This window comes from Streptomyces sp. 6N223 (genome assembly GCF_052246635.1).
GTDB lineage: Bacteria > Actinomycetota > Actinomycetes > Streptomycetales > Streptomycetaceae > Streptomyces.
The window spans coordinates 1-56809 of the sequence record NZ_JBQQCA010000035.1 but is presented as its reverse complement, the minus strand read 5'-3'; the positions used below and the strand labels follow the sequence as shown (position 1 = coordinate 56809).

Annotated in this window: 49 protein-coding genes and 1 tRNA gene (1 of these 50 cut by a window edge); 36 read left to right on the top strand and 14 right to left on the bottom strand. The window is 72.8% G+C overall.

The window, feature by feature from the left end:
• The 4 genes from pyk to ACTWQH_RS21280 all read left to right on the top strand — a co-directional run.
• Positions 1-614 carry the end of a pyruvate kinase gene (pyk, locus tag ACTWQH_RS21295; RefSeq protein WP_443288256.1) on the top strand. The gene continues 820 nt to the left of window position 1, outside the view, so 614 of the gene's 1434 nt are visible here — the last part of the coding sequence; its start codon lies off the left edge, out of view; its stop codon occupies positions 612-614.
• Between the two features lie 103 nt (positions 615-717).
• Entirely contained in the window at positions 718-1956 is a 1239-nt protein-coding gene (locus ACTWQH_RS21290) for a Gfo/Idh/MocA family protein (RefSeq protein ID WP_443288255.1), read from the top strand.
• Positions 1953-2894 (top strand): PmoA family protein, encoded by a 942-nt coding sequence (locus tag ACTWQH_RS21285; RefSeq protein ID WP_443288254.1) that lies wholly within the window; start codon positions 1953-1955, stop codon positions 2892-2894. Before ACTWQH_RS21290 ends, ACTWQH_RS21285 begins: the two co-directional genes overlap by 4 nt.
• A 180-nt stretch (positions 2895-3074) precedes the next feature.
• A complete protein-coding gene (locus ACTWQH_RS21280; protein WP_443288253.1) occupies positions 3075-3722 on the top strand; it encodes a cupin domain-containing protein in 648 nt (215 codons plus the stop codon).
• 34 nt (positions 3723-3756) lie between these two features.
• Here ACTWQH_RS21280 and ACTWQH_RS21275 read toward each other — a convergent pair.
• Positions 3757-3839 (bottom strand) — tRNA-Leu (locus ACTWQH_RS21275).
• A gap of 94 nt (positions 3840-3933) precedes the next feature.
• On the opposite strand from ACTWQH_RS21275, the gene ACTWQH_RS21270 reads away from it, so the two are divergent.
• The 6 genes from ACTWQH_RS21270 to ACTWQH_RS21245 all read left to right on the top strand — a co-directional run bounded on the left by ACTWQH_RS21270 (position 3934) and on the right by ACTWQH_RS21245 (position 10272).
• Positions 3934-4608, top strand: coding sequence for an ANTAR domain-containing response regulator (locus ACTWQH_RS21270; RefSeq protein ID WP_443288252.1), 675 nt, complete (start codon positions 3934-3936; stop codon positions 4606-4608).
• A 264-nt stretch (positions 4609-4872) separates the two neighbouring features.
• Positions 4873-6126, top strand: a complete 1254-nt coding sequence (locus ACTWQH_RS21265) for a branched-chain amino acid ABC transporter substrate-binding protein (RefSeq protein WP_443288251.1) — start codon at positions 4873-4875, stop codon at positions 6124-6126.
• Between the two features lie 114 nt (positions 6127-6240).
• Complete coding sequence (locus ACTWQH_RS21260; RefSeq protein WP_443288249.1) at positions 6241-7164, top strand: branched-chain amino acid ABC transporter permease; 924 nt, start codon at positions 6241-6243, stop codon at positions 7162-7164.
• The gene (locus ACTWQH_RS21255; protein WP_443288247.1) at positions 7161-8588 is read left to right on the top strand and encodes a branched-chain amino acid ABC transporter permease; all 1428 of its coding nucleotides are present in this window, start codon (positions 7161-7163) and stop codon (positions 8586-8588) included. The genes ACTWQH_RS21260 and ACTWQH_RS21255 overlap by 4 nt, the downstream gene beginning before the upstream one ends.
• A complete protein-coding gene (locus ACTWQH_RS21250) occupies positions 8585-9481 on the top strand; it encodes an ABC transporter ATP-binding protein (RefSeq protein ID WP_443288246.1) in 897 nt (298 codons plus the stop codon). The genes ACTWQH_RS21255 and ACTWQH_RS21250 overlap by 4 nt, the downstream gene beginning before the upstream one ends.
• A 32-nt stretch (positions 9482-9513) precedes the next feature.
• Positions 9514-10272 carry an ABC transporter ATP-binding protein gene (locus tag ACTWQH_RS21245; RefSeq protein WP_443288273.1) on the top strand — a complete coding sequence of 253 codons (759 nt, stop codon included), beginning with the start codon at positions 9514-9516 and terminating at the stop codon, positions 10270-10272.
• Here ACTWQH_RS21245 and ACTWQH_RS21240 read toward each other — a convergent pair.
• Positions 10233-10736 (bottom strand): PaaI family thioesterase, encoded by a 504-nt coding sequence (locus tag ACTWQH_RS21240; RefSeq protein WP_443288245.1) that lies wholly within the window; start codon positions 10734-10736, stop codon positions 10233-10235. The two genes, ACTWQH_RS21245 and ACTWQH_RS21240, sit on opposite strands and share 40 nt — an antisense overlap.
• Positions 10737-10812: 76 nt before the next feature.
• Here ACTWQH_RS21240 and polA point away from each other — a divergent pair, with 76 nt between their 5' ends.
• The 7 genes from polA (at position 10813) to ACTWQH_RS21205 (ending at position 20480) form a co-directional block, all read left to right on the top strand.
• Complete coding sequence (polA, locus tag ACTWQH_RS21235) at positions 10813-13551, top strand: DNA polymerase I (RefSeq protein ID WP_443288244.1); 2739 nt, start codon at positions 10813-10815, stop codon at positions 13549-13551.
• 186 nt (positions 13552-13737) lie between these two features.
• Positions 13738-15063, top strand: a complete 1326-nt coding sequence (locus tag ACTWQH_RS21230) for a lytic murein transglycosylase (RefSeq protein WP_443288243.1) — start codon at positions 13738-13740, stop codon at positions 15061-15063.
• 389 nt (positions 15064-15452) lie between these two features.
• Positions 15453-16961, top strand: coding sequence for a 30S ribosomal protein S1 (gene rpsA / locus ACTWQH_RS21225; RefSeq protein WP_443288242.1), 1509 nt, complete (start codon positions 15453-15455; stop codon positions 16959-16961).
• A gap of 160 nt (positions 16962-17121) precedes the next feature.
• The gene (locus ACTWQH_RS21220) at positions 17122-18072 is read left to right on the top strand and encodes a proteasome assembly chaperone family protein (RefSeq protein WP_443288241.1); all 951 of its coding nucleotides are present in this window, start codon (positions 17122-17124) and stop codon (positions 18070-18072) included.
• 35 nt (positions 18073-18107) lie between these two features.
• Entirely contained in the window at positions 18108-18719 is a 612-nt protein-coding gene (coaE, locus tag ACTWQH_RS21215; RefSeq protein WP_443288240.1) for a dephospho-CoA kinase, read from the top strand.
• A 109-nt stretch (positions 18720-18828) separates the two neighbouring features.
• Entirely contained in the window at positions 18829-19881 is a 1053-nt protein-coding gene (locus tag ACTWQH_RS21210; RefSeq protein WP_443288239.1) for a hypothetical protein, read from the top strand.
• A gap of 170 nt (positions 19882-20051) precedes the next feature.
• Positions 20052-20480, top strand: a complete 429-nt coding sequence (locus ACTWQH_RS21205; RefSeq protein WP_443288238.1) for a hypothetical protein — start codon at positions 20052-20054, stop codon at positions 20478-20480.
• Between the two features lie 28 nt (positions 20481-20508).
• Here the strand turns inward: ACTWQH_RS21205 and ACTWQH_RS21200 are convergent, their stop codons facing one another.
• From ACTWQH_RS21200 to ACTWQH_RS21185, 4 genes are all read right to left on the bottom strand, one after another.
• Positions 20509-22761, bottom strand: coding sequence for a xanthine dehydrogenase family protein molybdopterin-binding subunit (locus tag ACTWQH_RS21200; RefSeq protein WP_443288237.1), 2253 nt, complete (start codon positions 22759-22761; stop codon positions 20509-20511).
• Positions 22758-23771 carry an FAD binding domain-containing protein gene (locus ACTWQH_RS21195; protein ID WP_443288236.1) on the bottom strand — a complete coding sequence of 338 codons (1014 nt, stop codon included), beginning with the start codon at positions 23769-23771 and terminating at the stop codon, positions 22758-22760. Before ACTWQH_RS21195 ends, ACTWQH_RS21200 begins: the two co-directional genes overlap by 4 nt.
• Positions 23772-23802: 31 nt before the next feature.
• Entirely contained in the window at positions 23803-24351 is a 549-nt protein-coding gene (locus ACTWQH_RS21190; RefSeq protein ID WP_443288235.1) for a (2Fe-2S)-binding protein, read from the bottom strand.
• A gap of 120 nt (positions 24352-24471) precedes the next feature.
• On the bottom strand, positions 24472-25668 hold the full coding sequence (locus ACTWQH_RS21185; protein WP_443288234.1) for an FUSC family protein: 1197 nt from the start codon (positions 25666-25668) through the stop codon (positions 24472-24474).
• Between the two features lie 144 nt (positions 25669-25812).
• On the opposite strand from ACTWQH_RS21185, the gene ACTWQH_RS21180 reads away from it, so the two are divergent.
• Both ACTWQH_RS21180 and ACTWQH_RS21175 read left to right on the top strand, forming a co-directional pair.
• Positions 25813-26454 (top strand): uridine kinase, encoded by a 642-nt coding sequence (locus ACTWQH_RS21180; RefSeq protein ID WP_443288233.1) that lies wholly within the window; start codon positions 25813-25815, stop codon positions 26452-26454.
• Positions 26455-26570: 116 nt separating this feature from the next.
• Complete coding sequence (locus tag ACTWQH_RS21175; RefSeq protein WP_443288232.1) at positions 26571-27698, top strand: DUF5954 family protein; 1128 nt, start codon at positions 26571-26573, stop codon at positions 27696-27698.
• Between the two features lie 9 nt (positions 27699-27707).
• Here ACTWQH_RS21175 and ACTWQH_RS21170 read toward each other — a convergent pair whose 3' ends face one another.
• Positions 27708-27899, bottom strand: coding sequence for a DUF397 domain-containing protein (locus tag ACTWQH_RS21170; RefSeq protein WP_443288272.1), 192 nt, complete (start codon positions 27897-27899; stop codon positions 27708-27710).
• Between ACTWQH_RS21170 and ACTWQH_RS21165 the strand changes: the two genes are divergently transcribed.
• Positions 27898-28890: an NAD-dependent epimerase/dehydratase family protein gene (locus tag ACTWQH_RS21165; protein ID WP_443288231.1), complete on the top strand. Its 993-nt coding sequence runs from the start codon at positions 27898-27900 to the stop codon at positions 28888-28890. The two genes, ACTWQH_RS21170 and ACTWQH_RS21165, sit on opposite strands and share 2 nt — an antisense overlap.
• A 14-nt stretch (positions 28891-28904) precedes the next feature.
• Here the strand turns inward: ACTWQH_RS21165 and ACTWQH_RS21160 are convergent, their stop codons facing one another.
• A complete protein-coding gene (locus ACTWQH_RS21160) occupies positions 28905-29894 on the bottom strand; it encodes a zinc-binding alcohol dehydrogenase family protein (protein WP_443288271.1) in 990 nt (329 codons plus the stop codon).
• A gap of 62 nt (positions 29895-29956) precedes the next feature.
• On the opposite strand from ACTWQH_RS21160, the gene ACTWQH_RS21155 reads away from it, so the two are divergent.
• The 3 genes from ACTWQH_RS21155 (at position 29957) to ACTWQH_RS21145 (ending at position 32222) form a co-directional block, all read left to right on the top strand.
• Complete coding sequence (locus ACTWQH_RS21155; protein WP_443288230.1) at positions 29957-30424, top strand: type II toxin-antitoxin system PemK/MazF family toxin; 468 nt, start codon at positions 29957-29959, stop codon at positions 30422-30424.
• A 52-nt stretch (positions 30425-30476) separates the two neighbouring features.
• Positions 30477-31232: a PIG-L deacetylase family protein gene (locus ACTWQH_RS21150; protein WP_443288270.1), complete on the top strand. Its 756-nt coding sequence runs from the start codon at positions 30477-30479 to the stop codon at positions 31230-31232.
• A gap of 327 nt (positions 31233-31559) precedes the next feature.
• Positions 31560-32222 (top strand): M23 family metallopeptidase, encoded by a 663-nt coding sequence (locus ACTWQH_RS21145; RefSeq protein WP_443288229.1) that lies wholly within the window; start codon positions 31560-31562, stop codon positions 32220-32222.
• 47 nt (positions 32223-32269) lie between these two features.
• Here ACTWQH_RS21145 and ACTWQH_RS21140 read toward each other — a convergent pair whose 3' ends face one another.
• The 3 genes from ACTWQH_RS21140 to ACTWQH_RS21130 all read right to left on the bottom strand — a co-directional run bounded on the left by ACTWQH_RS21140 (position 32270) and on the right by ACTWQH_RS21130 (position 34542).
• Entirely contained in the window at positions 32270-32905 is a 636-nt protein-coding gene (locus ACTWQH_RS21140) for a hypothetical protein (RefSeq protein ID WP_443288228.1), read from the bottom strand.
• Positions 32906-33005: 100 nt separating this feature from the next.
• Complete coding sequence (locus ACTWQH_RS21135) at positions 33006-33551, bottom strand: methylated-DNA--[protein]-cysteine S-methyltransferase (RefSeq protein WP_443288227.1); 546 nt, start codon at positions 33549-33551, stop codon at positions 33006-33008.
• Between the two features lie 82 nt (positions 33552-33633).
• Entirely contained in the window at positions 33634-34542 is a 909-nt protein-coding gene (locus ACTWQH_RS21130) for a glycerophosphodiester phosphodiesterase (RefSeq protein ID WP_443288226.1), read from the bottom strand.
• A gap of 165 nt (positions 34543-34707) precedes the next feature.
• Between ACTWQH_RS21130 and uvrB the strand changes: the two genes are divergently transcribed.
• The gene (gene uvrB, locus ACTWQH_RS21125) at positions 34708-36828 is read left to right on the top strand and encodes an excinuclease ABC subunit UvrB (RefSeq protein ID WP_443288225.1); all 2121 of its coding nucleotides are present in this window, start codon (positions 34708-34710) and stop codon (positions 36826-36828) included.
• A gap of 92 nt (positions 36829-36920) precedes the next feature.
• On the opposite strand, the gene ACTWQH_RS21120 is transcribed toward uvrB, so the two are convergent.
• A complete protein-coding gene (locus ACTWQH_RS21120; RefSeq protein WP_443288269.1) occupies positions 36921-40223 on the bottom strand; it encodes a phosphodiester glycosidase family protein in 3303 nt (1100 codons plus the stop codon).
• Positions 40224-40533: 310 nt separating this feature from the next.
• Positions 40534-43383, bottom strand: coding sequence for an excinuclease ABC subunit UvrA (gene uvrA / locus ACTWQH_RS21115; protein ID WP_443288224.1), 2850 nt, complete (start codon positions 43381-43383; stop codon positions 40534-40536).
• A 191-nt stretch (positions 43384-43574) separates the two neighbouring features.
• On the opposite strand from uvrA, the gene ACTWQH_RS21110 reads away from it, so the two are divergent.
• Both ACTWQH_RS21110 and ACTWQH_RS21105 read left to right on the top strand, forming a co-directional pair.
• Positions 43575-44282 carry a maleylpyruvate isomerase family mycothiol-dependent enzyme gene (locus tag ACTWQH_RS21110; RefSeq protein ID WP_443288223.1) on the top strand — a complete coding sequence of 236 codons (708 nt, stop codon included), beginning with the start codon at positions 43575-43577 and terminating at the stop codon, positions 44280-44282.
• 16 nt (positions 44283-44298) lie between these two features.
• A complete protein-coding gene (locus tag ACTWQH_RS21105; protein WP_443288222.1) occupies positions 44299-44952 on the top strand; it encodes an MBL fold metallo-hydrolase in 654 nt (217 codons plus the stop codon).
• 84 nt (positions 44953-45036) lie between these two features.
• On the opposite strand, the gene ACTWQH_RS21100 is transcribed toward ACTWQH_RS21105, so the two are convergent.
• On the bottom strand, positions 45037-45720 hold the full coding sequence (locus tag ACTWQH_RS21100) for a hypothetical protein (RefSeq protein WP_443288221.1): 684 nt from the start codon (positions 45718-45720) through the stop codon (positions 45037-45039).
• Between the two features lie 195 nt (positions 45721-45915).
• Here ACTWQH_RS21100 and uvrC point away from each other — a divergent pair, with 195 nt between their 5' ends.
• The 10 genes from uvrC to pgi all read left to right on the top strand — a co-directional run bounded on the left by uvrC (position 45916) and on the right by pgi (position 56787).
• A complete protein-coding gene (gene uvrC, locus ACTWQH_RS21095; RefSeq protein ID WP_443288220.1) occupies positions 45916-47904 on the top strand; it encodes an excinuclease ABC subunit UvrC in 1989 nt (662 codons plus the stop codon).
• A 51-nt stretch (positions 47905-47955) separates the two neighbouring features.
• The gene (gene rapZ, locus ACTWQH_RS21090) at positions 47956-48858 is read left to right on the top strand and encodes an RNase adapter RapZ (RefSeq protein WP_443288219.1); all 903 of its coding nucleotides are present in this window, start codon (positions 47956-47958) and stop codon (positions 48856-48858) included.
• A gap of 2 nt (positions 48859-48860) precedes the next feature.
• The gene (locus tag ACTWQH_RS21085; protein WP_443288218.1) at positions 48861-49916 is read left to right on the top strand and encodes a gluconeogenesis factor YvcK family protein; all 1056 of its coding nucleotides are present in this window, start codon (positions 48861-48863) and stop codon (positions 49914-49916) included.
• Positions 49907-50884, top strand: coding sequence for a DNA-binding protein WhiA (gene whiA, locus ACTWQH_RS21080; RefSeq protein WP_443288217.1), 978 nt, complete (start codon positions 49907-49909; stop codon positions 50882-50884). The genes ACTWQH_RS21085 and whiA overlap by 10 nt, the downstream gene beginning before the upstream one ends.
• Positions 50885-51077: 193 nt before the next feature.
• Positions 51078-52082 carry a type I glyceraldehyde-3-phosphate dehydrogenase gene (gap, locus tag ACTWQH_RS21075; protein ID WP_443288216.1) on the top strand — a complete coding sequence of 335 codons (1005 nt, stop codon included), beginning with the start codon at positions 51078-51080 and terminating at the stop codon, positions 52080-52082.
• A gap of 112 nt (positions 52083-52194) precedes the next feature.
• Positions 52195-53397, top strand: a complete 1203-nt coding sequence (locus tag ACTWQH_RS21070) for a phosphoglycerate kinase (RefSeq protein WP_443288215.1) — start codon at positions 52195-52197, stop codon at positions 53395-53397.
• Between the two features lie 5 nt (positions 53398-53402).
• The gene (gene tpiA, locus ACTWQH_RS21065) at positions 53403-54197 is read left to right on the top strand and encodes a triose-phosphate isomerase (protein ID WP_443288214.1); all 795 of its coding nucleotides are present in this window, start codon (positions 53403-53405) and stop codon (positions 54195-54197) included.
• A 123-nt stretch (positions 54198-54320) separates the two neighbouring features.
• Positions 54321-54548, top strand: coding sequence for a preprotein translocase subunit SecG (gene secG, locus ACTWQH_RS21060; RefSeq protein WP_443288213.1), 228 nt, complete (start codon positions 54321-54323; stop codon positions 54546-54548).
• A 135-nt stretch (positions 54549-54683) separates the two neighbouring features.
• Positions 54684-55019: an RNA polymerase-binding protein RbpA gene (locus ACTWQH_RS21055; RefSeq protein WP_443288212.1), complete on the top strand. Its 336-nt coding sequence runs from the start codon at positions 54684-54686 to the stop codon at positions 55017-55019.
• Between the two features lie 106 nt (positions 55020-55125).
• Positions 55126-56787, top strand: a complete 1662-nt coding sequence (gene pgi, locus ACTWQH_RS21050) for a glucose-6-phosphate isomerase (protein WP_443288211.1) — start codon at positions 55126-55128, stop codon at positions 56785-56787.
• Positions 56788-56809: the final 22 nt, after the last annotated feature.

The window sequence follows — 56809 nt, the reverse complement described above, 5'->3', positions numbered from 1 at the left end:
CGACGCAGATGCTCGACTCGATGATCGAGAACTCCCGCCCCACCCGCGCCGAGGCCTCCGACGTCGCCAACGCCGTGATGGACGGCACCGACGCCGTGATGCTCTCCGGCGAGACCAGCGTGGGGCGCCACCCCGTCGAGACGGTGCGCACCATGAGCCGCATCGTCCGCGCCGCCGAGGAGGACATGCTCGCGGGCGGCCTCGCGCCGCTGGCCGAGAGCGCCAAGCCCCGCACCCAGGGCGGGGCGGTGGCCCGCGCCGCCGCCGAGATCGGCGACTTCCTGGGCGCGGCGCTGCTCGTCGCCTTCACCCAGAGCGGCGACACCGCCCGCCGGCTCTCGCGCTACCGCTCGCCGATCCCCGTCGTCGCCTTCACCCCCGACCCCGCGACCCACGCCCAACTCACCCTCAGCTGGGGGGTGGAGACCTACCTCGTCCCGACCGTGCGGACCACGGACGAGATGGTGGCGCAGATGGACGAGCAGCTGCTGCGGCTCGGGCGCTGCCGCAAGGGCGACGTCGTGGTGATGACGGCGGGCTCGCCCCCGGCCACCCCCGGCACCACCAACCTGGTCCGGGTCCACCACGTCGGCGAGGACGACGCCCCGCGGTAGTCCGGGGCGTCCGGGGTGGCTTGACGGGGCCCTCTTGCTTCGCGCGGCCTCGCATGGTGTGCTGGTTCCCGCTCTGAAAGCGCTTACTGCGGGAGCCGCACACATGCCCGACCCCGATCCATCAGCCGTCTCGCCCACCGGGCCGTCTCCCGACCGCGGGGCCCCGCCCCGCCTGAGGACCGCGGTCGTCGGCACGGGCGGTATCACCACCGGCTGCCACCTGCCCGCCATCGCGGCCCACCGCGACCGCGCCGAACTCGTGGCCGCCGTCGACCTCGACCCCGGCCGGCTCGCCGCCTTCCGCCGGGCCGCCCAGGACCTCGGCGGCGACGGTGACCACCCCCTCGGCCCGGTCACCGGCTACACCGACCTCGACGCGATGCTCCGGGCCGAACGCCCCGACCTGGTCGTCATCGGCACCCCGCCCGGCCTCCACCTGCCGCAGACCGTCGCCGCGCTGAACGCCGGAGCGTGGGTGTGGTGCGAGAAGCCGCTGTGCCTCTCCCTCGCCGAGTTCGACGCCATCGCCGCGGCCGAGCGCGAGGGCGGGCCGTACGCCGCCGTCGTCGCCCAGCACCGCTACGGCTCCGGCGCCGTCCACGCCCGCGCCCTGCTGGACTCCGGCGAGCTCGGCCGCCCCCGCGTCGCCCACTGCCAGACCACCTGGTACCGCGACACCGCCTACTTCGAGGTCCCCTGGCGCGGCCGGTGGGCGACCGAGGGCGGCGGCCCCACCATGGGGCACGGCATCCACCAGACCGACCTCCTCCTCCACCTCCTCGGCGACTGGACCGAGGTCCGCGCGATGGCCGCGCGCCTGGTGCACCGCGTGGAGAGCGAGGACGTCGCCACCGCGCTGGTCCGGTTCGCCGGCGGCGCGCTCGGCACCGTCGTCAACAGCGTGCTGTCGCCGGACGAGGTCAGCCGCATCCGCATCGACTGCGACGAGGCGACCGTCGAGCTCACCCACCTCTACGGCCACCGCAACGAGGACTGGGTCTACACGCCGCGCCCGGGCCTGGACGACGAGGAGCGCGTCAAGCGCTGGCGCACCCCGGCGCAGGACATACCCAGCTCGCACACCGCGCAGCTCGACGGCATCCTCACCGCGATGCGCGAGCGCACCCGCCCACCCGGCAGCGGCCACGACGCCCGCCGCACCCTGGAGTTCAACGCCGCCCTCTACAAGGCCGCGTTCACCTCACGTCCCGTCAGCGCCGGCGAGATCACCGAGGGTGACCCCTTCTACGCCGCCATGCACGGCGACCACCCCGACTGGGCGCCGACCCCGCCCAGTGCGTCAGGCCAGACACATACGGAGACCGAGGAGACCCACCCGTGACCGCCCCCCTCACCGTCACCCATCACCTCGGCGACCGGATCGCCGTGGCCGCCGGCGATGTCGAGATCCTCTCCTACGTCTACCGCCCCGACCCCGACCCGTTCGAGTCGCGCAAGCCCTACGCCCACCCGGTGCGCACCCTCGCCGGGAACCTCGTGACCGGCTACCGCCCCAACGACCACCGCTGGCACAAGGGCATCCAGATGACGGCCAGCCACCTCTCCGGGCACAACCTCTGGGGCGGCAACTCCTACCTGAACCCCGAGGTGGGCTACCAGCGCGTCCCCGAGCGCGTCGGCTCCATGCGCCACGACGACTTCGTCCGCCTCGACGCCGCCGGGGACGCCGTCCACATCGCGGAGAACCTCACCTGGCTCAACCACCCCGGCGAGGAGTGGGCCCGCGAGGCACGCACCCTCACCATCCACTCGGCCGAGCCCGCCGAGGGCGCCTGGGCGCTGGACTGGACGATCCAGCTCACCAACACCCGCGGCGAGCCCCTCCACTTCGGCAGCCCCACCACCGCCGGGCGCGAGATGGCCGGCTACACCGGCCTCCACTGGCGCGGCCCCCGCGACTTCGCCGGCGGCCAGGTCCTCACCCCCGAGGGCCCCGGCACCGACGAGGCCACCATGGGCACCCCGGCGGCCGACGCCCCCTGGATCGCGTACGCCGCCGAGCGCGACGACGTCGACGCCCACTCGACGCTCGTCTTCGTCCACGCCCCGGAGAACGCCGACACCGCCGGCGCCATCCACCCCTCGCACTGGTTCGTCCGTGCGGGCGAGACGCCGACGGTCGCGTTCTCCTGGGCGTTCTTCGAGGAGTTCGAGCTGGCTCCCGGGGCATCCTTCTCCTACCGCTACCGCGTCGTCGTCGCCGACGGCGCCTGGGACACCGACCACACCGAGCGGTACCTGAAGACCCACCCCTGGTAGATGGCAACTGGCAATCGGTAACTGGTAAGGAAGGCCCGGTTCCATGAGTTCCGTGAACCTGCCCAACCCCCTCCCCGGGGCCGTCGGCCTCTCCCACATCAGCGCCTACCCCTGGCCCGCCGCGGACGGCGTCCGCGGCGGCAGCCCGCCGCGGACGGCGTCCGCGGCGGCAGCCCGCACATGCACCTGGCCTGCGCCGAGGCGTACGTCGTCACGGCGGGCGAGGGCGCGGTGCAGACCCTGACACCGTCCGGGTACGCCGAGACGCCGCTGCGCCCCGGGGCCGTGGCCTGGTTCACCCCCGGCACCATCCACCGGATGATCAACGGCGACGGCGCGCTGCGGGTGACCGTCCTGATGCAGAACAGCGGCCTGCCCGAGGCCGGCGACGCCGTCTTCACCTTCCCGCCCGCGCTGCTGGCCGACCCCGAGGCCTACGCCGCGGCCGCCGCGCTCCCGGCCCGCGAGGGCCCGGCGGCGGAGGAGGCGGCCCGGCGGCGCCGCGATCTTGCGGTCGAGGGGTACATGGTGCTGCGGGACGCCGTCCGGCGGGGCGAGACGGCCCCGCTGCGGGCGTTCCACGAGGCCGCGGCCCGGCTCGTCGGCCCGAAGGTCGCCGAGTGGCGCGAGCGGTGGCGGGCGGGCGCGCTCGCGGCGGCCGAGGCCACCGGCGCGCAGCTCGACGCCCTGGAGAAGTCCGACCCGGCTCACCTGTGGGAGGCGGCGCTCCACACCACCGGTCCCACCCGGGACGCGGGGTTCGGGATGTGCGGCCGGCGCCAGGAGTACGAGGTGCCGGGGGCGACCCTGCCCTACTACGGGGAGTAGTCCGTACGGCGGGGAGCAGCCGCTGCGTGAGCGGTGCCGGGTGCGGGATTCGAACCCGCACGCCCTCGCGGGCAGAGGTTTTTGAGACCTCCGTGTATACCGTTCCACCAACCCGGCCCTTGCGGCGCACCGGGAGTCTACCGGCTCAGCGCCGACGGCATCGACTGGGTACTCTCAATGGTGCCCCACCTGGCAGAAACCGAGGAGCATCGTGAGCACCCCCGACGTCCCCGACACGTCCGCCACACCCGCCGCCGAGGCCGCCGGTGACGAGAGCGCGCACGTCCCTCCCCACACCACCCGCGTCGTCATCGCCGAGGACGAGGCCCTGATCCGGCTCGACCTGAAGGAGATGCTGGAGGAGGAGGGGTACACCGTGGTGGGGGAGGCGGGCGACGGGCAGCAGGCCGTGGAGCTGGCGCGCGAGCTGGGGCCCGACCTGGTGATCCTGGACGTGAAGATGCCGGTGCTCGACGGGATCTCCGCCGCCGAGCAGATCGCGGCCGAGGGGATCGCGCCGGTGCTGATGCTGACGGCGTTCTCCCAGCGCGACCTCGTGGAGCGGGCGCGGGACGCGGGCGCGATGGCGTATCTGGTGAAGCCGTTCAGCAAGTCCGACGTGGTGCCCGCCATCGAGATCGCCGTCTCGCGCTTCAACGAGATGAGGACCCTCTCCAAGGAGGTCGCCGATCTCGCGCAGCGGCTGGAGACGCGGAAGCTGGTGGACCGGGCCAAGAGCGTCCTCCAGACGCAGTACGGGCTGACCGAGCCGGCGGCGTTCCGGTGGATTCAGAAGACCTCGATGGACCGCAGGCTGTCGATGCACCAGGTCGCCGAGGCCGTCATCCAGGACGCGGTGGAGAAGAAGCAGCAGAAACAGAAGTAGGAGCGAGCGCACCACGCTCGCGGGAATCGCGCCCCAGCGGTCAGGGTGCGGCCGGGTTGCTCCACCGGCCGCACCCTGACCGTTTGAGCTTTATCTGAGGTTCGCCCTGGTCCGGGATGGGTGGTCTTGGCTGGATCGTCCGGTTACCGGACGGCTCTGTTCTGTTTCCGGCATGTCTCTGAGGTCACGCATCGATCACAACTGTCGCTGTGATGTGTCTGAGGGGCGCGCGGGGCAATAGATTCCGCTGCACGCCGCACCGTCGTGTTCCGTGGTTCACGTGTGTGCTCAAGTGCGCCCCCGTGGCAGTGCGGCGACGATGTCATCTCTTGCGCCCGCTCCAGGGGGTTTTTCGAAGTGCGAAACAAATCCATCGTGCGGCTTGCGATACCCGTCGCCATCGCCGCTGGCGCGTCCCTGCTGGCCGGGTGCGGTGGTGGCAGTGGCGGTGCCATCAAGATCGCCTATCAAGGGCCGCTTTCAGGCGACAACGTCGCGCTTGGCCAGAATATGGAGAACGGCATTCAGCTCGCCATTGACGAGGCGAATGAATCGGGTGACTACGACTTCGAGTTGGAGTACTTCCCGGCCGACGACGGCGGCGTCGAGGGGCAGGCCACGACGGCCGCCCAGCTCGCCATCGACGACCCGGACGTGGTCGCCACCATCGGCCCGGCGTTCTCCGGCCCCTCCGAGGTCGCCCTGCCGCTGTACAGCGAGTCGGGCCTGACGGCGATGACCACCTCGGCGACCAACCCCACGCTGACCCAGGAGGGCTTCGAGACCTTCCTGCGCGCCGTGCCCAACGACAACGCGCAGGGCACGGCGATGGGCGAGTTCCTCGCCTCCCGCGACGACGTCGAGTCGGTCATGGTGATCAGCGACGGCTCGCCGTACGGCGAGGGCCTGTCGGACCAGGCCGTGACGACCCTCGAGGACGAGGGCCTGTCCGTCCAGCGGGAGACCGTGCCGGGGGCGGGAGCCACGCCGGACTACTCCAGCGCCGCCCGGACGGTGGCCGACTCCGGGGTGGACGCCCTGATCTACGCCGGGTACTACGCCGACCTGGGGCCGTTCATCACGCGCCTCGGCGAGGCCGGCTACGACGGCATCGGGATCTCGGGTGACGGCTCCAACGACGCCGAGCTGGTCAACCTGGCGGGCGACGCCTCGGAGGGCTGGTACCTGACCTGCCCGTGCACCGACGCCACGCAGAACGAGGCGACCGCGCAGTTCGCCGAGCGCTACCAGGAGGCCTACGACGAGCCGCCGGGCACCTACTCCGCCGAGTCCTACGACGCCACGAAGATGATCATCGAGGCGATCGGGGAGCTGGGCGGCGACCCCACGCGCGAGGAACTGTACGACCAGCTGGCCGGTATGACCTACGAGGGCCTGACGAAGGAATTCGCGTTCGACGACAACGGCGAGTTCGTCAACGACACGATCTACTTCTACCAGGTCGATGGCGGTGCGATCGGCTATCTCGGCGAGACCAGCGAGGTAACCGGCGGCTGAGGGCCCAGCGAAGAAAGGTTTCGCGGCGGCCGGTGCGGGCCATCCCCGCGCCGGCTGCCTTCAGCTCGCAGTGGTCCCGCTCGTTCCCACGAGGAAGTTACGGAAGTTACGTACATGTCCCCATCGGATATCTGGGAAGTCCTAGTCCTGGGCTTGATTCTCGGCTCGCTCTATGCGGTCATCGCCATCGGTTACACCCTTGTCTATGGCGTGCTCCAGCTGCTGAACTTCGCGCACAGCGAGGTGTTCATGGCCGGCGGCTACGGCGGGCTGATCGCGCTGACGATCTTCGAGCCGGCCGCTGATCCCTCGCCCGTCCAGTCGGTGCTCTACGTGCTGCTCGGCATGATCGGGGGCGCGCTGATCGGCGGCGTCGTGGCGTTCGGTCTGGAGAAGGCGGCGTACAAGCCGCTGCGCAGACGGAACGCGCCGCGTCTGGTGTTCCTGATCACGGCGATCGGCGCGTCGTTCTTTCTCTACAACCTGGCGGGGAAGCTGTTCGGGCGCTATCCGATCCCCATGCCGGACATGTACGAGAACAAGCGGCTCTTCTCCGTCTTCGGCGCGAGCATCAACATCACCCAGCTGCTGATTCTGGTCTCGGCGGTGCTGATGCTGATCACCGTGGACTTCGTGGTGAACCGCACCAAGATGGGGGCGGGCATCCGGGCGGTCGCGCAGGACGCGGAGGTCGCCTCGCTGATGGGCGTGAACATCGACAAGGTCGTGTCCCGGACCTTCGTCCTGGGCGGGCTGATGGGCGGCGTCGCCGGGTTCCTCTTCGGGACCAACCTCCAGGTCGAGTACACGATGGGCTTCCTGCCGGGGATCACGGCGTTCGCCGCGGCCGTGCTCGGCGGGATCGGGAACGTGCGCGGCGCCATGCTGGGCGGGCTGACGCTCGGCGTGGTGGAGGCGTTCACCGTCGAGCTGTCCAGCGACGCCTGGCGGTACGTCGGGGCGTTCGCGGTGCTGGTGCTGGTGCTGATGCTCCGCCCGACGGGCATCCTCGGCGAGCGCGTTGGGAGGACCGCATGAGCGCGGAGACCACGACGGACAAGGCCCGGCCGGGCCAGCCGAGGCGGCCGTCGGCCGAGCGGCTGCGGCGGGTGCGCTGGTACCAGCAGCCGCGGTGGCGGCGGCTCGGCACGATGCTGCTGACGGCCGTGATCGTCGCCAACGTCACCGGCGCGCAGGGCGTGCGCAACGACCTGTTCGCGGCGCTGGAGGACAACTTCACCAGCCCCGGCATGGGCATATGGATCGCCGTCTTCCTCGCGATATGGGCGATACGGGAGTTCCTGCACGAGCGGACGAGCGCCCTGGTGACGTGGGCCAAGGAGGGCACGGCCGGCCCGGCCGGCAAGGCCTCGGACCTCTGGCGCGCCGACCGGCGCATCCGCTGGGCCGCCCTGGCGGCGGGGGTGGGCTTCCTGATCCTGCTGCCGCAGATGGTGCAGACCTACTGGCAGCAGGTGCTGGTCGACCAGATCGGCATCTACATTCTGCTGGCCATCGGCCTGAACGTCGTCATCGGCTGGGCGGGCATGCTGGACCTCGGCTTCATCGCCTTCTTCGCGATCGGCGCCTACAGCGCGGCGTACTGGACGGGCGGACTGCCCGCCAAGCCGCCCATCGAGCTGAACAACTTCCTGGTGATCCCGCTGGCCGTGGCGACCTGCCTGATCGCGGGCGTGCTGCTCGGGGCGCCGACGCTGCGGCTGCGCGGCGACTATCTGGCCATCGTCACGCTCGGTTTCCACGAGATCGTGTACCTGATGGCGCGCAACTGGACGGGCTTCACCGGCGGCACGCGCGGCACCCCCGACGGGGTGGACGACTTCTCGCTGGACCTCGGCTTCCTCTCCTACGAGTGGGGCCTGGACCCGGTGCCGTACTACTACCTCCAGCTCGTCTTCGCCGCCCTGATCATCTTCTTCTTCCTGCGGCTCGAGCACTCGCGGGTCGGGCGGTCCTGGACGGCGATCCGCGAGGACGAGGTGGCGGCCGCCGCCACCGGCGTGGACACGGTGCGGTTCAAGCTGCTGGCGTTCGCCATCGGCGCCTCCACCTCGGGCGTCGCCGGCGTGGTCTACGCCAGCAAGCAGGGCTTCATCAACTCCGAGATGTTCCTGGTGCTGATGTCGGTGCTGGTGCTGTCGTACGTCATCTTCGGTGGAATGGGCTCCATCCCCGGCGTGATGGCGGGCGCGGCGGTGCTGGTGTGGCTGCCGGAGCAGTTGCGTGACTCCGTCGATCCGGCGGACCGTTACATGTACCTGGGCGCGGTGCTGGTGGTCATGATGATCTACCGCCCGCAGGGCCTGCTGCCCTCCCGGCGGCGGCAGCGGGAGCTGCGGCTGGCCGAGGCGGGCGTCGCGGGCAGCGGGCTCGGCGGCTCCGTGCCGGGCGCGAGCGGTGAGGCGGCGCCGACGGCCGTGCCGGGAGTGGAGAAGCCATGACGACGAAGACCGAGACGAGGACCGGGACCGACGAGGTCCTGGTGGCCTCGGGCCTGACGCTGCGCTTCGGGGGCCTGACGTGCCTGGACGCGGTGAGCCTGCGCATGACGCGGGGCGAGATCCTGGCCGTGATCGGCCCGAACGGCGCGGGGAAGACCTCGCTGTTCAACTCCCTGACCGGCGCGTACGTGCCGCAGGCGGGCACCATCACCTTCGCGCCCAGCCGCGGCGGCACCTACGAGCTGCGCGGGCGCAAGCCGCACAAGATCAGCCGCCTCGGCGTGGCCCGCACCTTCCAGAACATCCGGCTCTTCGGGGCGCTGACCGCGATCGAGAACGTGAAGATCGCGGTCGAGACGCGGCAGAAGACCGACCCGATCTCGATCATGCTCGGGCTGCCCAACGCCCGCCGCGACGAGGCCGAGAGCGACCGGCGGGCGCACGAGGTGATGACCTTCGTGGGACTCGGGCGCCGCATCAACGAGCTGGCCTCCGCGCTCAGCTACGGCGAGCAGCGGCGGCTGGAGATCGCGCGGGCGCTGGCGACCGGCGCCGAGCTGCTGCTGCTCGACGAGCCGGCGGCCGGCACCAACCCCACCGAGAAGCGGGACCTGGAGGGGCTGATCCGGCGCATCAACGAGGAGCTGGGCGTCTCCGTGCTGCTGATCGAGCACGACATGCGGCTGGTGATGTCGGTGGCACACCGGGTCGCGGTGCTCAACTTCGGCAGGAAGATCGCCGAAGGGCTGCCGGACGAGGTGCAGCGGGACCCGGCCGTGATCGAGGCGTACCTCGGCAAGCCGAGCGAGGACGCCGCGGACGTCGCGGATGCCGCGGATGCCGCCGACGTTGCCGATGTTGCCGACGTTGTGGACAAGGAGGCGGGGGCGTGACGGACGTCCAGCTGGAGAAGGACCGCGAGCCGCTGGGCGAGGCGGAGGACGACGGCCCCGCGCCGGCGCTGCTGGAGCTGCGGGACCTGCGCGTGTTCTACGGCGCCATCGAGGCGTTGAAGGGCGTCAGCCTCACCGTCGGCGAGGGCGAGGTCGTCGCGCTGCTCGGCGCCAACGGCGCCGGGAAGTCCACCACGCTGAAGGCCGCCTCGGGGATGCTGCGCCCGCGCGCCGGCCAGGTGCTGCTGCGCGGCGAGCGCGTGGACGGCATCGCCTCGCACGAGCTGGTGCACTTCGGCATCGGGCACGTGCCCGAGGGGCGGCGCGTCTTCCCCCGGATGACGGTGCTGGAGAACCTCCAGATGGGGGCGTACCGGCTGCGGCGGCCCGACCCGGCGGACCTGGACCGGGTGTTCACGCTCTTCCCGGTGCTGGCCGAGCGGCGCAAGCAGCTCGGCGGCACCCTCTCCGGCGGCGAGCAGCAGATGCTGGCCATCGGGCGGGCGCTGATGGGCAAGCCCGAGCTGCTGCTGCTCGACGAGCCGTCGATGGGGCTGGCGCCGCTGATCGTCCAGCAGATCTTCGAGATCCTGAAGGAGATCAACGTGCAGGGCACCACCCTGCTGCTCGTCGAGCAGAACGCCGCGCAGGCGCTCCAGCTCGCCGACCGCGGGTACGTGCTGGAGACCGGCGAGGTCGTCATGAACGACCAGGCGTCGGCGCTGCTGTCGAACCCGCGGGTGCGCGCGGCCTACCTGGGCGAGTCGGAGGAGCCGGACTCGGACGACTGAGGCTGGGGCTGTGCGGCGGGCCGCAGGGCGCAGGTCAGCCGCGCGGTGCAGACGCGCTTGCCGCGCTCGTCGGTGAGGACGATCTCGTAGGTCGCGGAGGTCCGGCCGGTGTGGGCGGGCGTGGCGAGGCCGGTGATCAGGCCGGCGCGCACGGGCCGGTGGTGGGTGCAGTTGAGGTCCACGCCCACGGCGATCTTGCCGGGCCCGGCGTGCAGCATGGCGCCGACCGAGCCGAGCGTCTCGGCCAGCACCGCCGAGGCGCCGCCGTGGAAGAGGCCGTAGGGCTGGGTGTTGCCCTCGACGGGGATCGTGCCGAGGACCTTGTCGGGGGACGCCTCCAGCACCCGCACGCCCATGCGCTTGCCGAGAGCGCCGGCGGAGAACAGGGACGGGAGATCGAGGCCGAGCCCTGCCCACTGCTCGACGATCTGCCGGGGGAACCGCGTGGAGGTGATCTCGTCCATGGGTGCGTTCTATCAGGAGGGGCCTCAAGCCTCACGGGCCGGGTCACTGTCAGAGGTCCGTGGCAGGATCGGGTGCGTGGCTGAGAACGCATCGCAGACGACCGACCAGACCAGCGAGACCGGCGGCACGGGCGGCACGGGCGCGCCGCGCCTGCTCCTGCTCGACGGGCACTCGCTGGCCTACCGCGCCTTCTTCGCGCTGCCCGCGGAGAACTTCACCACCACCGTGGGCCAGCCGACGAACGCGATCTACGGCTTCACCTCCATGCTGGCGAACACGCTGCGTGACGAGGAGCCGACGCATGTGGCGGTCGCCTTCGACGTCTCGCGCACGACGTGGCGCTCGGAGCGCTTCGAGTCGTACAAGGCGAACCGGTCGGCGACGCCCGACGAGTTCCGCGGGCAGGTGGAGCTGATCGGCGAGATGCTGGACGCGATGCGGGTGCGGCGCTTCGCCATCGAGGGCTTCGAGGCGGACGACGTGATCGCCACGCTGGCCACCCGGGCGGCGGCCGAGGGCTTCCAGGTCTCGATCGTCACGGGCGACCGCGACACCTTCCAGCTGGTGAGCGACCGCGTCACCGTGCTCTACCCGACGAAGGGCGTCTCGGAGCTCACGCGCTTCACCCCGCAGAAGGTGGAGGAGAAGTACGGCCTGACACCCGAGCGTTACCCGGACTTCGCGGCGCTGCGCGGCGATCCCTCGGACAACCTGCCGGGCATCCCGGGCGTGGGGGAGAAGACGGCGGCCAAGTGGCTGGCGCAGTTCGGGTCGCTGGCCGCGCTGGCCGAGCGCGCCGGCGAGATCAAGGGCAAGGCGGGGCAGAGCCTGCGCGACCACCTGGATTCTGTACTGCTGAACCGCGAGCTGACCGAGCTCGTGCGGGACGTGGAGCTGGGCTGCGACCCGGCGGACCTGGTGCGCGAGCCGTACGACTCCACCGCGCTGCTGGGGCTGCTGGACGCCCTGGAGTTCCGCAACCCCAACCTGCGGGAGCGGCTGTTCGCCGTGGACCCGGGCGCGGAGCAGCAGCAGGCGCTGCTCGGCGAGGCCGCCGACGTCGCGGGCGAGGTGATGGGGTCGGGCGCGCTCGAGCCCTGGCTGGCGGAGCACGGCGCCGGGCCGCTGGGCCTGACGCTGCTGGACGACTGGAAGCTCGGCGCGGGGAACGTGCTGGCGGTGGCGCTGGCCACCCCGGAGGGGCCGGCCGCCTGGTTCGACCCGGTGCGGCTGGACGAGGCCGACGAGCGGGCGTTCACCGCCTGGGCGGCCGACGCCGCGCGGCCGAAGGTGGTGCACGGGGCCAAGGCGGCGATGCGGGCCTTCGCCGAGCACGGCTGGTCGCTGGCGGGCGTCACCACGGACACCGCGCTGGCGGCGTACCTGGTGCAGCCGGGCCGCCGGTCCTTCGCGCTGGACGCGCTGAGCGTGGAGTTCCTCGGCCGCGAGCTGGAGCCGGCCGCCGACGACAGCGGACAGCTGGCGTTCGGCGCCGACGACACGGCCGAGGCCGAGGCGCTGATGCGCCAGGCCCGCGCCGTCCTCGACCTGGGCGACGTCCTCGGCACCCGGCTCGAGGAGGTGGGCGCCAAGGAGCTGCTGGCCGACCTGGAGCTGCCGACCTCCGCGCTGCTGGCGCGCATGGAGCGGGCGGGCATCGCGGCCGACCGGGCGTGGCTGGAGCGGCTGGAGCAGCAGTTCGCCGCGGCCACCCAGCAGGCGGTCGCCGAGGCGCACGCCTCGGTGGGGCACGAGTTCAACCTCGGCTCGCCCAAGCAGCTCCAGGAGGTGTTCTTCGGCGAGCTGGGCCTTCCCAAGACCAAGCGGACCAAGACGGGTTACACCACCGACGCCGACGCCCTGGCGTGGCTGGCGACGCAGACCGAGCACGAGCTGCCGGTGATCATGCTGCGCCACCGCGAGCAGGCCCGGCTTCGGACCACGGTCGAGGGCCTGATCAAGACCATCGCCTCCGACGGCCGGATCCACACCACCTTCCAGCAGACGGTGGCGGCCACCGGGCGGCTGTCGTCCACCGACCCCAACCTGCAGAACATCCCGGTCCGCACCGACGAGGGCCGGGCCATCCGGCGCGGCTTCGTGGTCGGCGAGGGCTTCGAGTCGCTGATGACGGCCGACTACAGCCAGATCGAGCTGCGCGTGATGGCGCACCTGTCCCAGGACGCCGGCCTCATCGAGGCGTTCACCTCGGGCGAGGACCTGCACGACACCGTCGCCTCCCAGGTCTTCTCCGTGCCCCGGGACCGGGTCGACGCCGAGATGCGGCGGAAGATCAAGGCGATGAGCTACGGCCTGGCGTACGGCCTGTCGGCGTTCGGCCTCTCCCAGCAGCTCGGCATCAGCGCCGAGGAGGCGCGCGGGCTGATGGACACCTACTTCGAGCGGTTCGGCGGCGTGCGGGACTACCTGCGGCACGCGGTGGAGGAGGCCAGGGCCATCGGGTACACGCAGACCATGCTGGGCCGCCGGAGGTACCTGCCGGATCTGACCAGCTCCAACCGGCAGCGGCGGGAGATGGCCGAGCGGATGGCGCTGAACGCCCCGATCCAGGGCACGGCCGCCGACATCGTCAAGATCGCGATGCTGCGGGTGGACGAGGCCCTCGCCCGGGAAGGGCTGGCCTCCCGCATGCTGTTGCAGGTCCACGACGAGATCGTGCTGGAGGTCGCCCCCGGCGAGCGCGAGCCCGTCGCCGAGCTGGTACGCCGCGAGATGGCGGGCGCGGTGCGCCTGCGCGCCCCGCTCGACGTCTCCGTCGGCGTCGGCGACACGTGGGAGTCGGCGGCACACTGACGCTGCGCGGCCTGGCCGCAGCGAGCGCCCGGTTGGGCGGTGGGGCATCCCACCGATGACCGACAGGGCAGAGTTGATGGCCCCTTCGCACCGTTGCGGTGCAATCGGCGCGATGCGTCCTGTTTCCAACGCCCGGCCTGTCGTACTGTCATGCCGTTCGTCGGGACGCGGATGGAGGGGACGCGGATGGGCAGGCGTCGCATGGCCGGGCGTAACGGCAAGCTTCACAAGGGGATTTCGGGATCGGCGGCCGCGGTGCTCGCGATGGCCGCGCTGACGGCCTCTCAGGGGCAGCAGCTGGCGAGCGGGACGGCCGCGCCGGCCTCCGGGCCGGAGGACATCGCGCCCGCCGACGCCGCACCCGCCCCCGAGGCCGAGCCCCGGCCGGAGACGGGCCAGGGCCTGAGCCTGCCGTACCACACCGACCTGCCGCCGCTGGACACCATCGGGCACCGGGTCGAGCGGACCATGCGGCAGGTCGCCGACCCCGGCGCGCCGGAGCGGTCCCAGACGCTGGACGCCGCGGCCTCCGCCTCCGGCATCCCCGCCACCGTGCTGGACGCCTACCGCCGGGCCGCGGCGGTGCTGCGTGACACCACCCCGGGTTGCGGGCTGCGGTGGGAGGTGCTGGCGGCCATCGGCAAGGTCGAGTCCGGCCACGCGGCGGGCGGTGCGGTCGACGCCGAGGGCACAACGTTTCAGCCGATTGTCGGCCCGGTGCTCAACGGCGACGGCTTCGCCCAGATCCTCGACACCGACGGCGGTGCGTGGGACGCCGACGCGGCGTACGACCGGGCGGTGGGCCCGATGCAGTTCATCCCCTCGACCTGGGCGAACTGGGGCACCGACGCCAACGGCGACGGGCGGGCCGACCCGAACAACGTGTACGACGCGGCGTTGGCCGCCGGCAACTACCTGTGCGCGGGCGGCCGGGACCTCACCGACGGCGACGGCCTGAACAGCGCGTTGCTGAGCTACAACCACTCCTGGGACTACGTGCGCACCGTGCGGGCCTGGCTGGACTACTACCTCCAGGGCGTCCAGGAGGTGCCGGACGGCGAGGGACCGCTGCCCACCACCCCGGGCGCGGGCAATCCCGGCGGCGACGGCGAGGGGCCCTCGCCCGCCTCGCAGGACGGCCAGCAGGCGTCGAACCCCTCGCGCCCCGGCGAGCCGTCCGGGCAGGACGGTCAGGGCGGCCAGGACGGCCAGGGACAGCAGGACGACGAGCCGGAGCCGGACAAGCCGTCCCCGGGTCCGGCGGGCGGCGGCGAGCCGGAGGACCCCGGCACCTCGCCCGGCGAGCCGTCCGAGCCCGACCCGTCCCCGGCCACCCCTGACGACCCGGACGAGCCCGCCGACCCGGCCGACCCCGAGGACCCGGAGCAGCCGGACGAGCCCGAGGAGCCCGACGACTCTCCCGACCTGACCGACCTGACGGACGCCCTCGGCCTCACCGGGCTGACCGACGGGCTCGGCCTCACCGACTCCGGCACCCGGTCCGCCGGGTGATCCGCCCGGCCGGACCGGTCTCTTCCGGTCGGCCGGGCACACGCCGTAGAATCGCCAAACCTTTTTCGGCGCGCGCCGCGCCACGCCCTGTGGCGCTGCGCGCGAACCGCGCCGCGCCAGCTTTGGCCCGATAGCGCCCTTCGTGGGGTGAACCGCGCATTGACCCTGCTCGGAAGCCCCCGTATGCTATAAGACGCGCTGCGGGCCTGCGCGCCTCAGACGGAGCAGGTCGCGCTCGCATCTGTTGTATGTCCCCTCGGTTGTCGAGGCGCTTCCGGTTTCGGATAATCGGAGAGCGCTTCTCAGGCTGTCCGGCTTCGGCAGTGCGATAAGGGCCTTCGGCGTAGCAGTGCCTACGACCCCATGTCCGTACCGGAGCCCTTTACCACATGACGAGCAGCACCGAGCCCACCGTGACCAGCCCGCAGGTTGCGGTCAACGACATCGGTTCCGAGGAAGCCTTCCTCGCCGCGATCGACGAGACGATCAAGTACTTCAACGACGGCGACATCGTCGACGGCGTCATCGTGAAGGTCGACCGGGACGAGGTCCTGCTCGACATCGGTTACAAGACCGAGGGCGTCATCCCGTCACGGGAGCTGTCGATCAAGCACGACGTCGATCCCAACGAGGTCGTCGCCGTCGGTGACGAGATCGAAGCCCTTGTCCTCCAGAAGGAGGACAAGGAAGGCCGCCTCATCCTCTCCAAGAAGCGCGCCCAGTACGAGCGCGCCTGGGGCACGATCGAGAAGATCAAGGACGAGGACGGCATTGTCACCGGCACCGTCATCGAGGTTGTCAAGGGCGGCTTGATCCTCGACATCGGCCTGCGTGGCTTCCTGCCCGCCTCCCTCGTCGAGATGCGCCGGGTTCGTGACCTCCAGCCGTACGTCGGCAAGGAGCTCGAAGCCAAGATCATCGAGCTGGACAAGAACCGCAACAACGTGGTCCTCTCCCGGCGCGCCTGGCTGGAGCAGACCCAGAGCGAGGTCCGCCAGACCTTCCTCACCACCCTCCAGAAGGGCCAGGTGCGCTCCGGCGTCGTCTCCTCCATCGTCAACTTCGGCGCCTTCGTGGACCTGGGCGGCGTGGACGGCCTGGTCCACGTCTCCGAGCTGTCCTGGAAGCACATCGACCACCCCTCCGAGGTCGTCGAGGTCGGCCAGGAGGTGACGGTCGAGGTCCTGGACGTCGACATGGACCGCGAGCGGGTCTCGCTGTCGCTGAAGGCGACCCAGGAGGACCCCTGGCAGCAGTTCGCCCGCACCCACCAGATCGGCCAGGTCGTGCCGGGCAAGGTCACCAAGCTGGTGCCCTTCGGCGCGTTCGTCCGGGTGGACGAGGGCATCGAGGGCCTCGTGCACATCTCCGAGCTGGCCGAGCGCCACGTGGAGATCCCCGAGCAGGTCGTCCAGGTCAACGACGAGATCTTCGTCAAGGTCATCGACATCGACCTGGAGCGCCGCCGCATCAGCCTCTCCCTCAAGCAGGCGAACGAGAACTTCGGGCCCGACCCGATGGCGGTGGAGTTCGACCCGACGCTCTACGGCATGGCCGCCTCGTACGACAACGAGGGCAACTACATCTACCCCGAGGGCTTCGACCCCGAGGCCAACGACTGGCTGCCCGGGTACGAGAAGCAGCGCGAGGAGTGGGAGCGCCAGTACGCCGAGGCACAGGCCCGCTTCGAGCAGCACCAGGCGCAGGTCATCAAGTCCCGCGAGGCCGACGCCCAGGCCGAGGCCGAGTCCGGGAGTGGCGGCGGCGCCGCCTCCTCCCAGTCCGGCGGCTCCGGCGGCGGATCGTACTCCTCCCCCGCCTCGGAGGACTCCGGGGCGCTGGCCTCCGACGAGGCCCTGGCGGCCCTGCGCGAGAAGCTGGCCGGCGGGCAGAGCTGACGCCCGTCCCGACCCGACACTCACGGCCGGGTCCGCTCCCTCGGGAGCGGGCCCGGCCGTTTCCCTGCGGCGAAACCTCCAGGTAAACCTCCGGGGAATGCCCCTGCGGTACGGTGCGTTGTGCTCTGTGCACGGGAAACGGCAGAAGGAGTGCGGTGAGGTGCGCGATCCGCAGCATCTGTACACATGGAATCCCGAAGGACTTGAGCAGGTAGACCAGGCCACCGGCGGCGACGACAGCGCGGGCCCTGTGCTGCTGTACCACCTGAGCGGCTTCATCGACGCCGGCGAGACCGGCGAGCAGCTGATCGAGGAGCTGCTGGACGGCCGCCCGCAGGTCACGGTGGCCCGTTTCGACCACGACCGCCTGGTCGACTACCGCGCCCGGCGCCCGGCCATGACCTTCCGGCGCGACCGGTGGACGGCGTACGACACCCCGTCGCTGGAGGTGCTGCTGCTGCGCGACGCGACGCGCCAGCCGTTCCTCGTGCTGTCGGGGCCCGAGCCGGACGTGGAGTGGGAGAGCTTCGCCGCCGCCGTCCAGCAGATCATCGAGCGGCTGCGGGTGCGGCTCTCGGTCAACTTTCACGGCATCCCGATGGGCGTGCCGCACACCCGGCCGGTCGGCCTGACCCCGCACGGTAACCGCATCGACCTGGTGCCCGGCCACCGCGGCCTGTTCGACGAGGCGCAGGTGCCCGCCAGCGCCTCCGCCCTGATCGAGCTGCGGCTGACCGAGGCGGGCCACGACGTGCTGGGCGTGGCGGCGCACGTGCCGCACTACATCTCCCGGTCCCGCTACCCGGACGCCGCGCTGGTGGTGCTGGAGACCATCACCGCCGCGACCGGGCTGGTGCTGCCCGAGGCGGTCCACATACTGCGCAGCCGCGCGCTGAAGACGCAGGACGAGATCGAGCGCGAGCTGGCCGAGGGCGACTCGGAACTGGTGGCCGTCGTCCGCGGCCTGGAGCAGCAGTACGACGCCATCGCCGGGATGGCGACGCGCGGCAGCCTGGTGGCCGAGCCGGTGGAGCTGCCCTCCGCCGACGAGCTGGGCGAGGTCTTCGAGCGCTTCCTCGCCGAGCGCGAGGACGGCGACGACCCCGCCTGAGGCCCCGGCGGTTCCCAGCGGATAGCCTGCCGCGCATGCTCACTGTGGGACTGACCGGCGGGATCGGCGCGGGCAAGAGCGAGGCGTTGCGGCTGCTCGCCGAGCGCGGCGCGATGGTCGTGGACGCCGACCGCATCGCGCGCGAGGTGGTGGAGCCCGGCACGCCGGGCCTGGCCGCCGTCGTGGCCGAGTTCGGCGACGGGATCCTGACGCCCGAGGGCGCCCTGGACCGGCCGCGCCTCGGGCGCATCGTCTTCGCCGACCCCGAACGCCGGCGTGCCCTCAACGCCATCGTCCACCCGCTGGTGCGCGCCCGCGCCGCCGAGTTGCGCGCGGCCGCCGCCCCGGACGCGATCGTGGTCGAGGACGTGCCGCTGCTGGCGGAGAATCAGCTCCAGGCCACCTACGACGCGGTGATCGTGGTCGACGCCTCCGAGGCCACCCGCCTGGCGCGCCTGACGCGGCTGCGTGGCATGTCGGAGGAGGACGCCCGCTCCCGGATGGCGGCCCAGGCCAGCCGCGAGGAGCGGCTGAAGATCGCCGACTTCGTGCTCGACAACGACGGGGAGCCGGCGGATCTGGAGCGTCAGGTCGGGGAGTTGTGGGGGCGGCTGCGCGCACTGGCGGGGCGCGCGCCCGGCGCTTAGCTTCTGACATCGCGTGAACTCTCGTCACCGGCCGTTCACTCACGGCGTCGTGACGCCCTAGAGTTGGCGCGCTGTATACACGGCCGTGCTCGACGAGGAGGGGCTGCCTGTGGTGGAAGCGGCGTGGGACGCGGCCTACCGGGGGCTCACCCCGCCCGCCGCGCGGCTGTACCGGGGGCTGGCCGAGCACCCCACCGCGCACTTCCCGCCCGGGGCCGCCGCCGCGGCGCTGGGCGAGGGGAAGGACGCCGCCGACGACGCGCTGGACGAGCTGGAGACCGCCGGGCTGCTGGAGGTGCGGCTCGACGGCCATCTGCACCTGCCCGGCCCGCTCCGCGCCCACGCCCGCCGCCGCGCCCGCGAGCACGGCGACCCGGCGTCGGCCGGTGCGGCGGCGCTGCGGATCGTCCGGTGGTACCGGCGGCAGGCCGAGAGGGCCGACCGGCTCGCCCCTCCTGCCGCCCGCTCCGACGGGCCGCCCCTGCGTTTCGCCGAGCCCGTTCCCGCGCTGCCGTACGCCCCCGACGTGCCGCTCGCCGACGCGGCCGCGGCGCGGCGCTGGCTGGACCAGGAGCGGCCGGCGCTCTGCGGCTGCGTCCGGCTGGCGTACGAGCACGGCGCCGACGCCGACGCCTGGGGGCTGTGCGAGCCGCTGCGGCCGCACGGGCCGGGGTACGCCGCCGACGTCGTCGAGGCCTTCCGCACCGGCGTGGCCGCCGCCGGGCGGGACGGGCACCCCGCCGCGCAGACGCGGCTGCGCTGCCTGCTCGCGCGCCCGCTGTGGGAGCTGGGGCGTTTCGAGGAGTCCCGCGAGCTGGTGGGCCGGGCCGTCGCGGCGGCGGAGGCGCTGGGGGAGGCCGCCGACGGCACGCTGCTGGCGTCGGCCGTGGAGTGCCGCGGCTCGCTGCGGGCCGCCGAGGGCGACTGGCCCGGCGCCGCCGCGGATTTCGAACGCTCCCTCGCGCTGTACCGGCTGCACCGGGCCGCCGCCGCCGGCGCCGGCGCGGCGCGGCTGCGCGAGGCGCTGGAGAACGCCCGGCGGCGCGGGTCGGCGTACGGCGGGGCCCGGTTACGCCCGGAACTGGCCGGAGTCGCCGAGGCGGAGGACGACGCCGCCGCGGCGCCCGATGACCCGCGCGGAGCGGGCGGCCCGGAGCGCTGAACACCTGCCGAACGCCGCCGTGGGACACCGACGGGCATCGCGCTGCCCGTTCTCCGTCGCCCGCCGCGGCGCCGTCCGTGCCGTTCCGCACCCGATGTGGCCAATTGCCGCCCTGGTAGGGCGACTTCCGGCATGGCGGCGTTCACGCGGTGCGCATTAGCGTTGTTTCCATGGACGTGGAAACCGCCATCACCCTGGCCAGCACCGCCGCGGGCAGCGTCGCGACGGAGGCGGGCCGTTCCGCCTGGGAGTCCCTGGTCTCCCTGGCCCGCCGCATCACCGGCCGCCCTGCGGACCCCGCGGACCCCGCGGACCCCGCGGACCCCGCGGACCCCGCGGACCCCGGGGACGCCACCGCCGGCGACCGCGACGCCCTCGTCGGCCGCATCGCCGACCACGCCCGCGCCGACGCCGACTTCGCCGCCCAGCTCTGCCAGTGGGCCGCCGAGCACCGTGCCTCCCTCCAGCTCACCCGCGACGAGAGCACCGTCCACAACACCATCTCCTCCGGCGCGCGGATCGCGGGCACGGTGATCCAGGCCCGCGACATCCACGGCGACATCACCATCGGCGGCGGCCACTCGGACTCCCGCGACTAGAGCACCAGAGCAGCAGAGCAGCAGCGCACTAGAGCATGTCCTCGATCGTGATGGGCAGCCCGCGCACGCGGCGGCCCGTGGCGTGGTGGACGGCGTTGGCGATGGCCGACGCCGTCCCCGCCTGGCCGATCTCGCCGACGCCCTTCACGCCGAGCGGGTTGACCACGCGGTCGGCCACCTCGACCAGCTCCACCTCCACCTCCGGGGCGTCGGCGTTCACCGGCACCAGGTAGTCGCCAAGGCTGGTGTTGGCCCAGCGCCCGGCCGCGGCGTCCATGAACGTGGCCTCCAGCAGGGCCTGTCCGAGCCCCCACAGCATGCCGCCCATCAGCTGGCTGCGCGCGGTCTTGGCGTTCAGGACGCGGCCGGGCGCGAAGGCGCCGACCAGGCGCCGGACCCGGATCAGCCCGAGCCCCGGGTCGACGGCGACCTCCGCGAACTGCGCCCCGAAGGTGGACATGGCGTACGCCCCGTCGTCACCCGGCGGCCCCCAGGCGCCGGACGCCTCGGCGTCGGGCTGGTGGTGGCGTCGCAGCAGCCCGGCGTAGCTCTCCCCGGTCGCGGGCCGGTCGCGCAGCGCCATCCGCCCGTCCGCCACCACGACGTCCTCGGGCGCGGCGCCGTGCAGCGGCGAGGCCGGGTCGGCGACGGCCCGCGCGACGAGCTGCTCGCGCAGGGCCGTGGCGGCCGTGTGCACGGCGGCGCTGATCATGCCCGCGCCGGCGGAGCCGACGGCGGCGGCGACGTTCGGCAGGTCGGTGTCGCCGCCCTGGAAGCGGCAGCGCGCCACGTCCAGGCCCAGCGCGTCGGCGGCGACCTGCGTCATGGCGGTGGCGACCCCCGTGCCGAACTCCGACACGGCCGCCTGCACGACGGCGCTCCCGTCGGCGTACAGTCGGGCGCGGGCGCGCTGCGGGCTGGTGGGCGGGAAGACGGGATACGCCGAGGACGCCATGCCCAGGCCGATGAGCCACTCGCCCTCCCGCGCCGGGGCCTCGGCCCGCCGCCGCCAGCCGATGCGCTCGGCCCCGCGCTCGTAGCACGCGCGCAACCCGCTGCTCGACCACGGCCGCCCGGTGGCGGGGTCGGTCTCGGCCAGGTTGCGCAGCCGCAGCTGAAGCGGATCCACCCCGACGCGCGCCGCCAGCTCGTCCATGGCGCTCTCCAGCGCGAAGAGGCCGGTCGACTCGCCCGGGCAGCGCGTGAAGGTCGGGGTCATGGTGTTGGCGCGGAACAGCCGGTAGACCCCCTCGTATGCCGGGCAGGCGTACATCCGCGAGGCGGCCCCCAGCGAGGGCTCGGCCCAGTGGTCGAAGTGCGAGGTGGGGGAGAGCTTGTGGTGGCGCAACGCCGTCAGCCGCCCGTCGGCGTCGGCGCCGAGGGTGATCCGCTGCTCCTGCTCCTCGCGGTGCCCGCAGGAGGTGAACATCTGTTCCCGCGTCAGCGCCAGCCGCACCGGGCGGCCGACGTGGCGGGCGGCGAGCGCCGCCAGGGTGGCGTGGTGCCAGACCATGGCCTTCGAGCCGAAGCTGCCGCCGGTGAAGTGGCCGATGACGCGGACGTTGACGTGCGGGATGCCGAGCAGCGCGGCGACGGTGTGCTGCGTGGCGGTGACGCCCTGGGTGGTGTCGTGCAGGGTGAGCCGGTCGCCGTCCCACTCGGCGGTGGCGCAGTGGGGCTCGATGGGGTTGTGGTGGTTGGCGGCGTAGGCGTAGGTGGCGTCGACGCGGACGGCGGAGCGGGCGAGCGCCGCCTCGACGTCGCCGCGCGCCGTGCGGCCCGGGACCAGGCCGCCGAAGACCGCCTCGGGCTCGTAGGCCTGGTCGCGCCCCTGGTCGAGGGTGGTGACGGCGGGCGTCTCCTCGTCGGTTTCATACGCGACGCGGACGAGGCGGGAGGCGTGGAGGGCGCGCTCGTGGGTGTCGGCGACGACGAGGGCGATGTGCTGCCCGGCGTAGTGCACCGTCGCGTCCTGCATCGGGAAGAAGGTCTCGCCGGGCGCGGCGGTCCCCGCCAGGGACGGGATCAGCGGCGGCTGGGCCGCGATCCGCGGCAGGTTGTGGTGGGTGAGCACGGCCAGCACGCCGGCGGCGGCCAGTGCCTCCGCCGTGTCGATGGCGCGGATGCGTCCGCCGGCGACGCGGGCGCCGACCAGCACGCCGTGGACCAGGCCGGGTCGCGGGATGTCGGCCGTGTACGCCGCCGAGCCGGTGACCTTGGGCAGGGCGTCGACGCGGTCGAGGGGCCGCCCGAGGGCAGGGGTGGTGGTGGCCGTGGTCATGCGGGGCTCCCGGGCCGGGCGGGACGCTGGGCGGCGAGGATCTCCAGGGCGCGCACGAGGGCGCGCCGGGCGAGTTCGGTCTTGAAGGCGTTCATGGCGGTGGGCGCGGTCCGGGCGGCGGCCAGTTCCTCGCGCGCGGCGCGGGCGAAGCTGTCGCGGTCGGCGACCGCGCCCAGCAGCGCGGCCTCGGCGCGGCGGGCGCGCCACGGGGTGGTGGCCACGCCGCCGAGCGCCAGGCGTACGCCGGTGACGGTGGTGCCGTCGAGCGTCAGGCAGGCGGCGACGGAGGCCAGGGCGAACTCGTAGGACGCGCGGTCGCGGACCTTCAGGTAGAGGGAGGAGCGGGCCATGGGGGTCTCGGGGATCTCGACGGCCGTGATCAGCTCGCCGTGCTCCATGGGGTGTTCGCGGTGGGGCGCGTCGCCGGGGGGGAGGAAGAAGTCGTGGATGGTGTGGGTGCGTTCGCCGAGCGCGGTCCGGGTGTGGATGCGGGCGTCGAGGGCGACCAGCGGCACGGCGAGGTCGGAGGGGTGGGTGGCGATGCAGTGCTCGCTGGTGCCCAGCACGGCGTGGCCTCGGTTGACGCCGGTCAGCGCGGAGCAGCCGCTGCGCGGCTCGCGCTTGTTGCAGGGGGAGACGCCGTCGCGGAAGTAGGGGCAGCGGGTGCGTTGCAGCAGGTTGCCGCCGATGCTCGCCATGTGGCGCAGCTGCGGGGAGGCGCCCAGCTCCAGCGCCTGGGCGACCATGGGGAGCCGCTCGCGCACCAGCGGGTGCCGCGCCACGTCGCTCATCCGGGACAGGGCGCCGACGCGCAGGCTGCCCGGCAGTTCCTCGACGCCGGTCAGGGGCAGGCGGCTGATGTCCACCAGGCGGCGCGGCGTGAGGACGTTCTGCCGCAGGAGGTCGATCTCGGTGGTGCCGCCGGCGAGGTAGTCGCTGAGCGGATCGATGGTGACGGCCTCGACCGCGCTCGCCACGTCGGTGGCGCGGGAGTAGCTGATGGGTCGCATTGCTGACGTGTCTCCTTGGCTCTTTGTCTCCTTACGCGCGTGTCCGTCGCCGGTCGCGGACCTCCCGGATGGCCGCCCGGATGTTGGGGTACGCCGCGCAGCGGCAGAGGTTGCCGCTCATCCACTCGCCGATCTCGGCGTCGTCGTGCGCGTGGCCCTCCTCCAGCAGGGCCACGGCCGACATGAGCTGCCCGGGGGTGCAGTAGCCGCACTGGAAGGCGTCGTGGCGGACGAACGCCGCCTGCACCGGGTGCGGCCCCGTCCCGGTCTCGTCGGTCAGGCCCTCGACGGTGGCGACCTCGCGGCCCTCGCAGGCGATCGCCAGGGTGAGGCACGACAGGACGCGCTGCCCGTCGACCCACACCGTGCAGGCCCCGCACGTCCCCTGGTCGCAGCCGCGCTTGGCGCCGGTCAGCCCGCACTCCTCCCGCAGCGCCTGGAGCAGGCTCACCCGCGGCTCGATATCCACGGCCCGCTCTGCGCGGTTGACCACCAGCTCGACCCTGACGGGCCCGGGCCCGCGCTCCGTGAGGACGCCGGCGCCCTCCACCCCGGCCACCGCCGGCTTGTGTGCTGTCATCGTTCCCGAACTCCCTCCTGCTCCCGCTCCGTGATCGCTCGCGATCATGCTGGGGCAGAGGGGACGAAGTTCGCGCAACGCCCGGGCGCGCGTTCAGGTGAAAGGCGAACGCCGCCCGCGCTACCGCGTCGGCAGCAGGCGCTGCCGCAGGCCGCGCGGCCGGTCGGGGCGTTCGCGCGAGTAGCGGTCGAGCTCCTCCGCGAGGTGCAGGGAACGCCGCTCGATGTCCAGCTCGTCGAGCAACCGGTCGATGTCCGCCAGCAGGGCGCCGTGGAGCTGCCACTGCCGGGGGTGTGCCTGGACCCGGGAGAGGAGCATGCGCGCGAGGCGCTCGCGGCGGGCGCGGCAGACCTCCAGCTGGCTGGCGAGCCGCGTCTCGGCCTCCTCGGCGCTGGCGCTGACCTGGCTGGTGATCAGCTCGGCGAAGGTGCCGATGGCGTCCCCCAGGTGGAGGAACAGCTGCCGCAGCTCCGGCGCCACGTCGGGCGGGAACAGCGGCTCGTCCGCGCGGTGCCCGGCGAGGTCGGCCAGGGTGCGCGAGAGCGTGCGCAGCATGACGGCGCAGATCTCCAGGGTGTCCAGGCCGGTGCGCAGCACGATGCGCGTGAGGACGCCCTCCTTCACGCGCGGGTTGAGGCGCAGGCTCTCCTCGGCCTGCGACAGCGAGGCGTCCACCAGCGCCACGTCCTGGTCGATCCGCCGCGCCTCGTAGAGCTTGGCGGTGGCGCGGGCCACGGGCGTGATCGGCTCGTCGGCCTGCTCGCCGAGCCGGTGCAGCAGCCCCCGCATCCGGCGGGCCTGGTCCTCGATGTCCTCCGAGGCCGGGCGCACCCACACCGGCGGGACGAACACCACGTTGAACAGCAGGCCGACGGCGGCGCCGATCAGCGTCTCCCAGACGCGGTCCAGCGCGGTCTCCGTGACCTGGGTGACGCCCAGCACCAGCATGGCGCTGATCGCCACCTCCGGGACGAACTCGCCGGCGCGCACCAGGTGGCCCATCGCCAGGGAGCAGAGGATCAGCAGCCCGAGGCTCCACCAGCTCAGCCCCACCAGGCCGCTGAAGCCGGTCGCCAGCACCACCCCGGCCACCACCGAGTTCACGCGGCGGATGCCGCTGGTGAGGGTGGCGTAGAGCGTGACCTGGACGACGAGCAGCGCCGTGAGGGGGGCCAGCAGCGGGGCGGTGACGTCCGTCAGCCAGAGGGCGACGAGGTAGGCCATCGTGGCGGCCGCCGCGGACCGCAGCGTCTGCGTCACGACGGGCTCGTTGCGTCGCTTGGCGAGATCGATCACCTGCTCGGTTACGACTGGCACGATTTGGATGATATCGGTGGAAGAAGGGCAGGGCGGAGTGAGGGCGCAACGCCGTGGCGCGGCCGCCGCGGGTGTCCGTTGCTCGGTTGATCCGCGGATGACGGGCAGGATGGGGATGACGGGGATGACGGGGATGATGGGGAGATGCGGCTGAAGGCGATCACCTGGGAGCGGCTGACCGAGGCGCTGGCCGAACGCGTCGCCGCGCTGGAGACCCGGGACGGCGGCCCGTGGCCGCGCGTCCTGGTCGACGGCGCGCCCGCCGCCCGCCCCGGCGAACTGGCCGAGGTCCTGCGCGACGCGCTGCGCCTGCGCGGCCGGGAGGCGCTGTCCGTCGCCGCCGAGGGTTTCTGGCGCGCCGCCTCGCTCCGCTACGAGCACGGGCGGCACGACGCGGACGCCTACTACGAACGCTGGCTCGACGTGGGTGCCCTGTGGCGGGAGGTCTTCGGCCCGCTGGAGCCGGGCGGCACCGGCCGCGTGCTGCCCGACCTCTGGGACCCCGCCCGCGACCGCGCCACCCGCAGCGCGCCGGTCGAGCTGCCCGCCGGAGGGGTGCTCATCCTGCACGGCCCGCTGCTCCTCGGCCACTGGTTCCCGGCCGACCTGTCGGTGCACGTCAGCCTCTCTCCGGCCGCCCTCGCCCGCCGCATCGACGCCGACGAGCGGTGGACGCTCGCCGCCTTCGCCCGCTACGAGGTGGAGGTGCGGCCCGCCGAGAACGCCGACGTGGTGGTCCGCGCCGACGACCCGCGCCGCCCGGCCTGGACCGGCGGCGGAGCGTAGGGCGTCTGGGCGGCCGGATGCATGCGGCGGCGCGCGGGCGCGGGAGTGCACCGCCCGGCGTGGCCGGAAGCCGGGAACGCCTGCGAGCCCCCGCCCCCGCTCACCACAATGCGTGCATGGCCGACTACCACTCTGACTCTGACCATCCCGAGGACACCGCCGAGCTCCCCGAGTCCCACCGCGTGATCCGCGTGGGGCACTTCGACGACCCCGTGTCGGTGATCACCGACACCGAGGCGTGGCAGGCCAGGGACGCCTATCCCGATCTCGGCGGGCGCGGCCCTCTCTTCGCCGTCACCGAGCAGGAGGTGGACGGCCGGTGGCGGATCCTCCTCGCCGACGAGGGCAACCCGCAGGGCTGCCGTGACTCCCTCGCCTCGGAGTGCCGCAGGCGCGCGCAGGAGGCGGAGAAGGCGGAGGACGGCGAGGCCCACCGGGCGTGGATGGCGGGCGCCAGGAGGATGGAGTGGGAGAAGCTCAACGAACTCGCCGTCCGCGACTGCCGCTTCCGCATCGCCCGGGGCGACATGTTCCTGCGCGTCGGGCCCGAAGGACCCGAGCCGCCCCGCCCCAGCGACCCCGACCCCATGCCCATCGGCGAGGGGCGCCGGGCGCGCTCGCGCACCAAGGGCTTCCTCATCGACCCGACCGCCGCCACCGGCATGTCCGAGGGCATCCTGAAGCTCGACCTGCTCCAGTTCGTCTACGCCCGCACCTCCGTCCCCCGCGACGTCCACGAGGACTCCGTGCGCGCCCAGCACACCCACCCCGGCGGCGTGCTGCTGCCCCCGGCGTTCACCGTCTCCGAGCGGATGGGAGACCGCTGGGGCGCCGACGACAACCTCTCCCACGAAACGCCGCAAGGCGCCCGCGACTACCTGGCCAGCCGCTTCGAGGCGTTGCTGCCCCTCTCCCTCAGGCCCCCGGCGTGCCGGAACTCCCGCTTCCCCGAACTCCCCGAGCCCATCCGCGAGGAACTGGCCCGCCGCCACCGCCTCCTCAAGCCCGGCGCGCAGCGCCTGACGAAGGTCCAGCTGCGCGAGTGTGCCGACGTCGTGACCCGCCTGAGCGCCGAACGCCTCGACGACATCGAGGCGTTGGGGCACCACTACCGCATCACGCGCCTGGAACGCCTCATCCGCCTGGGCCCGGACGGCCCGGAGCTTCCCCGGCCGAGCGACTGGGACCCGTACGACCCGATCGAGGTGCAGGCGCAGAAGGACAGGGAGAAGGGGATGCTGTAGGCCGCCCAGTCAGAGCCGGGAGACGAAGCGGCTCCAGACGCCGGGGGAGAGGGTGAGGTGGGGGCGGGCGGGCGTCTTGGAGTCGTGGACGTGGACGTGCGTGGGGTGGGGGGACACCTCGACGCAGTCGTCGCCGGGGCCGTCTGCTGTCGGCGAAGTCTTCTGGGCGCGTCGGCGTTCGCGGTGCTTGGGTGGCGGAATGGAGATCTTGGTGCTGGGCGGAACAGCGTGGGTGGGCCGGGAAGTGTCGCGGCAGGCGATCGAGCGCGGTCATCGGGTGACGTGCCTGGCGCGCGGGGAGAGCGGAGACGTCGCGGACGGAGCGACGCTGGTGGCCGCCGACCGGCGCGACCCTTCGGCGTACGAGCCACTGCGGGGCCGCGCATGGGACGCGGTCGTCGAGGTGTCATGGCAGCCGGGCTTCGTTCGCGAGGCGCTCGATGCCCTGGGCGGCGAGGCCAAGCACTGGGCCTATGTCTCTTCCATCAACGCCTACGCCTCCCATGCCGCGCCGGGTGCGGACGAGTCCGCGGCCGTTCTGGCTCCGACCGACCGCGGCGAGGTCGACCGGGCGCTGTACGGGGAGGCGAAGGCCGCCTGCGAACAGGCCTCGACGGCCGTCGTGGGCGACCGCCTCCTGATCGCACGCGCGGGTCTCATAGGTGGGCCGGGCGATCACAGCGGGCGTTCCGGCTACTGGGCGGCCCGTGCCGCGCGCGATCCGCGTGGGCCGATGCTGGTTCCGGACGAGCCGGGCCTGCCGACGCAGGTGGTCGACGTGCGGGACCTCACCGCCTGGCTGCTCGACGCCGCCGAGGCGGAGCGCGTCGGCGTGTACGACGCCGTCGGGCCGGTCGTGCCGCTCGGGGAGTGGATCGAGCTGTGCCGCACCGTCGGCGGGCACACCGGGCCGGTGGTCGCCGCCGACTCGGCATGGCTGCTCGCGAACGGGGTGGCGCAGTTCATGGGGGCCGAGTCGCTGCCGATGTGGCTGGTCGAGCGGGGGTGGGAGGGGTTCTCGGCCCGGAGCGGGGACGCTGCGCGGGCTGCTGGGCTGAGCCACCGGTCCCGGGCGGAGCTGGTGGCCGACACGCTGCGATGGGAGCGTGAGCAGGACCGGGGCCTGGACCGGGAACGACGCGCGGGGCTCAGCGCCCAGCGCGAGCGCGCGTTGCTCGACGCTTTGGCCTGACGTGGGCTGCGCCGTCACCCCGGCAGGCTCAGCACCGCGGCCCCCGTGACGCGGTCGGCGGCGAGGTCGTCGAGGGCTGCGTCGGCGCGGTCGAAGGGGTAGGGGGCGATCGTGGCGCGCACGCCGTGCTCGATCGCCGCCGCCAGGAACGCGCGGCCGTCCTCGCGGGTGTTCGCCGTGACGCTGCGCACGGTGCGCTCCCGGAAGAGGTGCCGCTGGTAGTTGAGCACCGGGACGTCCGTCAGGTGGATGCCCGCGATGCTGAGGGTGCCGCCCGCGTCCAGGGACTCGAGGGCGACGGGCACCAGGTCGCCGACCGGTGCGAAGAGGATCGCGGCGTCCAGCGGCTCGGGCGGCGGGGCGTAGGCGTCCCCGGCCGATGCCGCGCCGAGGCGCAGGGCCAGCTCCTGGGCGGCCAGGGAGCGGGTCAGCACGTGGACGCGCGCGCCCTGGGCGATGGCGAGCTGGGCGGTGAGGTGGGCGGAGCCGCCGAAGCCGTAGACGCCGAGGCGCCCGTGCGGGGGAAGGTCGGCGCGCCGCAGCGCGCGGTAGCCGATGATGCCGGCGCACAGCAGCGGGGCCAGCTCCTCGTCGGCGTACGGGCCGGGCAGCGGGTAGGCGTACGCGGCGGGCACGGTGGCGTACTCGGCGTAGCCGCCGTCCGCGTCCCAGCCGGTGTAGAGCGAGTGGGGGCAGAGGTTCTCCTGGCCGCGCGCGCAGGAGCGGCAGGTGCCGCAGGTGCGGCGCAGCCAGGCGATGCCCACGCGGTCGCCGGTGGCGTACCCCTCGGCCAGGGGGCCGGCGGCGACGACCTCGCCCACGGTCTCGTGGCCGGGGACCACGGGGGAGGCGTGGGGCGGCAGGTCGTGGTCGCGGACGTGGAGGTCCGTGCGGCACACGCCGCAGGCCCGGACGCGCACCAGCAACTCGTCGTCGGCCGGGCGGGGGACGGGCATCGTGACCGCGTCGAGCCGGCCCGGTGAGCGAACCACCCACGCGCGCATGGTCTCCACACTTGCCATACCCCCAACCTACCGACGCGGGGCGGTCGGTAGCGTGTGTGCGCATGACGACTGAGACGACAGGGGCGACGGGGGACATAGCCGAGGTCCCGGGGCGCAGCGGGCCGGGCCGGACGGTGGAGGTGCTCCCGCGCGAGGTGGGGGCGGTGTGCACCGAGTACTCCCCGGAGCCGGACGGGGACCCGGACCCGGGCGAGATCGTGTGGACGTGGGTGCCCTACGAGGAGAACGACGGGCGCGGCAAGGACCGGCCGGTGCTCGTGGTCGCGCGCGAGGCGGGGCGCGAGACGCTGCTGGCCGTGCAGCTCTCCAGCAAGGACCGGGACCACGACGACGAGTGGCTGCCGATGGGGGCCGGGCCCTGGGACCGGTCGGGGCGGGACTCCTGGGTCCACCTGGAGCGGGTGCTGCGGGTGCACCCGGAGGGGATGCGGCGCGAGGCGTGCGCGCTGGACCGGGCGCGGTTCAACCGCGTGGTACACAACCTTCAGCGCCGCCACGGCTGGCGCTAGCCCCGGTCAGAGCACGGAAGGAGAGCAAACGGTGACGGAGCCGCTGGCGGAGATGCCCACGGACTGGCAGCGGGCGCTGGCCATCGTGGCCCACCCGGACGACCTGGAGTACGGGGCCGCGGCCGCCGTCGCCGAGTGGACGGAGGCCGGGCGGGAGGTGGCGTACCTGCTGGTCACCCGGGGTGAGGCGGGGATCGACGGGATCCCGCCCGAGGAGTCCGCGCGGGTGCGCGAGGCCGAGCAGATCGCGAGCGCGGCGGTCGTGGGCGTACACCGGGTGGAGTTCCTGGACCACCGGGACGGCGTGATCGAGGAGGGGGTCGCGCTGCGCCGCGATCTGGCGCGAGCGATCCGGCGGCACCGGCCGGAGCTGCTGATCACCATCAACCACCGGGAGACCTGGGGCGGCCGGGCGTGGAACACGCCGGACCACCGGGCCGTGGGGCGGGCGGTGATCGACGCCGCCGGGGATGCGGGGAACCGCTGGATCTTCCCCGAGCAGCTCGGCGAGGAGAGGGGGGAGAGCGGGGACGGCGGGGACGGTGGGGACGGCGGGCTGGAGCCGTGGGGCGGCGTGCGCTGGGTCGCGGTGGCCGCCTCGCCGGAGGCGACGCACGCGCAGGCGGTGAGCGACCGGTCCCGGGAGCGGGCGGTCGCCTCTCTGGCGGAGCACCGCGCGTACATCACCGCCCTGAGCGACCAGGAGCCCGCGGTGTACGCGCGGGACCTGCATGCCCAGATCGGTGAGGGGGCCGCCGCGCGTTTCGGCGGGCGTGCGTGCGTCGCCTTCGAGCTCTTTCCGCGCTGAGCGCGGGCGTTTCCGTGAGCTGCGCCACAGCGGAAAACGCACCTACGAAGTGCGGTAGAAGCGAGAAGTGACAAAAGGCCGGGACTTTCGGCCCGCCGAGCGCGGGTAATTCGGGGAAACCGGGGCCCGACCTTCCTCCCCTCCAGGTCAGAAGGGGGCAGGCGGGCAGGGAGGCGGCGCGGGCGCGTGCGCCGAAGGGGGCCGTTAAGGGACTTTCTTCCCCGATTTTCACTACGCGGACGCGTAGTAATTGCCTTTCTTGAGGTCCGGGAAAGGAGCGGTTACCAAGGAAGGGCAATTCCCCCGAAACAGCGAGGTAGCCCCCTTATGCCTAAGAGCACCACGAACCGTCTCGCCCTCCGTACCCGCCTCCGCTCCCGCGCGGCCATCGCGACGGCCGGCGTCTGCGCGTCGGCCGTCCTGGCGACCGCCGGCGTGGCCACCGCGGCCTCGGCCTCGGCCGCGCCCTCGGCTACGCATACCGCCACCAGCACGTCCGAGACCGTCCGAAGTCAGGCCGGCACCCAGGCGGATGCCGCCTCGGGCGCCAATGAGCGCGTCAAGGCCCGGTCCTGGATGCCGCCGGTCACCGCCGACTACACGCTGACCGCGCCGTTCGCCGCCAGCAGCGACCTGTGGTCGGCCACCCACAGCGGCCAGGACTTCGCTGTCCCGAGCGGCACCACGGTGCGCGCCGTGCACGGCGGCACGGTCGTCAAGGCGGGCGCCTGGGGCGCGGGCGATGGCTCGGCCTACGGCAACGCCATCGTGATCCAGCACGACAGCGGCACCTACTCGCAGTACGCCCACCTGTCGCGGGTCGAGGTCAGCGTCGGCGAGAAGGTCACCACGGGCGAGCGGATCGCCCGGTCCGGCAACACCGGCAACAGCACCGGCCCGCACCTGCACTTCGAGATCCGGACCTCGCCGGACTACGGCACCGCCGTCGACCCCGTGAAGTTCCTGCGGAGCCAGCACGTCACCGTCTGACGTCGCGCCCCCGGTCTCCTCTCGCTCCTCTCGCTCCTCTCGGCCGCTCAGGCCGCCCTCGCGGTGGCCTGAGCGGCCGCCTGCTGTCTGCGGCACTCCAGTTCCAGCGCGGGATACGCCGCCGCTATGGCGCCGAATATCCGCTCGGTGAGGAGCCTGCGGCCCTCTGCCTGGCTGGCGCCGGGCGGCAGCGCCTCCAGCAGGTGGTGGCAGCCCGCCAGGGCGTCCCGCAGGTAGATCACCTGCCAGCGGATGAGCTCCCCGGGGAAGACGGACTCCACGGTGACCGGGTTCGGCCGGTGGCCCCAGGACAGCACCGCCCGCTGGGCGTCCAGCACGTTGCGGTGCTCGATCGCGCGGACCGCCAGCTCCGACTGGCTCAGGCACGGCAGGTCCAGCGGCACGGTGCGGATCGCGTCCAGCGCCCGCTCCCGGCGTTTCGCCGTCGCCTTCCGCAGCGCCTCGGCCCGCCGGCGCCGCACGTCGCGGGCGGCGACGAAGTCGTCGCGCCGCTCGACCTCCCTCACCCGGGAGGACAGGTAGAGCTCGACCGGGACCGTGCGGTCCGGGTCGCCGAGGAAGGCGCGCACCAGAAACGGCGTCCAGCCGCGCGCCAGCAGGGTGTCGATTGAGAGGTAGGTGATTGCTGTCCGGTCCTGGTGCCATTCCTGGGGCAGGGCCATCGTCGCCCTCCTGGCGTGGGGGGTGGGAGACGCGAACGCGGTCGCAGAGGTGATGCCCGGCCGGGCCTACGGTCATACGTTTTCGGCCGCCCGGAGTCCCTCAGAACAGCGGTTGCGGCAGCACACCCTCCAGCTCCAGCAGCGCCCGCTTCGTCGCCAGGCCGCCGCCGAAGCCGCCTATGCCTCCGTCCGCCGCCACCACGCGGTGGCATGGCACCACCACCGGCAGCGGATTGGCGCCCATCGCCGCCCCGACCGCCCGCGCGGCGTCCGGCTCGCCGACGCGCTCGGCCAGCTCCCCATACCCCACGATGCTGCCGAAGGGCACCGAGGCGGCGAGCTCGCGCAGCACCCGCTCGTTGAACCCCGAGATCAGCGACCAGTCGAGTGCTATCGCGAAGTCGCGCAGCTCGCCGCGGAAATACGCCTCCAGCGCGGCGACGGCCGGTTCCAGCGCCGGCTCCGGCCCGGCGGCGGGCTCGGGCCGGGACCCCAGCGCGGCGCCCAGCCGGGACAGGGCCCGGCGCGTCGTCCGCTCGTCGGCGTGGAAGACGACGCTGACCAGGCCCCGGCCGGTGGCGGCGAGCAGCAGCGGGCCGATCGGCGTGTCCCGCACGGTCCATACGAAGGGTGTGCCGTTGTTCATGATCCCGAGGTTACGAGGCGCCACTGACAACGCCGCCGCCGCGCCCACCCGCCGGGCCCGCTTCCCCGCCGGCAGGCCCGCCTCAGTCGCCGATGGCGTCGCGCACCACGTCGGGGACGTTGGTGATGATCCCGTCCACCCCCAGGCCGGCCACCCGCCGCGCCGCCTCGGCGTCGTTGACCGTCCAGGTGCTGACCTCCAGAGGCTCGTCGTGCGGGCCCTGAAGCGCGTGGATCTCCTTCACGTAGGCGTCGGTGAGGTCGGCGTGCGTGGGGTTGATCTGGTCGGCGAACGCCGCGTACTCCGGCAGGTCGGCCACCGCTGGGGTGCCCAGGAAGCCGGTCTTCACCGCGGGCGCCAGCTCGTGCACGGCCCGCACCGAGTCCGCCTCGAAGCTCTGCACCACCAGCCGCTCCCCGGGGTGGTGCTCGTCCAGCCAGCCCTCGGCGTCCAGCTCGGCCAGCACCTCCTCCTCGACGCCCGGGTAGAGCTGCGGCTGCTTGAGCTCCAGCAGCAGCCGCTGGCCGTTCTCCTCCAGCACCCCGAGGAAGCCGGCCAGCGTGGGCACCGGTTCGCCCGCGAACTCCTCGCCGAACCAGCTCCCCGCGTCGAGCTGGGCTATCTCCTCGGCGGTGAAGTCGGCGACGTTCCACGGCGCGCGGTCGGGAAAGAGCTCCTCGGCGTTGGTGGTGCGCGCCAGCGTGGCGTCGTGCATCAGGACCAGCTCGCCGTCGGCGGTGCGCTGGACGTCGGTCTCCACCCAGGTGACGCCGAGATCGGCGGCGGCGTCGGCCGCGGCGAGCGTGTTCTCCGGGGCGTATCCGGAGGCGCCCCGGTGGGCGATGATCACGGGATCGTTCTGGGCGGCCGAGGGCGAGGCCGAGGGCGAGGCGGCGGCGTGACCGGCGGTGACGGGCACGGCGAGAACGGCGGCCGAGGCGAGGCCGAGGGCGGCCGTCGCGGACCGGCTCCTGGCGGCGTGAAGCGGCATGGGGGGACTCCTCGTGTGCGGGAACGGGACGCCAGGGAGCCTCCCCGCCCGGGAGAACACCCAGACAGACCGCGGTGACCGTGAGCTGAACACACTCCGTACGTGGGGCGGGCGGCGGCCGCGAGCGCGGTGCCGCTGTCAGTGGCGGATCGTACGGTGGGGACCATGCGGCCCGTTTCTGAGATCGAACGCACCATGGCGCCCTTCGAGGTCGTCAGCCCCTACCAGCCCAGCGGCGACCAGCCCACGGCCATCGCGGAGCTGGAGAAGCGCATCACCGGCGGCGAGAAGGACGTCGTCCTGCTGGGCGCGACCGGCACCGGCAAGTCGGCGACCACGGCGTGGATGATCGAGCGGCTGCAGCGGCCCACCCTGGTGATAGCGCCGAACAAGACCCTCGCCGCCCAGCTGGCCAACGAGTTCCGCGAGCTGCTGCCGAACAACGCCGTGGAGTACTTCGTCTCGTACTACGACTACTACCAGCCGGAGGCGTACGTCCCGCAGACGGACACCTACATCGAGAAGGACTCCTCGATCAACGAGGAGGTCGAGCGGCTGCGCCACAGCGCGACGAACTCCCTGCTCACCCGGCGCGATGTGATCGTCGTCGCCTCCGTCTCCTGCATCTACGGCCTGGGCACCCCCCAGGAGTACGTGGACCGCATGGTGCCGCTGAAGGTCGGGCAGGAGATCGACCGCGACGCGATGCTTCGCCGCTTCGTCGACATGCAGTACACGCGCAACGACGTGGCGTTCACGCGCGGCACCTTCCGGGTGCGCGGCGACACCATCGAGATCTTCCCGGTCTACGAGGAGCTGGCCGTCCGCATCGAGATGTTCGGCGACGAGATCGAGGCGCTGTCCACGCTCCACCCGCTCACCGGCGAGGTGATCTCCGAGGACGACCACCTCTACGTCTTCCCCGCCTCGCACTACGTGGCCGGTCCCGAGCGGTTGGAGCGGGCCATCTCCGGCATCGAGGCCGAGCTGGCGGCGCGGCTCCCGGTGCTGGAGCGGGAGGGCAAGCTGCTGGAGGCGCAGCGGCTGCGGATGCGCACCACGTACGACATCGAGATGATGCGGCAGATCGGCACCTGCTCCGGCATCGAGAACTACTCGCTCCACGTCGACGGCCGCGACACCGGCTCCCCGCCGCACACCCTGCTGGACTACTTCCCGGACGACTTCCTGCTGGTCATCGACGAGTCGCACAACACCGTCCCGCAGATCGGCGCCATGTACGAGGGCGACGCCTCCCGCAAGCGGACCCTGGTCGACCACGGCTTCCGCCTGCCGTCGGCGATGGACAACCGGCCGCTGAAGTGGGAGGAGTTCCTGGAGCGCATCGGCCAGACGGTGTACCTGTCGGCGACTCCCGGGGCGTACGAGCTGTCCCGCGGTGACGGCCACGTGGAGCAGATCATCCGGCCCACCGGGCTGGTCGACCCCGAGGTCGTGGTCAAGCCGACCCAGGGCCAGATCGACGACCTGGTGCACGAGATCCGCGTCCGGGCCGAGAAGGACGAGCGGGTCCTGGTCACCACCCTCACCAAGAAGATGGCCGAGGACCTCACGGACTACTTCCTGGAGCTCGGCATCCGCGTGCGGTATCTGCACAGCGACGTCGACACCCTCCGCCGGGTCGAGCTGCTGCGGGAGCTGCGCAGCGGCGAGTTCGACGTGCTCGTCGGGATCAACCTGCTGCGGGAGGGCCTGGACCTGCCGGAGGTGTCGCTGGTCGCCATCCTCGACGCCGACAAGGAGGGCTTCCTGCGCTCGGGCACCGCGCTGATCCAGACCATCGGCCGCGCCGCGCGGAACGTGTCGGGCCAGGTCCACATGTACGCCGACAAGGTCACCCCGGCGATGGCGAAGGCCATCGAGGAGACCAACCGGCGCCGCGCCAAGCAGGTGGCGTACAACGAGGCCAACGGCATCGACCCGCAGCCGCTGCGCAAGCGGATCAACGACATCGTGGCGAGCATCGCCCGCGAAGAGGTGGACACCAAGGAGCTGATGGACACCGGGTACCGCCACGCCGACGGCACCCGGCGCAGGACACCCGCCCCGGCCGCCACCGCCGGCAAGGGAGGGAAGGGCGGCAAGGAGAAGAAGGAGCTGACCGACCGGCCGGCCGCCGAGCTCGCCGAGACCATCGAGGAGCTCACCGAGCGGATGCGTGCCGCCGCGGCCGAGCTGCAGTTCGAGATCGCGGCGCGGCTGCGCGACGAGGTCTCGGAGCTGAAGCGTGAGCTGCGCCAGATGCGCGAGGTGGGGCTGCGCTGAGGCGAAGGGGGGCTCCGCCCCCGTTGCCGCCCACACCCCGGCACCCCACCCGGGGATGGCCGGGGTGGGTACGTACCCTTAGCCGACCTCGATTAGCCGACCTCGATCCGCGCTTCCCGCCGCACGCCGCTCACCTCCACGGCCAGCCGCACGCCGCCTGGGCGCAACCCGGTCAGCTCCCCGGTATCGGGGTCGAACGCGGCGACGTCGCGCCTGCCCGCCTCCTCGGCCGGGCCGAGGAACAGGCCGCGTGAGCCGGACCAGTCCGCGCTCACCGGGAAGCCGACCGGCACCTCGCGCGCCGCGCCGGCGCCGCCCTGCTGCACCAGGGTCGCGCCCGCCGACGCGGTCTCGCCGACCGCCATCTCCCCGGGGGCGTCGAGCCGCAGCTCGTCCACGTGCGGCCGGGTCTGGACCGTCAGCCAGTCCGGCAGCAGCCGGTGCGGAGCACGCCGCGCGGCGGCCTGATCCGCCGCCGGGATCTCGTCGACGCCGACCAGGGCCCAGCCGTTGAAGCCGCCCTCGTCCACAGGCGCGGCCGGCACCTTCCCGGCGTTCCCGCCGACGAAGTACGGCACGCCCTCCAGGCGGTAGCCGTCGACGACCCCGACGTGCGCCCCGAAGAACGCCGCGCCCTTGCCGGTCTCCCGCCGGAACTCCGCCAGCCAGTCCTCCAGCAGGTCCGCCTCCATCCGGTCGGACAGCTGGCTGGCGGGCTGCGCCGTGGTGTCGCGCGGCGGCACGTGCGCCATCACCACCACCGAGTCCACCGACCGGTCCCCGGCCGCCGCGTCGAGCTGTCCGCGCAGCTCGACGAACTGTGCGTACCCGCCGCCCCGGATCGTCAGCGAGGAGGTGTCGAGCGTGATGAAGCGCGTGCCCCGGTGGTCGAAGGTCAGCTGCGCCTCCCCGAACTCGGCCTCGAAGCGGTCGATGGTGCCGCCCATCACCTCGTGGTTGCCGGGGATGTAGTACCAGGGCAGGTCGTCGCCCAGCTCCTCCTCGATCATCCGGCGGGCGAAGGCCAGGTCGGCCTCGGACCCCTCGTCGACCCAGTCGCCGTTGATCACCACGAAGTCGGGGTCGGCGGCCCTGGCCTCCCGCAGCGTCCGCCGCGCCCGCGCCACGATCTCGCTGTCCGGGTCGCGCGCCACGAACTGGGCGTCGGAGACCACCGCGAACCGCCAGTCCCGCCCGGCGGCCTCCGCCGCCGTGCCGATCACCGGGTCGGCCACGGGCGCCGACTCGGGCAGCTCCACCTCGGGCGGGGTCTGCGCCCGCAGCTCGTCGATGACGAGCTCGTCGGCGTACTGCGCGGCCGGCCGGGTCTCGGCGATGTAGAAGCGGCGCACCGACACCGGGTAGGCCACGCCCTCCGGCACCGCGAAGGTGACCTGCCGCCAGCCCTCCCACGCGATGTAGTCGCCGCGCAGCACCTGACTGGTGCCGTGGGCGTCGATCAGGTGGAGCGAGGGCCAGGCGCCGCGCCCGTCGCCCTTGATCCACAGGGTGAAGCTCTGCGGCTGCCCGGCGACCGGGATGTCCGCGGGCGGCGTGGCGTAGGCGGCCCGGGTGGCGGTGCTGAGACTGAAGTCGTACGCCATGCGCAGCCCGGCGCCCGCCTGCCCCTCGGGCTCCGGCGCCAGCGAGCCGCCCGCCCGCGCGTGGCTGAAAGCCCACTCGCCGGCGTTCTCGAAGTCCGCCACCGTGGCCTCCTCGAGCCCGATGGTGACCGCCAGCACCGTGGACACGCCGCCGACCGTCGCGGTCACCGTGCCGGAGACCTGCGGCCGCTGCGAGGCGGCGGTGACGGCGAAGCCGCCGCCGCTCACGTCCGGCTCGATGGTGAACAGCGAGGCGTCGTAGTCGAGGTGGACGTCGGCCGGCTCGACGGGCGCGGAGTTCCCGGCGGCGTCGAAGCCGACGATGCCGAAGCCGCCCTCGGCCGAGGGATCGGCCAGTCCGACCCGCCGCGCGGTGGGTTCGACGCGGTCCAGAGGGCCGAGGACCGTCAGCTCCAGCGAGCCCTCCTCGGCGCCGCGCCGCGCGGCCGTCACCTCGGCCGTGCCGGGGTGGTGGGCGGTGAAGACGCCGGTCGTCCCCTCCGCCGAGACGGTGCCCGTCCACGGGTCGTCCGAACGCCACCGCGGGTCGCGGCTCCCGGCGGCGGGGCCGTAGGTCTCGTCGTGGCCGACCGCCGACAGCCGCCGGGTCAGGCCCGGGAAGACCCGGTCCGGGTGACCGCCGGGAACCGCGTCCGCGCTGGGGGCCGACGCCGGGTCGGCGGCCGTCTCCACCCGGTAGCCGGCCGGCTCGCCGTCGCCCTCGGGGGCGGTGATCGCCAGCCCGTTGGGGACGGCCCGCTCCTCGCCGTCCGAGGGGCTGCCCACGACGCTCGGCGCCGCGTCGCCCGGCTCGCGGGCCAGCAGGGTGGTGGAGCCGCCGCCGTCCAGGTTCAGGGCGCTGTGGGCGCCGAGGTCGGCCATCAACGTGGCGAGCTCCGTGAGGGTGGCGCCTCCCGAGTGGGCCTGGCGGCCCTCCACGCTCAGCACGAACATCTCCTGCCCGTCCCGCGAGAAGCCGACGGCGGTGCGCGGCGCGGTCGCGTCGTTGGGCCGGCCCTCCCAGTTCTGCGGTTCGCCGTCCACCACCAGCAGCCCGCGCCCGCCCACGGCGGTGCGCGGCACGGCGCCGCCGTCGCTCGTGACCGGGGCGTACTCCATCGCCACGTCGTCGCCGGCGGCGAGCGGAGCCAGGGTGCGCGCTCCCTCGCCCCGGCCCAGCAGTACGACCGCGTCCGCAGGAATCGGGTCCGCGCCCGGCTTCTCGGAGACGGCCGTCACCTCGCCGTCCTCCACCATCACCTCGGTGACCTCCTCCGCGCCCGCCACCGGCAGGGCCCGGTCCCCGGCGCCCCACTGCGGCGTGTAGACGCCGATGCCGTCGGCCGGGAGGGCGGCGGCGTTGTAGGCGTCCAGCTCCTCCGTGCCGCCGCCGGGCAGCGTGAGGGTGCCCTCGAAGTACAGGTCCAGGATGCGCCCGGCGCTGTCCGGGCCGATGCCGACCACCTGCGTGGCGCCCTCGGAACCGGACTGCGTGAGTGCGCCCCCGCTCAGCCCCGGGCCCAACGGCGCCTGCGTGCCGTTGATGTCGAAGAAGTCCCCGTTGATCGCGGCCACCGTGGTGCGGCCCTCGCCCGGGTCGTGGCGCGCCACCATCTCGCTGACCGGCTCGGACGCCGCCACCCCGCCGGGGGCGAGGTAGTCCACCCGCAGCTCGCTGGTGAGGTCGACGCTCAGGGCGTGCGCGCTGAGCCACTTGTCCGGCTCCAGGCGTTGATAGCTCGTCAGCTCCGCGCCGGGCGCGAGGGGTTGCTCCGTGCGCGACAGCTCCATGCCGTCGCCGTCGACGATCCCCGCCGGGGCCGCCGCCGCGCGCCCCGCCGGCGCCCCGGCCCCGGCCGTCGCCGCCGGTATCAGCCCGAAGGTCAGCGCCGCGGCGACCCCCACCGCCAGCAGCGCGCGTGCGCGAACTCCACCGTGCCCAGCCGTGTATGACACCGCAGCTCCCTGGAACGCGTGAACCGGGTGCGCGCGACACGCGCCCAGCGGCTCAGCGTTCCAAGGCCAAGCGGTCTATACCAGAGGGCGACTGAGAACTTTCGGAAAACAACTCACCCGGGTCAACAAGCCGGTTGAGTGCGATTCAGCGCGGCCGATCGCCGAGTATGTCCCGCAGGAACTTGCCCGTGTGGCTGGACGGCACCGAGGCGATCTGCTCGGGCGTGCCCTCCGCCACCACCATGCCGCCGCCGTACCCGCCCTCGGGACCCATGTCCACCACCCAGTCGGCGGTCTTGATCACGTCCAGGTTGTGCTCGATGACGATCACCGTGTTGCCCTTCTCGACCAGATCGGACAGGACCGAGATCAGCTTGCGGATGTCCTCGAAGTGCAGCCCGGTCGTCGGCTCGTCCAGCACGTACACCGTGCTCCCGGTGGAACGCCGCTGCAGCTCCGAGGCGAGCTTGACGCGCTGCGCCTCGCCGCCGGAGAGCGTGGGCGCCGGCTGGCCCAGCCGCACATACCCCAGGCCCACGTCGTTCAGCGTGCGCAGGTGCCGGGCGATGGCCGGGACCGCCTCGAAGAAGCCGAACGCCTCCTCGATCGGCATGTCCAGCACCTCGGCGATCGACTTGCCCTTGTAGTGCACCTCCAGCGTCTCCCGGTTGTACCGGGCGCCGTGGCACACCTCGCACGGCACGTACACGTCCGGCAGGAAGTTCATCTCGATCTTGATGGTGCCGTCGCCCGAGCAGTTCTCGCAGCGGCCGCCCTTGACGTTGAACGAGAAACGCCCCGGCAGGTACCCGCGGACCTTCGCCTCCATCGTCTCCGCGAAGAGCCTGCGGACGTGGTCGAAGACGCCCGTGTACGTCGCCGGGTTGGAGCGCGGCGTACGCCCGATCGGCGACTGGTCGACGTGCACCACCTTGTCCACCAGGTCATCGCCGGACACCCGGGTGTGACGGCCCGGCACGGCCTTCGCGCCGTTCAGCTCGCGCGCCAGGTGCGTGTAGAGGATGTCGTTGACCAGCGTGGACTTGCCGGAGCCCGACACGCCGGTGACGGCGGTGAACACGCCCAGCGGGAAGCTGACGTCGATGTCCTTGAGGTTGTTGGCCCGCGCGCCGTGCACCGTCAGCCGCCGCTCGCCGTCCAGCGGCCGCCGCGCCGCCGGCAGCGGGATCGACCTCGCGCCCGCCAGGTACTGCCCGGTGATGGACGCCTCGTTCGTCAGCAGCTTCTCCAGCGGGCCGCTGTGCACCACCTCTCCGCCGTGCTCACCCGCCCCGGGGCCGATGTCCACCACCCAGTCCGAGGTCTTGATGGTGTCCTCGTCGTGCTCCACGACGATCAGCGTGTTCCCCAGGTCGCGCAGCCGCACCAGCGTCTCGATCAGCCGGTGGTTGTCCCGCTGGTGCAGCCCGATCGACGGCTCGTCCAGCACGTACAGCACGCCCACCAGGCCGGAGCCGATCTGCGTGGCCAGCCGGATCCGCTGCGCCTCCCCGCCCGAGAGCGTCCCCGCCGCCCGGTCCAGCGACAGGTAGTCCAGGCCGACGTCGACCAGGAACCGCAGCCGCTCGTTGACCTCCTTCAGGACGCGCTCGGCGATGGCCTTCTCCCGGTCGGTGAGCGTCATGCCGCGCAGGAACTCGGCGCACTCGCTGATCGACATCGCCGCGACCTCGGCGATCGACCTCTCCTGCACCGTCACCGCCAGCACCAGCGGCTTCAGCCGGGTGCCCCGGCAGGCCGGGCAGGGGGCCTCGCGCATGTACCCCTCGAACCGCTCCCGGCTGGAGTCCGACTCGGCCTCCGCGTGCCGCCGCCGGATGAAGGGCACCACGCCCTCGAACGCCGTGGTGTACGCCCGCTCCTGGCCGTGCCGGTTCTCGTACCGCACCTCGATCCGGGTCTTGTGCCCGTACAGCAGCGCCTTGCGGGCCCGCTGCGGCAGCCCCTGCCAGGGCACGTCGGTGCGGAAGTTCAGCGTGTCGCCCAGCGCGCCGATCAGCAGGTTGAAGTACCCCTTGGTGTGGCCGCCCGACCACGGGTGGATCGCGCCCTCCTCCAGGGTCTTCTCCGGATCGGGAATGATCAGCTCCTCGTCCACCTCCATCCGGGTGCCGATGCCGGTGCACTCCGGGCAGGCCCCGAAGGGGGAGTTGAAGGAGAACGAGCGCGGCTCCAGCTCCTCGAAGGACAGGTCGTCGTACGGGCAGTACAGGTGCTCGGAGAACATCCGCTCCCGCTGCGGGTCGTCCTCGGGCAGGTCCACGAAGTCCAGGATCACCATGCCGCCGGACAGGCCGAGCGCGGTCTCCACCGAGTCCGTCAGCCGCCGCTTGGCGCTCTCCTTCACCGTCAGCCGGTCGACCACCACCTCGATGCTGTGCTTCTCCTGCTTCTTCAGCTTCGGCGGGTCGGCCAGCTGCGCCGTCGCGCCGTCGACCCGCGCCCTGCTGTACCCCTTGGTCTGGAGGTCGGCGAAGAGGTCCACGAACTCGCCCTTGCGCGAGCGCACCAGCGGCGAGAGCACCTGGAAGCGGCTGCCCTCCTCCAGCCCCAGCACCTTGTCCACGATCGCCTGCGGCGACTGCCGCGCGATGGGCCGCCGGCACTCCGGGCAGTGCGGCCTGCCGATGCGGGCGAAGAGCAGCCGCAGGTAGTCGTAGACCTCGGTGATGGTGCCGACCGTGGAGCGCGGGTTGCGCGAGGTCGACTTCTGGTCGATGGACACCGCCGGGGAGAGCCCCTCGATGAAGTCCACGTCCGGCTTGTCCATCTGCCCGAGGAACTGCCGCGCGTACGCCGACAGCGACTCCACGTAGCGGCGCTGGCCCTCGGCGAAGATCGTGTCGAAGGCGAGCGAGGACTTGCCCGACCCCGAGAGCCCGGTGAAGACGATGAGGGAGTCGCGGGGCAGGTCGAGCGAGACATTCTTGAGGTTGTGCTCGCGAGCGCCACGAACGATGAGTCGGTCGGCCACGCCGGATGACACCTTTCGTGTGGTTCCTGGAGGCCCGCACCCGTGTGGGGCACCCCCATCAAGACTATGGGCGGGGTCTGACACCCGGACGGAGGGCCGACGCCGCGCTCGCAGCCTATAGCACGAGCGTTCGATTCCCGCTCGTTTTCCCTCACTTTCACTCGGAGGAGTGGCGGAGATAGCGTGAGGGTGTGACGGCACCCACCACCGACCTCACCGGCCTGAGGGACGCCACCGAGCGACTCCTCGACACCGTCGGCGCCCTCGGCGACGACGCCATCGCCCAGCCCTCCCTGCTGCCCGGCTGGACCCGGGGCCACGTCCTGGCCCACATCGCCCGCAACGCCGACGCCCTCGTCAACGTCCTGACCGGCCACCCCATGTACGCCAGCAACGAGGCCCGCGACGCCGAGATCGAGCGCGACGCCGCCCGCCCCGCCGCCGTCCACCGCGAGGACATCAGCGAGAGCGCCGGCCGCCTGGAGGCGAATTTCGCCGCGCTCACCGACGAGGAGTGGCAGGCCACGGTCGAGCTGCGAGGCGGCGTCACCGACAGAGCCGCCGGCATCCCGTTCCGCCGCTGGGTCGAGGTGGACCTGCACCACATCGACCTCGGCGCCGGACGCACCGTCGCCGACCTGCCCGGCGCCTTCCTCGACCACGCCCTGGACTACCTCGCCGCCCGCTTCTCCGGCCGCGCCGGCCTCTCCCCGATCGAGCTGCGCGCCGAGGACGGCCGCACCTGGCGCACCGGCGGCGGCCGGCCCGTCCCGGCCGGCGGCCCCATCGCGGTCGTCGGCACCCCCGCCGACCTCGTCGGCTGGCTCACCGGACGCACCAGCGGCGGCGGCCTGACCACCACCGGCGGCGAGCCGCTGCCCGCCCTGCCGCCGCTGTGACGGGACACTGACGGCCATGGCGTACACCGGAAAGGTCACCGTCGGCGGGCCGGCCGACGTCCACGAGCTCGCGAAGCTGATCGTCTCCAAGGCCGCCGTCGGCCCCATGGAGAACAACGCCTACCTGCTGCGCTGCCGCGAGACCGGCCAGCAGCTCCTCATCGACGCGGCCGCCGAGCCCGCGACCCTGCTGCGCCTCATCGGCGACGACGGCATCGCCGCCGTCGTCACCACCCACCGGCACCGCGACCACTGGCAGGCGCTCGGCGCCGTCGTGCGCGCCACCGGCGCGCGCACCTACGCCGGGCGCGACGACGCCGACGGCATCCCCGTGCCCACCGACGTCCCGGTCGACGACGGCGACACCGTCTCCGTGGGCGCCTGCCGCCTCACCGCCCGCCACCTCGTCGGCCACACCCCCGGCTCCGTCGTGCTCGTCTACGACGACCCCGACGGCCACCCCCACGTCTTCACCGGGGACTGCCTCTTCCCCGGCGGGCCGGGAAAGACGACACGCCCGGCGGACTTCCGGTCCCTCATGACCGGCCTGGAGACGAAGCTCTTCGGCGAGCTGCCCGACGAGACCTGGATCTACCCCGGCCACGGCGACGACACCACCCTCGGCGCCGAACGCCCGCACCTCGCCGAGTGGTGGGCCCGGGGCTGGTAGCTCCTGGCGGCGAACGCCGCAGGGCCCGGCCCCTCCCGGGACCGGGCCCCATGCGTGCTCATCCGGCCGCCGCGGCCGGACGGCTCACATCATCGCCTGGTCGTTGTAGTACTCCTGCACGGTGCCGTCCTCCCAGGTGACGACCAGCGTGGGCCCGTCGAACGCCAGCGTCGCCGACGTCGCGGTCCACTCCTCCTCGCCCCAGAGGCTGCAGTCGTCGAGCGCCAGGGCACCCTCGGTCGCGGTGCCGTAGCAGATGTCACCCTCCGCACCCCAGTCCTCGAAGAACGTGACCTCGTCCTGCGCGAAGCTCAGGAAGGCGTCCTCGAGGTCAGGCCCGGTGGACCAGTTGCCCTGCAGCTCCTCGACGGTGGCGGGCGGCAGGTCGTCCTCCTCCCCGGGGTCGGTGATCCCGAGCTCCTCCAGCTCCTCCCACGGAATGAGGTCCGTCAGGTCGTCGGGGACGAGGTCGACCAGGTCCTCCGGGGAGATACCTGTCGGCAGGCTCGCCGGGTCGATCTGCGACAGATCCTCCGGCTTCGCACCCTGCGCCTCGCCGCCCTGGCCGTCGCCCTCCTGCTCCGCTCCGCCGCCCTCCTGCCCGGCGTCGGCTCCCTGCTCGCCGTCCTGCTCGCCGCCCTGCCCGGCGTCCTCGCTCGGCGCGCTGTCGGACGGCGACTCCTCCTCGTCGCCGTTACAGCCGGTCAGCACCAGCGCCGCCGCGACCGCGACGGCCGGCAGCGCGGCCCGTATCGTCCTGGCACGCATCTGTTGTCCCCTCCCGTTGGGTGAACCTGAGGTCGGCGGGGACACTAGCCGCCCGGCGAGGCCGAAACCCGGTGCTGTTACCGCCCTGTTCCGTTCCGCGCCGAACAGGGACACACGTGATCGACTGGTGGCACCGGACGGCGGCCGGGTGACGGGAGTTACTGAGTGTCAGCCCCCCGCAGTAGGGTTGCGACCATGGCCGACCCCTCCAGCTACCGCCCCAGGCCGGGCGAGATCCCCGACTCCCCGGGCGTCTACCGCTTCCGCGACGAGCACGGCCGGGTGATCTACGTCGGGAAGGCGAAGAGCCTGCGCCAGCGCCTGTCGTCGTACTTCCAGGACGTCTCCGGCCTGCACCCGCGCACCGCCACCATGGTCACCACCGCCGCCTCCGTGGAGTGGACCGTGGTCGCCACCGAGGTCGAGGCCCTCCAGCTGGAGTACTCCTGGATCAAGGAGTACGACCCCCGCTTCAACGTGAAATACCGCGACGACAAGAGCTACCCGTCGCTCGCCGTCACCATGAACGAGGAGTTCCCCCGCGCGCAGGTGATGCGCGGCCCGAAGAGGAAGGGCGTGCGGTACTTCGGGCCCTACGCCCACGCCTGGGCCATCCGCGAGACCGTCGACCTCCTGCTGCGCGTCTTCCCCGTGCGCACCTGCTCCGCCGGCGTCTTCAAGCGCGCCCACGCCGTCGGCCGCCCCTGCCTGCTGGGGTACATCGGCAAGTGCTCCGCCCCCTGCGTCGGCCGCGTCACCGCCGATGAGCACCGCGCGCTCGCCGAGGAGTTCTGCGACTTCATGGCCGGCCGCACCGGGGCGTACCTGCGCCGCCTGGAGCAGCAGATGCGCGACGCCGCCGAGGAGCTGGAGTACGAGCGGGCCGCCCGGCTGCGCGACGACATCGAGGCCCTCAGGCGCGCCATGGAGAAGAACGCCGTCGTCCTCGCCGACGCCACCGACGCCGACCTCGTCGCCCTCGCCGAGGACGAGCTGGAGGCCGCCGTCCAGATCTTCCACGTCCGCGGCGGCCGGGTCCGCGGCCAGCGCGGCTGGGTCACCGACAGGGTGGAGCAGCTCGGCAGCGCCCAGCTCGTCGAGCACGCCCTCCAGCAGCTCTACGGCGAGGAGAGCGGCGAGGGCGTTCCCAAGGAGGTGCTCGTCCCTGCCCTGCCCGAGCCCGCCGAGCCGCTCGCAGACTGGCTGAGCGAACGCCGCGGCTCCCGCGTGAGCCTGCGCGTGCCGCAGCGCGGCGACAAGAAGGACCTGATGACGACGGTCCAGCGCAACGCCCAGCAGGCGCTCGCCCTCCACAAGACCAAGCGGGCCTCCGACCTGACTACCCGCTCCCGCGCCCTGGAGGAGATCGCCGACGCCCTCGGCCTGGACTCCGCGCCGCTGCGCGTCGAGTGCTTCGACGTCTCCCACCTCCAGGGCGACGACGTGGTCGCCTCCATGGTCGTCTTCGAGGACGGCCTGGCCCGCAAGAGCGAGTACCGCCGCTTCCAGATCAAGGGCTTCGCCGGGCAGGACGACGTCCGCGCCATGCACGAGGTGATCTCCCGCCGCTTCCGGAGGTACCTGCGGGAGAAGGTGAGGACCGGCGAGTGGGCCGGGGAGGAACCGGGCGGGGAGGAACCGGACGGCGAGCAGCCGGCGTCGTTGCGTGAGGACGACGGCCGCCCCAAGCGCTTCGCCTACCCGCCGCAGCTCGTGGTGGTGGACGGCGGGCAGCCGCAGGTGGCCGCCGCCCGCCGCGCCATGGACGAGCTGGGCATCGACGACGTCGCCGTCTGCGGTCTCGCCAAGCGCCTGGAGGAGGTCTGGCTGCCCGGAGAGGACGACCCCGTCATCCTGCCCCGCACGAGCGAGGGCCTGTACCTGCTGCAGCGGGTGCGCGACGAGGCGCACCGGTTCGCCATCCGGTACCAGCGCGGCAAGCGGTCGCAGGCGATACGCACCGGCCCCCTCGACGCCGTCGCCGGCCTCGGGGAGACCCGGAAGAAGGCCCTGCTGAAGCACTTCGGCTCGGTCAAGCGGCTGCGCTCCGCCACGATCGAGGAAATCACCGAGGTCCCGGGCATCGGTCGCAAGACCGCCGAGACCGTGGTCGCCACCCTCGCCGAGGGCACCCGGCCCGCCCCGGCCGTCAACACCGCCACCGGCGAGATCATCGAGGACTGAAACGAAGCCGAGCACACGCGAAACGCACCGATACAGACGGGGGACGACATCATGGACACCATGAGCGAGCAGACGACAGACACGGACCAGCTGGACATGCCGGAGCTGGTGATCATCTCAGGCATGTCCGGCGCCGGGCGCTCCACCGCCGCCAAGTGCCTGGAGGACCTCGGCTGGTTCGTCGTGGACAACCTGCCGCCCGCCCTGATCCCGACCATGGTCGACCTCGGCGCCCGCTCCCAGGGGAACGTGGCCCGCATCGCCGTGGTCGTCGACGTCCGCGGCCGCAGCTTCTTCGACAGCCTCCGCGAGTCCCTCACCGACCTGGACACCCGGTCGGTCACCCGCCGCATCGTCTTCCTCGAGGCGTCGGACAACGCGCTGGTCCAGCGGTTCGAGTCGGTGCGCCGCCCGCACCCGCTCCAGGGCGACGGCCGCATCGTCGACGGCATCGCCGCCGAGCGCGACCTGCTGCGCGAGCTGCGCGGCGACGCCGACCTGGTCATCGACACCTCCAACCTCAACGTGCACGAGCTGCGCGCCAAGATGGACGCCCAGTTCACCGGCGGCGGGGAGACCCAGCTGCGGGCGACGGTGATGTCCTTCGGGTACAAGTACGGCCTGCCCGTCGACGCCGACCACGTGGTGGACTGCCGCTTCCTGCCGAACCCGCACTGGGTGCCCGAGCTGCGCCCGTTCACCGGCACCACCGAGGAGGTCGCCGGGTACGTCTTCAACCAGCCCGGCGCCAAGGAGTTCCTCGACCAGTACGCCGAGCTGCTGCGGCTGGTCGCCGACGGGTACCGGCGCGAGGGCAAGCGGTACGTCACGATCGCCGTGGGCTGCACCGGCGGAAAGCACCGCAGCGTCGCCATGTCCGAGCGGCTGGCCCGGCGGCTGGCGGCCGAGGGCATCGAGACCGTCGTCGTCCACCGCGACATGGGGCGCGAATAGGCATGCCCCCCCGCAAGGCCGACCGGCGCTCCCGCAGCTGGCGGGCGATCCGCCCGCTGCGCGGCGGGAGCCGCGCCGCCCAGCCCAAGGTCGTCGCCCTCGGCGGCGGCATGGGGCTGTCCGCCTCGCTCACGGCGTTGCGGCGCATCACCGGCGACCTCACCGCCATCGTCACCGTCGCCGACGACGGCGGCTCCAGCGGCCGGCTGCGGGACGAGCTGGGCGTGCTGCCCCCCGGAGACCTGCGCAAGGCGCTGGCCGCGCTGTGCGGCGACGACGAGTGGGGCCGCACCTGGTCCGAGGTGATCCAGCACCGCTTCAAGAGCGGCGGCGCGCTCCACGACCACGCCGTGGGCAACCTGCTGATCGTCGCCCTGTGGGAGCAGCTCGGCGACCACGTGCAGGCCCTCGACCTGGTCGGCAAGCTGCTGGGCGCGCACGGCCGGGTGCTGCCCATGTCCGCCGTGCCCCTGGACCTGGAGGCGGTCGTCCGGGGCCACGACCCCCGCGAGCCGCACCGGCTGAGCAAGGTGCGCGGCCAGGCCACCGTCGCCCTCACCCAGGGCGAGGTGCGCCACGTCATGCTCGTCCCCGACGACCCGCCCGCCGTGCCCGAGGCCGTCGAGGCCGTCCTCGACGCCGACTGGGTGGTGCTCGGCCCGGGCTCCTGGTTCTCCTCCGTCATCCCCCATCTGCTCGTGCCCCGCCTCCGCGACGCCCTCACCGAGACCAGGGCGCGCCGGGTCCTCTCCCTCAATCTCGCCCCCCAGCCCGGCGAAACTGATGGGTTCTCCCCGCAGCGTCATGTGGAGGTTCTGGTACAACACGCCCCTAAACTCACCTTCGACGTGGTGCTGGCCGACCGGGCCGCCGTGCCGGACCAGGAGAGCCTGAGCAGGGCCGCCGAGCGGCTGGGAGCGACAGTTCATCTGGCGCCGGTGGCCGCGGGCGGGGGCGGGCACGCCAGCAGCGGATCCCCCCGCCATGATCCCGAGCTGCTGGCCGCCGCGTACGACCGTATTTTTCGGATGCATGGAAGGATTGGCCCATGGCGATGACGGCAGCGGTGAAGGACGAGATCTCCCGGCTCCCGGTCACCCGCACCTGCTGCCGCAAGTCGGAGGTGTCGTCCATCCTGCGCTTCGCGGGCGGCCTCCACCTGGTGAGCGGGCGGATCGTGATCGAGGCGGAGCTCGACACCGGTATCGCCGCCCGGCGGCTGCGCAGGGACATCCTGGAGATCTTCGGGCACGCCTCGGACCTCGTCGTGATGGCCCCCGGCGGCCTGCGCCGCGGCAGCCGGTACGTGGTGCGCGTCGTCGCCGGCGGCGACCAGCTCGCCCGGCAGACCGGCCTGGTGGACGGCCGCGGCCGCCCCATCCGCGGCCTGCCCCCGCAGGTGGTCTCCGGCGCCACCTGCGACGCCGAGGCCGCCTGGCGCGGCGCCTTCCTGGCCCACGGCTCCCTCACCGAGCCGGGCCGCTCCTCCTCCCTGGAGGTCACCTGCCCCGGCCCCGAAGCCGCCCTCGCCCTGGTCGGCGCGGCCCGCCGCCTGCAGATCGCCGCCAAGGCCCGCGAGGTGCGCAGCGTGGACCGCGTCGTGGTGCGCGACGGCGACGCCATCGGCGCGCTCCTGACCCGGCTCGGCGCGCACGAGTCCGTGCTGGCCTGGGAGGAACGCCGCATGCGGCGCGAGGTGCGCGCCACGGCGAACCGGCTGGCCAACTTCGACGACGCCAACCTGCGGCGTTCGGCGCGGGCCGCGGTCGCCGCGGGGGCGCGGGTGGCGCGGGCGCTGGAGATCCTCGGGGACGAGGTGCCGGACCACCTGGCGGCGGCGGGGCGGCTGCGGATGGACCACAAGCAGGCGTCGCTGGAGGAGCTCGGGGCGCTCGCGGATCCGCCGCTGACGAAGGACGCGGTGGCGGGGCGCATTCGCCGGCTGCTGGCGATGGCCGACAAGCGCGCGCAGGATCTGGGGATTCCGGGCACGGAGGCGAGCCTCACCGAGGAGATGGTGGGGTAGCCGCGGGCTCCGCCCCGACGCCCGGCCGTCCTCACCCCTGCAGCCACCCGGGCTGGGCGCCGTCGTGAGTGGGGGAAGTCGCGTGGCCGGTGTCACCCCGAAGGAGCCCGCGCGGTAGGGTCTGGAGTGGTCGGGGACATCCCAAACAGCATCGCCGGTGTCGCCACCGGCGCACCAACGAGGAGATCGGTTCGTGACGATCCGCGTAGGAATCAACGGCTTTGGCCGTATCGGTCGCAACTACTTCCGCGCACTCCTTGAACAGGGAGCGGATGTCCAGATCGTTGGCGTCAACGACCTGACCGACAACGCGACCCTGGTCCACCTGCTCAAGTACGACAGCGTCCTCGGCCGTCTCCGCCAGGAGGTCTCGCACACCGAGGACACCATCACGGTGGGCAACCAGACCTTCAAGACGATGGCCGAGCGCGACCCGGCGTCGCTGCCCTGGGGCGAGCTCGGCGCCGACATCGTCATCGAGTCCACCGGCATCTTCACCAAGCGGGACGACGCCGCCAAGCACCTCGCCGCCGGCGCCAGGAAGGTCCTCATCTCCGCCCCCGCGAAGAACGAGGATGTCACCGTCGTCATGGGCGTCAACCAGGACGTCTACGACCCCGCCCAGCACGAGGTGATCTCCAACGCCTCCTGCACCACCAACTGCGTGGCGCCCATGGCGAAGGTGCTCGACGAGAGCTTCGGCATCGTCAAGGGCCTGATGACCACCTGCCACGCGTACACCAACGACCAGCGCATCCTTGACTTCCCGCACAAGGACCTGCGCCGGGCGCGCGCTGCCGCGATCAACATCATCCCCACCACCACGGGCGCCGCCAAGGCGACCGCGCTGGTGCTGCCGCAGCTCAAGGGCAAGCTCGACGGCCTGTCGTTCCGCGTCCCGGTTCCCACCGGCTCCGTCACCGACCTCGTCGTCGACCTGGGCCGCGACGTCACCAAGGACGAGGTCAACGCCGCCTTCAAGCAGGCCGCCGAGACCTCGCTCAAGGGCATCCTGGAGTACACCGAGGACGCCCTGGTCTCCTCCGACATCGTCAACACGCCGCCCTCCTGCACCTTCGACTCCGCGCTGACCATGGCGCAGGGCAACCAGGTCAAGGTCGTCGGCTGGTACGACAACGAGTGGGGCTACTCCAACCGCCTCGTCGACCTGACGGTGTACGTCGGCGAGCGGCTCTGAGCCGTCCGCCGGGGCAGGGCTCGCAAGCGCGCACCGCGACAGCACCGCGCGCCTGCGGGCCCTCGCGCCATGCGTGAGCCATGCAGTCTCAAGGAGAGCCCTCGACACCATCATGAAGACGATTGACGACCTCCAGGTCTCCGGGCGCCGTGTCTTCGTCCGCGCCGACCTGAACGTGCCGCTCGACGGCGCCACCATCACCGACGACGGCCGCATCCGGGCCGCCGTGCCGACCATCACCAAGCTCACCGAGGCGGGCGCCAGGGTGATCGTCGCCTCCCACCTGGGCCGCCCCAAGGGCGCCCCGGACCCCGCCTTCACCCTCGCCCCGGTCGCCGCCCGCCTCGGCGAACTCCTCGGCCGGGGAGTGGCCTTCGCGACCGACACCGTCGGCGACAGCGCGCGCGCCTTCGCCGACGCCCTGGACGACGGCGATGTCGTGCTGCTGGAGAACCTGCGCTTCAACCCCGGCGAGACCAGCAAGGACGACGCCGAACGCGGCGCCTTCGCCGACCAGCTGGCCGCCCTGGCGGACGCGTACGTCGGCGACGGCTTCGGCGCCGTCCACCGCAAGCACGCCTCCGTCTACGACCTGCCCGCGCGCCTCCCGCACGCCGCCGGCGGCCTGATCGCCACCGAGGTGGGCGTCCTCAAGCGCCTCACCGAGGAGCCGGACCGGCCCTACGCCGTCGTGCTCGGCGGCGCCAAGGTCTCCGACAAGCTCGGCGTCATCGGCCACCTGCTGGAGCGCGCCGACCGCATCCTGATCGGCGGCGGCATGGCGTACACCTTCCTCAAGGCCCAGGGCCACGAGGTGGGCGACTCCCTCCTCCAGGCCGACCAGGTCCCCGCCGTCCAGGAGTACCTGCGCCGGGCCGCCGAGCGCGGCGTGGAGTTCGTGCTCCCGGTCGACGTCGTGGCCGCCAAGGACTTCCCCGACCTGAAGACCAAGGCCCCGGCCGAGACCGAGACCGTGGCCGCCGACGCCATCCCGGCGGGGCTGCAGGGCCTGGACATCGGCCCGGCCACCCAGGAGCTGTACGCCGCCAAGCTCGCCGACGCGGCCACCGTCTTCTGGAACGGCCCCATGGGCGTCTTCGAGCACCCCGACTTCGCCGACGGCACCCGGGCGCTGGCCCGGGCCCTGGCCGACAGCTCCGCCTTCACCGTGGTCGGCGGCGGCGACTCGGCGGCGGCCGTGCGCATCCTCGGCTTCGACGAGTCGACCTTCGGACACATCTCCACCGGCGGCGGCGCCAGCCTGGAGTACCTGGAGGGCAAGACCCTCCCCGGCCTTGAGGCACTGGAGGACTGAACGCCATGGCACCCACGGATTCCGCAGCCGCCCGCGTCCCGCTGATGGCCGGCAACTGGAAGATGAACCTCAACCACCTCGAGGCCATCGCACACGTCCAGAAGCTCGCCTTCGCCCTGTCGGACAAGGACCTCGACGCCGTCGAGGTCGCGGTGCTGCCGCCCTTCACCGACCTGCGCTCGGTCCAGACCCTGGTCGACGGCGACAAGCTCAGGATCAGGTACGGCGCGCAGGACATCGCCGCCCACGACTCCGGGGCGTACACGGGCGACATCTCCGGCCCGATGCTCGCCAAGCTCAACTGCACCTACGTGGTCGTGGGCCACTCCGAGCGCCGCCAGTACCACGGCGAGAACGAGGAGACCTGCAACGCCAAGGTGAAGGCCGCCTACCGGCACGGCCTGACGCCGATCCTGTGCATCGGCGAGCCGCTGGAGATCCGCAAGGCGGGCCAGCAGGTCGCCTACACCCTCACCCAGCTCGACGGCGCCCTCGACGGGCTCCCCGCCGAGCAGGCCGCGAGCATCGTGATCGCCTACGAGCCGGTGTGGGCCATCGGCACCGGCGAGGTCGCCACCCCCGAGGACGCGCAGGAGGTCTGCGGGGCGATCCGCGCCCGGCTGGCCGAGCTGTACGACGTGGCGCTCGCCGACGGCGTGCGCATCCAGTACGGCGGCTCGGTCAAGGGCTCCAACGTCGCCGCGATCATGGCGCAGCCCGACGTGGACGGCGCCCTGGTCGGCGGCGCCTCGCTCGACGCCGACGAGTTCGTCAAGATCGTCCGCTTCCGCGACCAGTGACGACCGGAGGTACCCTGACGGGGGCCGTGGCCACCGGCTGGACCGGTTGGTGCGGCCCCCGGATGCCGGTACATTGAGTCGCGTCCATCCACCGTCTCCGATCTGCAGAGAGTTGGTCCAGTCGTGGAAACGGCGTTCCAGATCGCCCTCATCGTCTTCAGCGGCCTGCTGGGCCTGCTCGTGCTGATGCACAAGGGCAAGGGCGGCGGCCTCTCCGACATGTTCGGCGGCGGTATGCAGTCGTCCGTCGGCGGCTCCTCCGTGGCCGAGCGCAACCTCGACCGGCTCACGGTCGTGGTCGGCCTGATCTGGTTCGGGATCATCGTGGTGCTCGGCCTGCTGATGAAGTAGTTCTGAGTGACGCGGGAGTGACAGCCTGGCCACAACGCGGTAAGTCAGTAACTCGAAGCACTGGACGTGCGTTGAGCCTTGCATAGACTGAGGCGACTTCGCAGCACACAGCACGTGAGGCAGGGAGTTACGACCGTGGCAGGTGGCAACGCGATCCGGGGCAGCCGGGTCGGCGCGGGGCCCATGGGAGAGGCCGAGCGGGGCGAGTCCGCGCCGCGGCTGAGGGTCTCCTTCTGGTGTGCGAACGGGCACGAGACACGGCCCAGCTTCGCCAGCGACGCACAGATTCCCGACACGTGGGACTGTCCTCGGTGCGGCTTCCCGGCAGGCACGGACCGCGAGGACCCGCCGGACCCGCCCCGCACCGAGCCCTACAAGACGCATCTCGCCTACGTTCGCGAACGCCGCAGCGACGCCGACGGCGAGGCCATCCTCGCCGAGGCCCTCGCCAAGCTGCGCGGCGAGATCTAGTCCGGGGCGGGTCCGCGACGCGGGCGGCCGGGCGGCGCCGTCAGGCGGCGGCGTAGCCTGGGACCGCACGATCGCACGGAGCGCACGGATGGGCTGAGCAGAGGACATGAACGCAGGCGCGCGGGTCAGGCTGGACCGGACGGCCGAGTGGGGTGCTCTGGCCAAGCACCGGGAGCAGCTGGGGGAGGTGCACCTTCGCGAGCTGTTCGACCGCGACCCGGACCGGGCGGGGCGGTACGGCGTCCGCGTCGGCGACCTCCTCATCGACTACTCCAAGCAGCTGGTGACCGACGAGACCCTGCGCCTGCTGCGCGATCTCGCCGCGGCGTCCGGCGTGGAGCCGCTGCGCGACGCCATGTTCCGCGGCGAGAAGATCAACATCACCGAGGGCCGGGCCGTGCTGCACACCGCGCTGCGCGCGCCGCGCGACGCCGTGGTCGAGGTCGACGGCGAAGAACCCAAAAATGTCGTGCCCGGCGTCCACGCCGTGCTGGACCGCATGGCGGACTTCGCGCGGCGGGTGCGCTCGGGGGAGTGGACGGGCCACACCGGGCGGCGCATCAGGACGGTCGTCAACATCGGCATCGGCGGCTCCGACCTCGGCCCGGCCATGGCGTACGAGGCGCTGCGGCCCTACACCGCGCGGGAGCTGGGCTTCCGCTTCGTGTCCAACGTCGACGGCGCCGACCTGCACGAGGCGGTGCGCGACCTCGACCCGGCCGAGACGCTGTTCATCGTGGCGTCGAAGACGTTCACGACGATCGAGACGATCAGCAACGCCACGGCGGCGCGGCGCTGGCTGCTGGCCGGCCTCGGGGGCGAGGAGGCGGCCGTGGCCCGCCACTTCGTCGCTGTCTCGACCAACGCCGAGAAGGTGGCTGAGTTCGGCATCGACACGGCCAACATGTTCGAGTTCTGGGACTGGGTCGGCGGCCGGTACTCCTACGACTCGGCGATCGGCCTGTCGCTGCTGATCGCCATCGGGCCCGAGCGCTTCCGCGAGATGCTGGACGGCTTCCGCACGGTGGACGAGCACTTCCGCACCGCGCCGCTGGAGGAGAACGCCCCGGTGCTGCTGGGGCTCCTCGGCGTCTGGTACGGGGCGTTCTACGGGGCGCAGTCGCACGCGGTGCTGCCCTACAGCCACTACCTCTCCCGCTTCACGGCGTATCTGCAGCAGCTCGACATGGAGTCGAACGGCAAGTCGGTGGACCGCGAGGGCAGGCCCGTCGACTGGCAGACCGGGCCGGTGGTGTGGGGCACGCCGGGCACCAACGGGCAGCACGCCTACTACCAGCTGCTGCACCAGGGCACGAAGATCATTCCGGCGGATCTGATCGGCTTCGCCCGGCCGGTTGAGGAACTGGAGCCGGGGCTGGCCGCGCAGCACGACCTGCTGATGGCGAACCTCTTCGCGCAGGGCCAGGCGCTCGCCTTCGGCAAGACGGCCGAGGAGGTGCGGGCGGAGGGCGTCGCGGAGGAACTGGTGCCGCACCGTACGTTCCCGGGGAACCGGCCCACGACGACGATCCTGGCGGTGGAGCTGACGCCGTCGGTGCTGGGGCAGCTGGTCGCGCTCTACGAGCACAAGGTGTTCGTGCAGGGGGCGGTGTGGGACATCGACTCCTTCGACCAGTGGGGGGTGGAGCTGGGGAAGGTGCTGGCGAAGCGGGTCGAGCCCGCGCTGACCGCTGGCGCGGAGGTCCCCGGGCTCGACGCCTCGACGGCGGGCCTGGTCGCCCACTACCGGCGGCTGCGCGGCCGCTGAGGTCCCCCGCCCACCCTAGCCG

What these genes read in the sequence shown, in the direction of transcription:
- ACTWQH_RS21290 (WP_443288255.1), top strand. Translation starts at nt 718, where the DNA reads ATGCCCGACCCCGATCCATCAGCCGTCTCGCCCACCGGGCCGTCTCCC.
- ACTWQH_RS21280 (WP_443288253.1), top strand. Translation starts at nt 3,075, where the DNA reads ATGCACCTGGCCTGCGCCGAGGCGTACGTCGTCACGGCGGGCGAGGGC.
- ACTWQH_RS21260 (WP_443288249.1), top strand. Translation starts at nt 6,241, where the DNA reads ATGTCCCCATCGGATATCTGGGAAGTCCTAGTCCTGGGCTTGATTCTC.
- ACTWQH_RS21255 (WP_443288247.1), top strand. Translation starts at nt 7,161, where the DNA reads ATGAGCGCGGAGACCACGACGGACAAGGCCCGGCCGGGCCAGCCGAGG.
- ACTWQH_RS21250 (WP_443288246.1), top strand. Translation starts at nt 8,585, where the DNA reads ATGACGACGAAGACCGAGACGAGGACCGGGACCGACGAGGTCCTGGTG.
- ACTWQH_RS21240 (WP_443288245.1), bottom strand. Translation starts at nt 10,736, where the DNA reads ATGGACGAGATCACCTCCACGCGGTTCCCCCGGCAGATCGTCGAGCAG.
- ACTWQH_RS21230 (WP_443288243.1), top strand. Translation starts at nt 13,738, where the DNA reads ATGGGCAGGCGTCGCATGGCCGGGCGTAACGGCAAGCTTCACAAGGGG.
- rpsA (WP_443288242.1), top strand. Translation starts at nt 15,453, where the DNA reads ATGACGAGCAGCACCGAGCCCACCGTGACCAGCCCGCAGGTTGCGGTC.
- coaE (WP_443288240.1), top strand. Translation starts at nt 18,108, where the DNA reads ATGCTCACTGTGGGACTGACCGGCGGGATCGGCGCGGGCAAGAGCGAG.
- ACTWQH_RS21205 (WP_443288238.1), top strand. Translation starts at nt 20,052, where the DNA reads ATGGACGTGGAAACCGCCATCACCCTGGCCAGCACCGCCGCGGGCAGC.
- ACTWQH_RS21200 (WP_443288237.1), bottom strand. Translation starts at nt 22,761, where the DNA reads ATGACCACGGCCACCACCACCCCTGCCCTCGGGCGGCCCCTCGACCGC.
- ACTWQH_RS21195 (WP_443288236.1), bottom strand. Translation starts at nt 23,771, where the DNA reads ATGCGACCCATCAGCTACTCCCGCGCCACCGACGTGGCGAGCGCGGTC.
- ACTWQH_RS21190 (WP_443288235.1), bottom strand. Translation starts at nt 24,351, where the DNA reads ATGACAGCACACAAGCCGGCGGTGGCCGGGGTGGAGGGCGCCGGCGTC.
- ACTWQH_RS21180 (WP_443288233.1), top strand. Translation starts at nt 25,813, where the DNA reads ATGCGGCTGAAGGCGATCACCTGGGAGCGGCTGACCGAGGCGCTGGCC.
- ACTWQH_RS21175 (WP_443288232.1), top strand. Translation starts at nt 26,571, where the DNA reads ATGGCCGACTACCACTCTGACTCTGACCATCCCGAGGACACCGCCGAG.
- ACTWQH_RS21165 (WP_443288231.1), top strand. Translation starts at nt 27,898, where the DNA reads ATGGAGATCTTGGTGCTGGGCGGAACAGCGTGGGTGGGCCGGGAAGTG.
- ACTWQH_RS21160 (WP_443288271.1), bottom strand. Translation starts at nt 29,894, where the DNA reads ATGCGCGCGTGGGTGGTTCGCTCACCGGGCCGGCTCGACGCGGTCACG.
- ACTWQH_RS21155 (WP_443288230.1), top strand. Translation starts at nt 29,957, where the DNA reads ATGACGACTGAGACGACAGGGGCGACGGGGGACATAGCCGAGGTCCCG.
- ACTWQH_RS21150 (WP_443288270.1), top strand. Translation starts at nt 30,477, where the DNA reads ATGCCCACGGACTGGCAGCGGGCGCTGGCCATCGTGGCCCACCCGGAC.
- ACTWQH_RS21145 (WP_443288229.1), top strand. Translation starts at nt 31,560, where the DNA reads ATGCCTAAGAGCACCACGAACCGTCTCGCCCTCCGTACCCGCCTCCGC.
- ACTWQH_RS21140 (WP_443288228.1), bottom strand. Translation starts at nt 32,905, where the DNA reads ATGGCCCTGCCCCAGGAATGGCACCAGGACCGGACAGCAATCACCTAC.
- ACTWQH_RS21135 (WP_443288227.1), bottom strand. Translation starts at nt 33,551, where the DNA reads ATGAACAACGGCACACCCTTCGTATGGACCGTGCGGGACACGCCGATC.
- ACTWQH_RS21130 (WP_443288226.1), bottom strand. Translation starts at nt 34,542, where the DNA reads ATGCCGCTTCACGCCGCCAGGAGCCGGTCCGCGACGGCCGCCCTCGGC.
- uvrB (WP_443288225.1), top strand. Translation starts at nt 34,708, where the DNA reads ATGCGGCCCGTTTCTGAGATCGAACGCACCATGGCGCCCTTCGAGGTC.
- ACTWQH_RS21120 (WP_443288269.1), bottom strand. Translation starts at nt 40,223, where the DNA reads ATGGAGCTGTCGCGCACGGAGCAACCCCTCGCGCCCGGCGCGGAGCTG.
- ACTWQH_RS21105 (WP_443288222.1), top strand. Translation starts at nt 44,299, where the DNA reads ATGGCGTACACCGGAAAGGTCACCGTCGGCGGGCCGGCCGACGTCCAC.
- ACTWQH_RS21100 (WP_443288221.1), bottom strand. Translation starts at nt 45,720, where the DNA reads ATGCGTGCCAGGACGATACGGGCCGCGCTGCCGGCCGTCGCGGTCGCG.
- uvrC (WP_443288220.1), top strand. Translation starts at nt 45,916, where the DNA reads ATGGCCGACCCCTCCAGCTACCGCCCCAGGCCGGGCGAGATCCCCGAC.
- rapZ (WP_443288219.1), top strand. Translation starts at nt 47,956, where the DNA reads ATGGACACCATGAGCGAGCAGACGACAGACACGGACCAGCTGGACATG.
- ACTWQH_RS21085 (WP_443288218.1), top strand. Translation starts at nt 48,861, where the DNA reads ATGCCCCCCCGCAAGGCCGACCGGCGCTCCCGCAGCTGGCGGGCGATC.
- whiA (WP_443288217.1), top strand. Translation starts at nt 49,907, where the DNA reads ATGGCGATGACGGCAGCGGTGAAGGACGAGATCTCCCGGCTCCCGGTC.
- ACTWQH_RS21070 (WP_443288215.1), top strand. Translation starts at nt 52,195, where the DNA reads ATGAAGACGATTGACGACCTCCAGGTCTCCGGGCGCCGTGTCTTCGTC.
- tpiA (WP_443288214.1), top strand. Translation starts at nt 53,403, where the DNA reads ATGGCACCCACGGATTCCGCAGCCGCCCGCGTCCCGCTGATGGCCGGC.
- pgi (WP_443288211.1), top strand. Translation starts at nt 55,126, where the DNA reads ATGAACGCAGGCGCGCGGGTCAGGCTGGACCGGACGGCCGAGTGGGGT.